Source organism: Dyadobacter sp. CY326 (genome assembly GCF_021390515.1).
Taxonomy (GTDB): Bacteria; Bacteroidota; Bacteroidia; order Cytophagales; family Spirosomataceae; genus Dyadobacter.
The window spans coordinates 403,701-461,371 of sequence record NZ_JAJUXI010000003.1 but is presented as its reverse complement, the minus strand read 5'-3'; the positions used below and the strand labels follow the sequence as shown (position 1 = coordinate 461,371).

Annotated in this window: 50 protein-coding genes and 2 tRNA genes (2 of these 52 cut by a window edge); 29 read left to right on the top strand and 23 right to left on the bottom strand. The window is 44.4% G+C overall.

What is annotated here, in order from left to right:
- Together LZG73_RS06350 and LZG73_RS06345 are read left to right on the top strand one after the other, a co-directional pair.
- Window positions 1–2,785, top strand: partial view of an ATP-binding protein gene (locus LZG73_RS06350; protein ID WP_233846970.1) — the 3' portion only. The gene continues 362 nt to the left of window position 1, outside the view; only the last 2,785 of its 3,147 coding nucleotides appear in the window; its start codon lies beyond the left edge, outside the window; the stop codon is at window positions 2,783–2,785.
- Window positions 2,786–2,794: 9 nt separating this feature from the next.
- The gene (locus tag LZG73_RS06345) at window positions 2,795–5,248 is read left to right on the top strand and encodes a hypothetical protein (protein ID WP_233846968.1); all 2,454 of its coding nucleotides are present in this window, start codon (window positions 2,795–2,797) and stop codon (window positions 5,246–5,248) included.
- A 133-nt stretch (window positions 5,249–5,381) separates the two neighbouring features.
- On the opposite strand, the gene LZG73_RS06340 is transcribed toward LZG73_RS06345, so the two are convergent.
- Both LZG73_RS06340 and LZG73_RS06335 read right to left on the bottom strand, forming a co-directional pair.
- Window positions 5,382–6,614 carry a site-specific integrase gene (locus LZG73_RS06340; protein WP_233846966.1) on the bottom strand — a complete coding sequence of 411 codons (1,233 nt, stop codon included), beginning with the start codon at window positions 6,612–6,614 and terminating at the stop codon, window positions 5,382–5,384.
- Between the two features lie 255 nt (window positions 6,615–6,869).
- A tRNA-Lys gene (locus LZG73_RS06335) sits at window positions 6,870–6,942 on the bottom strand.
- A gap of 360 nt (window positions 6,943–7,302) precedes the next feature.
- Between LZG73_RS06335 and LZG73_RS06330 the strand changes: the two genes are divergently transcribed.
- Together LZG73_RS06330 and LZG73_RS06325 are read left to right on the top strand one after the other, a co-directional pair.
- Window positions 7,303–8,037, top strand: a complete 735-nt coding sequence (locus LZG73_RS06330) for an SH3 domain-containing protein (RefSeq protein WP_233846965.1) — start codon at window positions 7,303–7,305, stop codon at window positions 8,035–8,037.
- Between the two features lie 77 nt (window positions 8,038–8,114).
- Window positions 8,115–8,579, top strand: coding sequence for a CHRD domain-containing protein (locus tag LZG73_RS06325; protein WP_233846964.1), 465 nt, complete (start codon window positions 8,115–8,117; stop codon window positions 8,577–8,579).
- Between the two features lie 69 nt (window positions 8,580–8,648).
- On the opposite strand, the gene LZG73_RS06320 is transcribed toward LZG73_RS06325, so the two are convergent.
- From LZG73_RS06320 to LZG73_RS06310, 3 genes are all read right to left on the bottom strand, one after another.
- Complete coding sequence (locus tag LZG73_RS06320; RefSeq protein ID WP_233846963.1) at window positions 8,649–9,884, bottom strand: DEAD/DEAH box helicase; 1,236 nt, start codon at window positions 9,882–9,884, stop codon at window positions 8,649–8,651.
- An 85-nt stretch (window positions 9,885–9,969) separates the two neighbouring features.
- Window positions 9,970–10,854 (bottom strand): DnaJ C-terminal domain-containing protein, encoded by an 885-nt coding sequence (locus LZG73_RS06315; protein ID WP_233846962.1) that lies wholly within the window; start codon window positions 10,852–10,854, stop codon window positions 9,970–9,972.
- A 58-nt stretch (window positions 10,855–10,912) separates the two neighbouring features.
- The gene (locus LZG73_RS06310; RefSeq protein WP_233846961.1) at window positions 10,913–11,134 is read right to left on the bottom strand and encodes a VF530 family DNA-binding protein; all 222 of its coding nucleotides are present in this window, start codon (window positions 11,132–11,134) and stop codon (window positions 10,913–10,915) included.
- 94 nt (window positions 11,135–11,228) lie between these two features.
- Between LZG73_RS06310 and LZG73_RS06305 the strand changes: the two genes are divergently transcribed.
- Window positions 11,229–12,209, top strand: a complete 981-nt coding sequence (locus LZG73_RS06305; protein WP_233846960.1) for a Gfo/Idh/MocA family protein — start codon at window positions 11,229–11,231, stop codon at window positions 12,207–12,209.
- A 210-nt stretch (window positions 12,210–12,419) separates the two neighbouring features.
- On the opposite strand, the gene LZG73_RS06300 is transcribed toward LZG73_RS06305, so the two are convergent.
- Window positions 12,420–12,722 (bottom strand): hypothetical protein, encoded by a 303-nt coding sequence (locus LZG73_RS06300; RefSeq protein WP_233846959.1) that lies wholly within the window; start codon window positions 12,720–12,722, stop codon window positions 12,420–12,422.
- Between the two features lie 168 nt (window positions 12,723–12,890).
- Here LZG73_RS06300 and LZG73_RS06295 point away from each other — a divergent pair, with 168 nt between their 5' ends.
- The 6 genes from LZG73_RS06295 to LZG73_RS06270 all read left to right on the top strand — a co-directional run bounded on the left by LZG73_RS06295 (window position 12,891) and on the right by LZG73_RS06270 (window position 18,411).
- Window positions 12,891–13,733: a methylated-DNA--[protein]-cysteine S-methyltransferase gene (locus tag LZG73_RS06295; protein ID WP_233846957.1), complete on the top strand. Its 843-nt coding sequence runs from the start codon at window positions 12,891–12,893 to the stop codon at window positions 13,731–13,733.
- Between the two features lie 45 nt (window positions 13,734–13,778).
- Window positions 13,779–14,690, top strand: coding sequence for a hypothetical protein (locus tag LZG73_RS06290; RefSeq protein WP_233846956.1), 912 nt, complete (start codon window positions 13,779–13,781; stop codon window positions 14,688–14,690).
- Complete coding sequence (gene miaA / locus LZG73_RS06285) at window positions 14,683–15,654, top strand: tRNA (adenosine(37)-N6)-dimethylallyltransferase MiaA (RefSeq protein WP_233846954.1); 972 nt, start codon at window positions 14,683–14,685, stop codon at window positions 15,652–15,654. The genes LZG73_RS06290 and miaA overlap by 8 nt, the downstream gene beginning before the upstream one ends.
- A 31-nt stretch (window positions 15,655–15,685) precedes the next feature.
- A complete protein-coding gene (locus LZG73_RS06280; protein ID WP_233846952.1) occupies window positions 15,686–16,144 on the top strand; it encodes a hypothetical protein in 459 nt (152 codons plus the stop codon).
- 311 nt (window positions 16,145–16,455) lie between these two features.
- Window positions 16,456–17,739 carry a citrate synthase gene (locus LZG73_RS06275; protein ID WP_233846950.1) on the top strand — a complete coding sequence of 428 codons (1,284 nt, stop codon included), beginning with the start codon at window positions 16,456–16,458 and terminating at the stop codon, window positions 17,737–17,739.
- Window positions 17,740–17,814: 75 nt separating this feature from the next.
- On the top strand, window positions 17,815–18,411 hold the full coding sequence (locus LZG73_RS06270) for a hypothetical protein (RefSeq protein ID WP_233846948.1): 597 nt from the start codon (window positions 17,815–17,817) through the stop codon (window positions 18,409–18,411).
- Here the strand turns inward: LZG73_RS06270 and pdxH are convergent.
- The gene (gene pdxH / locus LZG73_RS06265; protein ID WP_233846946.1) at window positions 18,408–19,049 is read right to left on the bottom strand and encodes a pyridoxamine 5'-phosphate oxidase; all 642 of its coding nucleotides are present in this window, start codon (window positions 19,047–19,049) and stop codon (window positions 18,408–18,410) included. The two genes, LZG73_RS06270 and pdxH, sit on opposite strands and share 4 nt — an antisense overlap.
- Window positions 19,050–19,155: 106 nt before the next feature.
- Here pdxH and LZG73_RS06260 point away from each other — a divergent pair, with 106 nt between their 5' ends.
- From LZG73_RS06260 to LZG73_RS06240, 5 genes are all read left to right on the top strand, one after another.
- On the top strand, window positions 19,156–21,060 hold the full coding sequence (locus LZG73_RS06260) for a DUF349 domain-containing protein (protein WP_233846944.1): 1,905 nt from the start codon (window positions 19,156–19,158) through the stop codon (window positions 21,058–21,060).
- A gap of 114 nt (window positions 21,061–21,174) precedes the next feature.
- Window positions 21,175–21,247 (top strand) — tRNA-Thr (locus tag LZG73_RS06255).
- A gap of 591 nt (window positions 21,248–21,838) precedes the next feature.
- Window positions 21,839–22,381, top strand: a complete 543-nt coding sequence (locus LZG73_RS06250; protein WP_233846942.1) for a hypothetical protein — start codon at window positions 21,839–21,841, stop codon at window positions 22,379–22,381.
- Window positions 22,382–22,572: 191 nt separating this feature from the next.
- Window positions 22,573–23,742 carry a hypothetical protein gene (locus LZG73_RS06245; protein ID WP_233846940.1) on the top strand — a complete coding sequence of 390 codons (1,170 nt, stop codon included), beginning with the start codon at window positions 22,573–22,575 and terminating at the stop codon, window positions 23,740–23,742.
- A 111-nt stretch (window positions 23,743–23,853) separates the two neighbouring features.
- Entirely contained in the window at window positions 23,854–26,505 is a 2,652-nt protein-coding gene (locus LZG73_RS06240; protein WP_233846938.1) for a T9SS type A sorting domain-containing protein, read from the top strand.
- Between the two features lie 85 nt (window positions 26,506–26,590).
- Here the strand turns inward: LZG73_RS06240 and LZG73_RS06235 are convergent, their stop codons facing one another.
- From LZG73_RS06235 to LZG73_RS06225, 3 genes are all read right to left on the bottom strand, one after another.
- Entirely contained in the window at window positions 26,591–27,673 is a 1,083-nt protein-coding gene (locus LZG73_RS06235; protein WP_233846937.1) for an SDR family oxidoreductase, read from the bottom strand.
- Window positions 27,674–27,891: 218 nt separating this feature from the next.
- Window positions 27,892–28,815, bottom strand: a complete 924-nt coding sequence (locus tag LZG73_RS06230) for an AraC family transcriptional regulator (RefSeq protein ID WP_233846936.1) — start codon at window positions 28,813–28,815, stop codon at window positions 27,892–27,894.
- 47 nt (window positions 28,816–28,862) lie between these two features.
- The gene (locus tag LZG73_RS06225) at window positions 28,863–29,768 is read right to left on the bottom strand and encodes an SDR family oxidoreductase (RefSeq protein ID WP_233846935.1); all 906 of its coding nucleotides are present in this window, start codon (window positions 29,766–29,768) and stop codon (window positions 28,863–28,865) included.
- A gap of 263 nt (window positions 29,769–30,031) precedes the next feature.
- On the opposite strand from LZG73_RS06225, the gene LZG73_RS06220 reads away from it, so the two are divergent.
- The 3 genes from LZG73_RS06220 (at window position 30,032) to LZG73_RS06210 (ending at window position 32,937) form a co-directional block, all read left to right on the top strand.
- Complete coding sequence (locus LZG73_RS06220) at window positions 30,032–31,369, top strand: DUF4998 domain-containing protein (RefSeq protein WP_233846934.1); 1,338 nt, start codon at window positions 30,032–30,034, stop codon at window positions 31,367–31,369.
- A 54-nt stretch (window positions 31,370–31,423) separates the two neighbouring features.
- Window positions 31,424–31,783 (top strand): hypothetical protein, encoded by a 360-nt coding sequence (locus LZG73_RS06215; protein ID WP_233846933.1) that lies wholly within the window; start codon window positions 31,424–31,426, stop codon window positions 31,781–31,783.
- A gap of 131 nt (window positions 31,784–31,914) precedes the next feature.
- Complete coding sequence (locus tag LZG73_RS06210) at window positions 31,915–32,937, top strand: LLM class flavin-dependent oxidoreductase (protein ID WP_233846932.1); 1,023 nt, start codon at window positions 31,915–31,917, stop codon at window positions 32,935–32,937.
- 105 nt (window positions 32,938–33,042) lie between these two features.
- Here the strand turns inward: LZG73_RS06210 and LZG73_RS06205 are convergent, their stop codons facing one another.
- The 3 genes from LZG73_RS06205 to LZG73_RS06195 form a co-directional block, all read right to left on the bottom strand.
- Window positions 33,043–35,394 carry an ABC transporter permease gene (locus LZG73_RS06205; RefSeq protein WP_233846931.1) on the bottom strand — a complete coding sequence of 784 codons (2,352 nt, stop codon included), beginning with the start codon at window positions 35,392–35,394 and terminating at the stop codon, window positions 33,043–33,045.
- Window positions 35,395–35,556: 162 nt separating this feature from the next.
- Entirely contained in the window at window positions 35,557–35,994 is a 438-nt protein-coding gene (gene arsN2, locus LZG73_RS06200) for an arsenic resistance N-acetyltransferase ArsN2 (RefSeq protein ID WP_233846930.1), read from the bottom strand.
- A 25-nt stretch (window positions 35,995–36,019) separates the two neighbouring features.
- Complete coding sequence (locus tag LZG73_RS06195; protein WP_233846929.1) at window positions 36,020–36,517, bottom strand: hypothetical protein; 498 nt, start codon at window positions 36,515–36,517, stop codon at window positions 36,020–36,022.
- A 225-nt stretch (window positions 36,518–36,742) separates the two neighbouring features.
- Between LZG73_RS06195 and LZG73_RS06190 the strand changes: the two genes are divergently transcribed.
- On the top strand, window positions 36,743–37,543 hold the full coding sequence (locus tag LZG73_RS06190) for an alpha/beta hydrolase (RefSeq protein WP_233846928.1): 801 nt from the start codon (window positions 36,743–36,745) through the stop codon (window positions 37,541–37,543).
- A gap of 64 nt (window positions 37,544–37,607) precedes the next feature.
- Here LZG73_RS06190 and LZG73_RS06185 read toward each other — a convergent pair whose 3' ends face one another.
- From LZG73_RS06185 to LZG73_RS06170, 4 genes are all read right to left on the bottom strand, one after another.
- Window positions 37,608–38,429, bottom strand: a complete 822-nt coding sequence (locus LZG73_RS06185; RefSeq protein WP_233846927.1) for an NAD(P)H-binding protein — start codon at window positions 38,427–38,429, stop codon at window positions 37,608–37,610.
- Window positions 38,430–38,519: 90 nt separating this feature from the next.
- Window positions 38,520–39,287 (bottom strand): helix-turn-helix domain-containing protein, encoded by a 768-nt coding sequence (locus LZG73_RS06180; RefSeq protein WP_233846925.1) that lies wholly within the window; start codon window positions 39,285–39,287, stop codon window positions 38,520–38,522.
- Between the two features lie 423 nt (window positions 39,288–39,710).
- A complete protein-coding gene (locus LZG73_RS06175; protein ID WP_233846923.1) occupies window positions 39,711–40,244 on the bottom strand; it encodes a DUF4199 domain-containing protein in 534 nt (177 codons plus the stop codon).
- A gap of 120 nt (window positions 40,245–40,364) precedes the next feature.
- A complete protein-coding gene (locus LZG73_RS06170) occupies window positions 40,365–40,835 on the bottom strand; it encodes a response regulator transcription factor (protein WP_233846922.1) in 471 nt (156 codons plus the stop codon).
- Window positions 40,836–40,951: 116 nt separating this feature from the next.
- Here LZG73_RS06170 and LZG73_RS06165 point away from each other — a divergent pair, with 116 nt between their 5' ends.
- Window positions 40,952–41,248 carry a hypothetical protein gene (locus LZG73_RS06165; RefSeq protein WP_233846921.1) on the top strand — a complete coding sequence of 99 codons (297 nt, stop codon included), beginning with the start codon at window positions 40,952–40,954 and terminating at the stop codon, window positions 41,246–41,248.
- A 114-nt stretch (window positions 41,249–41,362) separates the two neighbouring features.
- On the opposite strand, the gene LZG73_RS06160 is transcribed toward LZG73_RS06165, so the two are convergent.
- On the bottom strand, window positions 41,363–41,812 hold the full coding sequence (locus LZG73_RS06160) for a hypothetical protein (RefSeq protein ID WP_233846920.1): 450 nt from the start codon (window positions 41,810–41,812) through the stop codon (window positions 41,363–41,365).
- A gap of 162 nt (window positions 41,813–41,974) precedes the next feature.
- Here LZG73_RS06160 and LZG73_RS06155 point away from each other — a divergent pair, with 162 nt between their 5' ends.
- Together LZG73_RS06155 and LZG73_RS06150 are read left to right on the top strand one after the other, a co-directional pair.
- Entirely contained in the window at window positions 41,975–42,781 is an 807-nt protein-coding gene (locus LZG73_RS06155; protein ID WP_233846919.1) for a metallophosphoesterase, read from the top strand.
- 5 nt (window positions 42,782–42,786) lie between these two features.
- Window positions 42,787–43,383, top strand: a complete 597-nt coding sequence (locus LZG73_RS06150) for a hypothetical protein (RefSeq protein WP_233846918.1) — start codon at window positions 42,787–42,789, stop codon at window positions 43,381–43,383.
- Between the two features lie 9 nt (window positions 43,384–43,392).
- Here the strand turns inward: LZG73_RS06150 and LZG73_RS06145 are convergent, their stop codons facing one another.
- The 3 genes from LZG73_RS06145 to LZG73_RS06135 all read right to left on the bottom strand — a co-directional run bounded on the left by LZG73_RS06145 (window position 43,393) and on the right by LZG73_RS06135 (window position 49,102).
- A complete protein-coding gene (locus LZG73_RS06145) occupies window positions 43,393–45,303 on the bottom strand; it encodes a PAS domain-containing protein (RefSeq protein ID WP_233846917.1) in 1,911 nt (636 codons plus the stop codon).
- Between the two features lie 181 nt (window positions 45,304–45,484).
- On the bottom strand, window positions 45,485–48,226 hold the full coding sequence (ligD, locus tag LZG73_RS06140) for a DNA ligase D (protein ID WP_233846916.1): 2,742 nt from the start codon (window positions 48,224–48,226) through the stop codon (window positions 45,485–45,487).
- A gap of 36 nt (window positions 48,227–48,262) precedes the next feature.
- A complete protein-coding gene (locus LZG73_RS06135; protein WP_233846914.1) occupies window positions 48,263–49,102 on the bottom strand; it encodes a DUF72 domain-containing protein in 840 nt (279 codons plus the stop codon).
- Window positions 49,103–49,120: 18 nt separating this feature from the next.
- Here LZG73_RS06135 and LZG73_RS06130 point away from each other — a divergent pair, with 18 nt between their 5' ends.
- The 6 genes from LZG73_RS06130 (at window position 49,121) to LZG73_RS06105 (ending at window position 54,836) form a co-directional block, all read left to right on the top strand.
- Window positions 49,121–49,480, top strand: coding sequence for a hypothetical protein (locus tag LZG73_RS06130; protein ID WP_233846912.1), 360 nt, complete (start codon window positions 49,121–49,123; stop codon window positions 49,478–49,480).
- Between the two features lie 117 nt (window positions 49,481–49,597).
- Window positions 49,598–50,998 (top strand): ATP-binding protein, encoded by a 1,401-nt coding sequence (locus LZG73_RS06125; RefSeq protein WP_233846910.1) that lies wholly within the window; start codon window positions 49,598–49,600, stop codon window positions 50,996–50,998.
- Window positions 50,999–51,033: 35 nt separating this feature from the next.
- Window positions 51,034–52,695, top strand: coding sequence for a response regulator (locus LZG73_RS06120; RefSeq protein WP_233846908.1), 1,662 nt, complete (start codon window positions 51,034–51,036; stop codon window positions 52,693–52,695).
- The gene (locus tag LZG73_RS06115; RefSeq protein ID WP_233846906.1) at window positions 52,695–52,964 is read left to right on the top strand and encodes a UBP-type zinc finger domain-containing protein; all 270 of its coding nucleotides are present in this window, start codon (window positions 52,695–52,697) and stop codon (window positions 52,962–52,964) included. Before LZG73_RS06120 ends, LZG73_RS06115 begins: the two co-directional genes overlap by 1 nt.
- Window positions 52,965–53,063: 99 nt before the next feature.
- Window positions 53,064–53,489, top strand: a complete 426-nt coding sequence (locus LZG73_RS06110) for a response regulator (RefSeq protein WP_233846904.1) — start codon at window positions 53,064–53,066, stop codon at window positions 53,487–53,489.
- A gap of 3 nt (window positions 53,490–53,492) precedes the next feature.
- Window positions 53,493–54,836 carry a sigma-54 dependent transcriptional regulator gene (locus LZG73_RS06105; protein WP_233846902.1) on the top strand — a complete coding sequence of 448 codons (1,344 nt, stop codon included), beginning with the start codon at window positions 53,493–53,495 and terminating at the stop codon, window positions 54,834–54,836.
- A gap of 45 nt (window positions 54,837–54,881) precedes the next feature.
- Here LZG73_RS06105 and LZG73_RS06100 read toward each other — a convergent pair whose 3' ends face one another.
- The gene (locus tag LZG73_RS06100; protein ID WP_233846900.1) at window positions 54,882–56,834 is read right to left on the bottom strand and encodes a CocE/NonD family hydrolase; all 1,953 of its coding nucleotides are present in this window, start codon (window positions 56,832–56,834) and stop codon (window positions 54,882–54,884) included.
- A gap of 93 nt (window positions 56,835–56,927) precedes the next feature.
- Window positions 56,928–57,671, bottom strand: partial view of an L-histidine N(alpha)-methyltransferase gene (locus LZG73_RS06095; protein WP_233846898.1) — the 3' portion only. Its footprint extends 198 nt past the window's final position; the window shows 744 of its 942 coding nt (coding positions 199–942); the start codon falls outside the window, past its right edge — the gene reads right to left on this strand; it ends in the stop codon at window positions 56,928–56,930.

Sequence of the window (57,671 nt, the reverse complement as noted above, 5' to 3'; positions counted from 1 at the left end):
GATTACCGAGGTACTACTTGAACTACCTGAAGATACCAGCCTCCTTACCGGTACCACATGCTTCAAGTTTAATATGGACGCATTATGGCCTTTGGGCGAAAACGTATTCCGCTCATGGACTGCTCTTAGCAATTGGGCAGCTTCGCAAAGTCGAGAAGAATTTAGGCAATTTCTCGATGACTTGATTATTGAAGTGGGTTGTCCTAAGTCTTCGCTGTTGCTGGACTTTTCCGCCGGACTTGAAATGATGCTCGCGAAAGCAATTGACAGGATTGGCATTGGCGTATATCCAAATGACCATCTCTCAGTTATTGAAGTAGCGGAAAGGCTTTGCTCCATCGTTAGAAGTCTCAGATCGAAAGAGAGCCAAACAATTTCATGTGATGAAGTCGCACAGTTGATTAATATTAAGCAAACAAATGGAGGGATAGAGCAAAAATTCGTAATTGATGAATCAGTGTTTGTCCAGACTCCCGAGCGAGTTTCTCAGGTTTTAGAAAAGCTTGAGAAAGAGAAAAAAATGATTCTTACTGCAGAACCTGGTGCTGGCAAATCTTGGCTTATTGCCAATATAGAACGCGAAGTTGGCAAAAGAACTAACGTTATTAAGCATTATTGTTATTTAGCTTTAAACGATCCATTGTCGGTTAGGCGGATTACTGTCAATATTTTGTATGCGAACCTAATCACTCAAATTTTATCGGATGATGACAGTTTACATAGCCATATGACTAGGCGTTATGCATCTAACCTCGAACAATTAAATATCTTATTACGCAGAATTCGAAAAAAGACTCTAATTATTATTGACGGAATCGACCACATTTGGAGGGTATACCAGAGAAACAGAGGTGGTTTAACAGAGGATGAGACAACAATATTGCAGGCGATCGGGCAGCTCGATATAACGAATCCCAAAATTTCAGTGCTTGTGATATCTCAACCTATCAGCCAATTATCCCAACTGGCAACATTTCATGTATTTGCACTTCCACAAGTAACCCTAGATTTCGCCGCTGGATTAATGAAGAGAAATGGCATAAGAAATACTCAACATAACAATCGATCACTCGCCGAGACGATTCACACAAAAAGTGACGGCAATGCTCTTTACTGCAAGTACTTGATCGATCACATTGGTTCAAGTAAAACCAGATTGCCGTTAAATCTAATCGATAGTTTGCCTGCTTACGACTACAATCTTAAAGGATATTACGGCTATCTGTATGAACAAATTCTAGGTGATACCGGAATACCTTATGCTCTTTGCGGCGCAGATTTTTCATTGACCGAAAATGAACTCCGAGAAATTACTCACCTTGGAGAGTTGTCAAACAAGCAACTTGAAATATTGCTGCCGGTTGTTCGATATAAACCTTCGATTGGCTATTCAATTTATCATGAAAGTTTTAAGCGGTTTGTAATTGACTTGATAATATCCTATGGAGCATCTATTGAACATCTAGTGTATAAACCGCTAATTAACTGGTTAAAAAATCAACCGTTCTTTGAGTCGCAGAAAGCCTACAGTCATTTATTAAAATTGTGTTTTGAAATCGGCGCGTTTGAGGATATTACCAAAACCATATCGGCAGATTTCATTGAAAAGAGCTTATATCACGCACAGCCACTCGACAGCATTAGAAATAATCATTATCTGCAAAGGAAGTGCCTACAATATACGACTGGATTTTTACCAATAATTATTGTTTCTGAGCAGGCCAAGATTATTTATCAACTTAAATTTCTCGATGAATCTGTTATGGTGTCGTATCTCACCGCGATACAGCAGATTCACGGACCGGAGAGTATGTACCGTGTACTGTGGAACGGTGAAAATCTTTCGATCGGGCTTGAAGCAGCAGTCAGATTTCTTGTCAACCAGGCATATAAATCAAATGATGTAGTCCATTGGGGAATTATTCCTGAAGAGTCAACGATTCCTTTAGACCTTGTTGGAAGTGCTGCCCTGAAGCATCTGCACACGCGGCGATTTGACAAATTTGAAAAGCTAATAAAAGTCATCTATCGGAATAAAAAATTCCGCAGTAAACTTCCAAATATCGTCGATGAGTTGGACAAGTGGTCAGTTTTTAAGGGAGCTGATTGGGAAACCAATGTGCCGTACTATCAGAAAATAAAACAGCAATTTATTAGAACTGAAAGCAGGCTATCTGATGTGGTTAGAGCAATCATTCAAGATGATCATTACAGTGTTCATGAGGATGTCTTAACAGAGATCCGAAGTATACCTTCCATCGTGGCGGCCACAGTGACCGACGAGGTTGAAGATGCAGTTGGGAGACTAGCTGGATATAACTGGTTCCGAAATTGGGTCATTTTTTTTATTCGTATAAACCAGCACAAAAAGGCTAGAGCGGAGGAGGAACGAATACTAGATACATTCTCATATTTAGTTAGAGACTTGGAGCCTTTCAAGGGCAAACCACGCGTTAATGATTTATACTACTTGTTTCCCATCATAAAGAGGTCATTCCATGAAGGATTGCTTCTGTGTAACGGAAATAGTGCTTTGCTGCTTAAATGCTGTGAATATTTGGAGCGGGTCACAGAGGTAACAACTTCAATGAGGGGAGCTGTTATGGGGCCGTTAACTCATGAAGAGTACTTAGAAATTATAAGTCGGTATTTGCCGAACTCCTATGTTGTGGCGAAATATAAGGAATACTACAAGCCCCTCGGTTCGAGGCGATACTACTCTGATGTGGCGGAAACTGCTTTCAACTATGCCTTGATCTTAAATCAGACTGGCGAAATAGAGTAATCCAAAGAAATGTTCGCTGATGGTATCCAGGCTATGGCGGCGTACGGCTACCGAAAGGATCGTACGCTAAGTGAGATATTGTTTTGTAGCGCTTCGTACCAAAAAAGTTACGGAACGCTTGATGCAAGTTGGTTTTTCAATCTGTATGAACTTGCTATGACTGTTGTAACTCATACGGATGGAAAATCCACAAGCAGTTATCCTGTTGAGTGGTTTAATGAATTTGCAGATGTTTACCCGAGGGAAGCACTAAAGTTCCTTATAAGTGAGACACTTGAAAATAACGGTGCTCGCTGGCATCAGGAAGAGCAATTTATCGATATGCTTGAGAAGTTTCAATCTACTTATAGTCCTACGAATTGGTATTTGCTGTGCCGGTCCCTTCCACTCGCCTCATCGGAAGTGATTTTGCGTCACGGACTTGCAATACTGGATCTCGTTGAGGACGGTCTTAGGGAGAACTTCAAAATGTGGCTTGATACAATACCTTCCAAACATATAAAGGAGGCAGAAAATGATTTTTCTGCCGGTGTTGTTAAAGAATTTGAATTGCGCCTTGGACGATCATTGCAATTAAAATCAGGGAAAAACGACTTAGAGGATAACCAGCCGACTCGAGGTTTGGCTATCGCGTTTCCACTTTCTAATGCTTCGTTGGATGAGGTTTCTGCCCACCTTGAATTGCATCCTTTAAAAGCAGATCAACGGGCTGATTTCGAAGGTTACGTTTATAAGCTTCGAAATGACGACGATAAGAAGAGAATTATTCGTTTGGCAGCAGCAGCATTTAAATATGGTCGTGACGCTCCCGAATGGATGAGCAATGTTTTTGTAAAAGGAAGCGAAGAATGGATGCGCTTAAATATCAGCTTGTTCGTGAACTTAACAGATGGGTGGTATCACTCGCTTCACTATACAGATTATTTGAAGAATGCATATCAAGTAGATGGTCAAAGAGCAATTTCTATTCTGCATGAAGAATTGAGTTTTCTGCTTTCAGATAAGAATTATGATTTTTCAGATTTGATCTCCTGTAATCTTATCAAAGCATTTTCAGAGTTAGGCCTTTCGGAGAAAGTCGTCGGAGAACTAATTAGACAGGTCTACGCGCTTGTGGAAAGACGCCTCCCTCATCCTCCAAATGCGAAAATTAATGCCTCCATTTACGGCGGATTAGAATCATTTACTGATGATGAATTGGTGGTTGCGCTGCTTATTGCAAGATTAAAAACATTTACAACGGAGAAAACACAAGGCATCATCTGGTCCTTATCCTACATCGCTAGGACTCGCCCTCACTTACTATTCCGACCCTATCAATGGGCGTTTTTACAAGAGAAACTTTTGCTACCTATTCACAAGGCGATTCTACTTCAAGTGCTTCACGACTACATTGATTCCGACAAAATCCCGGATTATTTTGTAGAACTGTTACTTCGTCGATACCCTACTGACTATTTCCTCGAGAATCAGATTATCAAATCGTTTTTCGAATTTGAGCCCATTTCGATTGACAAACCTCGCATAAGGTTGACGTATCCATCCCATGCATACGACCGTGGATTCATGGAGTACATTCACCCTAAATATCGAATCCTTTCAAAGTATCTAGGCGTCTTGCATGGTTCATTTAGAGCTTACGAGCACAAAAGAGACATAATTAGTGAGGAATTTGGTCAATATTATATGCGGTCAGAAAAGTTGATGACTCCAATCGTTCCTCTTGCCAATGCTCCGTATGAGATCATCAACAATCTATGGTGCGAAGAACTAACCAACATATCTAGGAATACCTACCCTCCAGACACATTGGGCTTAGATTTGTATCTGCCAGAACTTATAATTCAGATCGGGACGTTGTGCAAAAGGCCGCCATATCTTCCTAAGTCAGAAGAAATTCCTGAATATGGGACATTCGATGCCAGTGCCCCGGTTGAGAGAGATGGATGGGTTGTGTTAGCATGGAAGGAGGTAGAGATTTACGGTGACGACTTCAAGTCTAAAGGTCGTCGAACCATAAGTTCGCACCTCACCTTTGGAGGCAAACCAGTAAAAGGGCAATTTCGATTTGCAAAGTACCTATTTAGAGCTTCATATTACAGAGAGGCAGTGATTACAAAAGCCCAATCGGACGAGCCAATTTGTGAATTGAATATTATTGATAAGTTGGAGTACTGCAATTTGCTATTCGTTTCTCCTTGGATTATTAGCCAGCTTGGTCTTGAAGTAGCTCAGGATTTTCATAATGGTTTTCAGGCAGTTGATAACACTGGTGAAGTGATTGTGAGATTGATGACGTGGAGAGAGCAATACTTCGGAGGAATTAGTGATTGTACAGAAGTTCCTCGTTTGGAGGGCACAGCTGTTGTTTTGAAAGCGACTTGGTATGATCGTCTGAAATCAATCTATGGTAACAAAACAGCTTGGTTTGTACAATCAAAATCGGAGTTGGAGGATGTTTAAAATTTTTTCTGCCGGAGGACTTATCAAAGAGCCCTTATCATTTAGAAATTCACTCTTGTTATAATATTTTTCACCTTCTCTCTCGCGATCCCCTCTCACAAATAGGAGGGGTCGTGAGAGAGAAGGTGCAGCGCTAACCTTCCGTACCAGATCTCTTGGAAAGCCGCCCTTTCAAAGCCTGCATATCTTCACTGACCTTCGTGTCCAGGATCTTTGCATAGATCTGCGTAGTCCGAATGTTTGTATGCCCAAGCATTTTAGAAACGCTTTCAATCGGCACACCATTTTGAAGGGTAATAGTCGTCGCAAACGTATGCCTAGCTACGTGTGAAGTAAGAACCTTATTAATCCCGCAGATCACGGCAATTTCTTTCAGATAGTCATTCATCTTCTGATTACTCGGCACAGGTAACACAAGCCCTCGGGACTCACAAAGCGGATGATCTTTATATCTGTCGATTATTTGAAGCGCTTCTGGCAACAGCGGAATATGTGATTTGACATTCGTTTTCGTCCTCTGGCTGAAAATCCACTGCTCACCATCGATCCCTCGTGCTATCTGGCTTGTTTCGAGCTTCTGGATATCAGAGTAGGCCAGGCCGGTGAAACAACAAAAAAGAAAAGTGTCGCGAACCTGTGCGAGTCGATCACTGGCAAACTCTTTGCTAGCCATTAAGTCTAACTCCGCTCGAGTCAGGATCGCCTTGTCAACCTTGTTGAACTTCCCCTTGAAGTTCAAATAAGGATCAAAATTCATCCAGCCATTCCCAAGGCAAATGTTAATGATCTTGCGAAACATTTTCATGTGCTTCACCACCGCATTATTACCCATCTTACGAACTGAGCGCAAATAGAACTCATAGTCAGCGATGAAAGCGAAATCGATGCGGCTGATGTCAAAATCACTTGTGTTGAAGTGACTTTTCAAGAATGCCAATGTATGACGTTCGAGCACCTTGTAGCGGTTAAGTGTACCGATAGCATACTCCTGACCGACCAATGTCTTCATACGCCCGTTATGGTCTGCGATCACTGTCATCAATAATCGCTGCTTAGGTCCGACGCCTAGATATTTGTTTTTGATCGTTTCCGCCGTTATCAATGCTCCGTCACGAACCAGAGCGGCGTGCGCATCTAACAATTGCTGTTCGAGGTTGCCGAGATAGGCATTAACAGATTTTACTGTCTCCTTCGAACCAGTAACTCTGCCAGCAACCGCATTCCATCGACCGGGCTCGCATTCTCGGCCAGTTGTAAATTCTGCTCTTTTACTTTCAACCGTAATCCGCAAGTAAATCGGCACAGGCCCTTTTTGATAATTCTTCGGCTTCTTCAAATAGAAAAGCAGACTGATCTTTGTTTTCATACCCCTTATCAGGTTAAAAAGTTGAACAAAAGTAGTCTTGCAAGCCATTTCAGCACAAGATGTTTACGGCGTAAACATCTTCAAATACAATAAGTTACAACGATTCTGGTGAGTAAAATTTGCAGATTCTCGAACTTACCGAATTACTCACCAAAAATTTGACGAAAATTAAATCTTTTGGCATAATCCGGAAAGAAAAAAGCCTGCTAATCGTTTGATTTGCAGGCTTTTGATGCTTTTTGTTATTTCTTCAAGTGATCCCGCTGGGATTCGAACCCAGGACCCATACATTAAAAGTGTATTGCTCTACCAGCTGAGCTACGGAATCCTATTGTTGATTTACTGTTCAACATCAGTCTTTTTGCTTATGTCTGTTAAAGGCCCAGGACCCATACATTAAAAGCGGACGCCGCGCGGTGTATTGCTCTACCAGCTGAGCTACGGAATCTTATTGTTGATTTACTGTTCAACATCAGTCTTTTGCTTATTTCTGTAAAAGGCCCAGGACCCATACATTAAAAGCGCCAATCGAATTGCGGACGCCGCGCGGTGTATTGCTCTACCAGCTGAGCTACGGAATCCTATTTCTACTCGCCCGTTTGACCGGGATTTGGAAATTTGCAGGTTGTTGGATTAGCCGTGGCCTTTTCCGTAATTGCGATGCAAAAGTAGAATTCTAAAAAGTATAATGCAAGCCCTGCGTAGTAAATACCTGATATTTTGGATTTTTTTGGGAACGGTGATGAGCTCTGTAACGGCTTTCGCGACGAATAGAAAGGAGCTAAAAACGGCTGATTCTCTGTTCGCTATGGCCCGTTATCCGGAGTCGCTGCAACTGTATAAAAAAAATTTTAGCCAGGATGAAAAAAACAATCAAAGCCTGCTTTTGAAACTGGCTTTCCTGGCGGAAAAGACAAATAATTACACCGATTGCCTGTTTTACCTCAGCAAACTTGCGCTCACAAACCCGTCGCGACGACTGTTTGAGAAGATGGACAAGCTGGCGCAGGAACAGAACTTAACCGGCTATGAATTTGATGATTACAACTATTTTATAATTTTTTACAGAAGATATGGTGATTACATTCCAATATTGCTTCTAACTTTGGGGACGTACATAGTTGTAATCATGGTTACAAAAGTTCGACGGAAGGAGCCGATTCTGCAAATACACAAGCTGTCAATAATCGTTTACTTGCTTGTGTTGCTGGGGATTCTGAATGTTCCATCGCTTTATCAGACTTGTATCATTGTCAATGAAAACACCTTCCTGCGGGATGAGCCGTCGTCTGCGGCGGCTGTCGTTGATCGGGTAGGGAAGGGGCATAAGCTGACAATTGTTGGCTCCGTAGACCATTGGAACCGGGTTATTTGGAACAATCAATTCGTTTACATTCGCAAGAGCGACCTCTGGAATATTTAGGCGCTGAGTGGTATCATTTTTGTAGCGAGATAAGTTTGTATATATTTAAGGGTTAAATTTTTTTAAATTAATGATGTATGAAAAAGCCAATGAAACGTTTTTTACTATTGATCGCAGGAGTTGTAATGTTGGGATTTGTGACATCTTGCAAAGAGGAAGGTCCTCACAAAGATGACATTGTGAAGTTCTCCTCAGTAATAAATAGTGGTGCTACTGTTCCAAAAGCTACATCTGCTGGTCAGGGCACGGGTGTTTTTGAGTATAACAAGAACACGATGGAGCTGAAATACAACATTAATTATCAGAATGTAGTCCCTACATCAGTTAACATTCACAGTGCAAATCCTGCTTGGGAAGCTGGCCCATTGCTGTTTACATTGGCTGACAAACCAACCGGAAATCAGGTTCAGGGAACACAGAAGCTGAATGTAGAGCAACAAACACAATTGATCTTAGGTCAGTTATACGTGAACATTCCAACTGCTAACAACATTTTCGGAGAAGTTCGCGGTCAAATCATTGCTGATCCGATCGCTGACTAACCATCGATATTTTTACGAAAACAGGCTTGCAGTAACCACTGCAAGCCTGTTTTGCTTATATCCACTTTCTTATTTCTTCTTTTTCTTACGCTTCGCCGTTTCGTAATCTTCGACCTCTTTCATAAGCGATTTCAGGTCGTCGGTCGTGTCGGCAGTGAAGTCGAGTGTTTGTGAATAATCGGTTGTGCTTATGTTTAAGACGTCGATGGGTTTATCGAGATAGGTTTGAATTTCTTCCAGCATCGGCTTTTCTTCGGGACTGCAAAAAGAAACTGCCCGCCCTTTTTGTGTGCCGCGGCCCGTCCGTCCCACGCGGTGAACGTAATTTTCGGCTTGTTCCGGAAGGTCATAGTTGACGACGTAATCCACATTCGCGATGTCAATTCCTCTTGCACTTACATCTGTGGCAATGAGCACTTTAACATTGCCATTTTTGAATTCATTGAGCGCCGTGAGCCTGTCGGCTTGTTCCTTGTCGCCATGAATGGTCATGCTTTTGATTTCCATTCGTTCCAATGCATTGAACACACGTTCCGCCCGCACCTTCGTACGCACAAACACGAGCACTTTATTGTCTGGATTCTCTTTAATCACCCTTTCAAGAAAAAATCGCTTGTCGTCCATGGCAACAAAAGCCACCGAATGTGTAATGTTCCGTGCAACCGGATTGTTGGGCGAAATTTGAATGCGGATTGCATTCCTGACCAGTGAATAGGCAAGTTTCTTGATTTTCTCATTAATGGTTGCCGAGAAAAAAAGTGTCTGCCGGTTTTTTGGTAAAAATTTGATCAAATCCTGGATGTCCTTGATAAAACCAAGATCAAGCATATGGTCGGCTTCGTCAAGAACGAGAATTTCAATGCGGTCTAATTTGATAAACCCCTGACTCACAAGGTCGAACATGCGTCCGGGCGTGGAAATTAGCACATCAATGCCTTTTTCCAGCTGTGCAATTTGCGGGCCTTGCTCAACGCCTCCAAAAACACTGAACGCCTTCACCCGCGTGTGCTGCGCGATTTTTGAGAAAACTTCGGTTATCTGAATGGCAAGCTCACGCGTTGGAACCATCACCACGCATTTGATTCCCTCTGAGCGGCTGGAAGATTTCTGTTTATGCAATTTATCAATGATCGGAATGGCAAAAGCAGCCGTCTTTCCCGTTCCTGTCTGAGCAATAGCAAGGACATCTTCACCCTTAATGATCGCCGGAATGGCCTTGAATTGAATGTCGGTCGGACGTTTGAATCCGCTCGTTTCAAGGCTTCTTTTGATCTCGGGTGCAATGTGGTAATCGTCGAATTTCATAAAAAATAATTGTAAAAACAGCCCAAAGATACGCTGCTAATCTGTTAATGAGCGATTAATTTGGGCTGCATTCCCTTGTGGCAGCTCAGGCTTCGTCGAAGGCAGCTGCAAACAATTCCTTTTGCCTATCAGACAGGTTAACCGGAATCTTCACATCAAAAGTCACATACAGATCCCCAAAGTTTTCAGCTTTTTTGTAAACCGGAAATCCTTTGCCTTTCAACCTCACCACACTTCCGTTTTGCGTTTCCGCTTTTACAGGAAGTTTCAATTTTCCGCTAAGTGTCTCAATAACAATCTCTCCACCAAGCATTGCGGTCCGCAAATCCAGTTCCGTTTTCATATGCAAGTCATTGCCATTCCGCTTCAACTTGTCGTCTTCGGCAATGTTGAATGTGATAAAGAGATCGCCGTTCTGGCCGCCGCTTGCGCCTGGTCCGCCGTGTCCGGCAATCTTGATGGTTTGTCCGTTTTGAATGCCGGCCGGGACCGTAATGCGAATATTTCTGCCGTTGACTGTGATCGTTTTCTTCTGCGTTTCAAATGCTTCCTGCAAAGTCAAATGAAGCTCTGCCTGATAATCCTGGCCGCGTAAATTCCTTTGTCTGCCGCCGCCAAAACCACTCGATGACCCGAACATGGACTCAAAAAAATCGGAAAACTGATCTCCGCCTCCGGATTGCCATTGCCCTTGCTGGCGGCCGGCGCTGCGGCGCGACTGCTGCGCTTTCTCGAATTCCTCGCTGTATTGCCAGTCCTTACCGTATTTGTCGTATTTTTTCCGCTTTTCCGGGTCGCTGAGCACTTCATTGGCTTCGTTAAGCTCTTTGAATTTTTTTTCCGCCTCCTTATCATCCGGATTCAGGTCGGGATGATATTTGCGGGCCAGTTTTCTATAAGCGTTTTTTATGTCCTTATCCTCCGCGCTTTTGTCTACGCCAAGGATTTTATAATAATCTACAAATGGCATAAGTCTTTAATTTTTATCGATTTAGCGAATTTGATTTTCGAAAAGGGTTTTAATGCTGTTATTTTCTTTCGATCATTTTTACATAAAGATCTTCGACTTTTTTGCGAGCCCAGGGCGTTTTTCGCAAAAATTTCAGACTTGATTTGACACTCGGCTCAAACTGGAAACTGTTAATATTAATATGGTAACCCAGTTGCTCCCAGCCATAATAATCAACCAGTTCGTTCAGGATTGCTTCAAGCGTCTTGCCGTGAAGCGGATTATTTGGTTGCGTTTCCATGGTTTTCGCCGAATGTGGGCTTTGTTTTAAAGTAGATTTATCCAATTAAATAATTATTATGCTTTACGATTAGTTCAAACATTAAACCCTTGCTATGGATCAGATCAAATGGGGCATTATTGGCTGCGGCAATGTGACCGAAGTCAAGAGCGGACCGGCCTTTAATAAGGTGGCCAATTCCAGTCTGGTGGCAGTTATGCGCCGCGACGCCGAGAAGGCTGCTGACTATGCCGCGCGACACAACGTTCCCAAATGGTATGCAGATGCCGACCAGCTGATCAATGATCCCGAAATAAACGCAATATACATTGCAACGCCGCCAGACGCGCATGAATCGCTCGCAATTAAGGCTATGCAGGCTGGAAAACCGGTTTATATTGAAAAACCGATGGCACGCAATGCAGCCGAATGTGACCGGATCAATGCATTCAGCAAGGAGACGGGTGTTCCCGTTTTCGTGGCTTTTTACAGGAGGTCGCTGGACTATTTTTTGAAGGTTAAGGAGCTTGTTGACAGCAGGATCATTGGTGATGTGCGGTTTGTCAACATTTGCCTGCAATGGCAGCCTTATGATGAAGAAGTTGGTGAAAATCCGAAGCCACGCTGGCGGGTCGATCCTGAAATATCAGGCGGAGGACACTTTCACGATCTGGCTTCGCATCAGTTTGATTTTCTGGAATTTGTTTTCGGACCGGTGAAATCCGCGTCCGGCATTGCACGAAATCAGGCTGGATTATATCAGGCTGATGACATTGTGGTGGCAAATTATGAGTTTGAATCGGGTGTTTTGGGAAATGGGAGCTGGTGTTACACGGTTAATAAGGAGCAGCGCGAGGATCAGGCTCAGATCATTGGTTCAAAGGGCCGGATCACTTTTTCGTTTTTTGAAAAATTTGATATCAAGATAGAAACGGAATCGGGAACTGAGATCGTTAACATTCCGTATCCGCAACATGTGCAGCAGCCTTTAATTGAGTCGATTGTGAAGGAACTGCGCGGGGAGGGAACGAGTCCAAGCAATGGTGTCAGTGGCGCTAGGGCCAACCAAATCATGGATTGGATTACTAAAAAGTAATATTTTTATAGCTTTACATTTGTTATCACCTTAAACTCAAATTTCCATAGTCATGGCGAAAGGTAAGAATCTGGACAAAGGCAGCACTAAAAAGGAGCCTGAGAAGAACTTGAAAGAAAAACGAGCCGAGAAAAAGGCGAAAAAAGATAGTAAGAAAGACTATTAATGTAAGCTTGTCCGCCTGATTCGCTCGGGCGGACATTTCGTTATTCAATAAATCTCCCGGTTTGTCTTGTATTTGGCAAGCCTTTTTTTTGCCCTGACAATCTTGGAATGTATCTTGTTTTTCTCGTCGGGAGTCAAGATGTCGTCAGCATTCGCTTTCTCAATTGTTGCCTGAATGACGTCCTCCTCGCGTTGCAATTTTGAATATTCGAGGTCGGTCAGTTTCTTGCTTTTGTATGCGCTCCGGATTTGCGAATGAAGCTGTTTTAATTCCGATTTGAAGTTTTGAGCCTGCAATGTGCTAATGTTGGCTATCGAAAGAAAGGTGGCGATGATGATTATTTTCATGGTTATCAACGTTCGAGAAACTGATTTGAGCTAAATAATGATGCAAAGATATAGTCAGTCGATTTTTTAAGAAATACAAAAGGTGTAACCGGTCATGGATTTTAAGCAAGTTTCAGGTTGGCAGGGAGGCGGTGCGGAGCCAACTTTGTACAACAAAATTTTAGTCCCATGAACCAGGAAACTTATAATTACGACAAGATTGCAAAGGCCATTGAATTCATCGTTGCCAATGCAAAAGACCAGCCTTCGCTGTTTGACGTTGCTGAGGAAGTGAGTATTAGTCAGTTTCATTTTCAGCGCGTATTTACCGAATGGGCAGGGGTGAGCCCCAAGAAATTTCTGCAATATATTACGGCAGGTTATCTCAAAGAAAAAATCAGGGAATCGTCCAATCTGGTGGAGCTGGCCGAGCTGGCTGGACTTTCGAGCCAAAGTAGGGTTTATGATCACTTTATTTCGATTGAAGCAGTAACGCCGCAGGAATACAAGTCGTCCGGAAAAGGGCTGGAAATCAGTTATGGCATCCATGCAACGCCGTTTGGCGATTGTTTTATCGCAGTGACCGAGCGCGGGATTTGTGCTATGGCTTTTGTAGATGAATCCGGGCGCGATGAGCAGTTGATTCTTCTTGCCAAAAAATGGCATTACGCCAACATTCGCCCCGATCAAAACCGCACAGAAAATTATGTCCACCGAATTTTCCAACCAGCATCCGGTGCTTTGGAAAAGCTGCCGCTCGTTGTTCAGGGCACAAATTTTCAGCTGAAAGTCTGGGAAGCATTGCTTAACATTCCAAACGGCGCTGTGACCACTTACCAGCAAATTGCGCAGAGCATTGGCAATCCCGGAGCCGTCCGTGCCGTTGGGACTGCCGTGGGCGATAACCCAATCGCTTACCTGATTCCTTGTCATCGGGTGATCCGCAAAGAGGGCGTGCTTGGCGAATATCGCTGGGGAAGTTTGCGCAAAAAGGCGCTGATTGGATGGGAAGCGGCGCGGGCTGCGCAGTGAGTGCGTTTTGTTACTCTGCCTTCCCGCGGCTAACTTGCCGACCTTATGCAAAGTGCAATTACATCAATGTCAAGCGAAGCGTTTAAGCAACAGTTTTGTAACTGGCTGGAAGCAATGCATTTGCAGTTTGCGCAAGTGCAAAATGTTGGTGAATTGGCGACAGAACTGGCCGTGTTTAAAGACGGGACACTTCTAATGAATATAATGCTGATCACATTAGCGGATTGGCAGCACGTTCAAGCCCAAATGTGGCAACTGACGGTTGATAAGGCAATTCTACTTCGTGAGAGGGGAACAAGATGCGTCATCGTTTGGGAAGATTATTGGCTTAAAAACCCGGCCATCGTACAATCGCGGCTGAATGCAATGCTAGGCAAGTCTCAAAAAATTCCCGCTCGACTAACCCAGGTGCGCAGGATTGATCAGGCAGATGCAGCTGATTTTCTCCAAACCAATCATTTAAATGGCTCTGTTTCAGCCAAGAGCCGTTATGGGTTGTTTCTTCCAAAGCGTTATTTCAGGGTTATAGGCAATGATTTTCAATTCGATGATGAGGCTGATGAATTGCTTGTTGCCGTTGCGACATTCAGTGCGCCGCGTGTTTTTCAGCGCGTTGAAGGTCCGTTCCGGTCTTTTGAAATGGTGCGCTTTGCGAGTTTGCTGCATACAAATGTGTCCGGCGGTTTGGACAAGCTGCTAACTGCTTTTACACGCGAAAAAAATCCGGACGACTTGATGACTTATGCAGATCTTGAATGGTCAGAGGGCGCAGGCTATGCCAAGCTTGGTTTCGCGCGCATTTCGCAAACTGCGCCTATGACATTCATTTTGGATTTGAAAAATATGACCAGACATGCAAAAACTGCCGACTTAGATCCGAACGCAACCATTTCGGTCCAAAATGCAGGCAGCATTAAATTTGTGAAAACGCTTGCGAAACATGCAACCGATGCCTAATTCGGCCTCTAAAACGCCACTTCTGGTTATCCTGGGGCCGACGGCTTCGGGGAAAACGCATATTGCCGTGCAAGTTGCGGCGGCGCTCAATGGCGAGATCATCAGTGCCGATTCGCGGCAGGTTTACCGGAAAATGGATATTGGAACGGGAAAGGATCTGGCGGAATATACATTGCATGGCAAACACATTCCTTATCATTTGATTGACATTCTTGATGCTGGTCAACAATATAATGTCAATGATTTTCAGCACGATTTTGAAAACGCTTATGAGCAGATAGCGGCAAAGAGCCATTTTCCCATTGTTTGCGGCGGCACCGGTTTTTACATTCTTTCTTTGTTAAAAGGACATGCTTATGCATCTATTCCTGGCAATGAGTTGCTGCGGGATGAGTTAAATGAACAGCCGACGGACACGCTTTTGGAGCGATTTGAAACTTATAACACGCCTTACCAGCAAGTCGCGGACACATCCACACGCAAAAGATTGATCCGTGCGATTGAGATTTCAGAATATTTACAAGTTAACCCAACTGAGGGAACGGAATTTATAGCGTCCCCGCCGGTTTACGATTACATTGTTTTCGGCCTTAATCCGGACGTCAACGTGCGGCGTGAACGGATTAGCCGGAGGTTGCAAAGCCGGTCGGAAAATGGAATGGTTGAAGAAGTAAAGTCTCTGTTGGGCAGTGGTTTGCAGCCGGAGCAGTTGATTTATTACGGATTGGAATACAAATACATAACCCTTTTCCTGCAAGGCGAAATGAGTTATGATGAGATGGTTAGCCGTTTAGAAACAGAAATTCATCGTTTTGCAAAGCGGCAAATGACTTATTTTAGAAAAATGGAAAAGGACGGCATCGTGATCCATTGGCTTTCAGATGAATACTCAGAAGCCGAAAAAATAGATCAGATTGTGGCCGGATATCAGGAATTATGTGCTGCGCTTTTGCGTAACAAATAGGTAAATCACAACATTAACGACGTCACATTAAATGAATAAGAAAGTTAGCAGCCTCTTGTTGCTCTTGGTGCTGAGCGTGACGGATGCCTATTTGCTGGCGCATCCCAACCTGATCGGGAAAATCGGCGTGCTCGTTTACAAGCACAGTTACATCCGGAATTTTCCCAGGGCCTTGCTTACCGTGCTTTTGGTGGTCGGCGTGTCGTTGGCGCTTTGTGAGTTGATCCGAATGTTTGCAAGTCGCAAAGCGGGATCGATATTTTACAGCTGGCTGCTGGCGATTGCCGTATTTTGGTTTGGGTATGTTTTTATCACCTTCTCAACCTTTTCTTACAGGATCACCGGGAAGGCGTTTATTTATGGAGCGCACTTGCTGCCTTGTATTCTGGCGGGACTTTTCGGCCGTTATCTCATCCGGCAAATAATGAGCAAGCCACCATACGTGGAGCTCGTTCCGAAAGAAAAAACGCCTGGCGATGCATTGCATTGAAGAGCTCAGAAATGAAGTTTTACGCACATTTTTTTCGTCCAAACAAATAGTATCATATTTAATTTGAATTGTGAAATATTATTGTCCCAGTCCCGGTTTTTCACAAATAAAACATGGATAATAATAGAAAGTACACAGTTTTTTAGGATATTGCGGCTTGTGTCGGATCGGGAAATGGTTACTCTTGCGTTCAATTAACACAAAATTAATTTAATGGATAAGTAAATCAGGAGCACGGAAAATCTTTGGATTGAATTGACCTGATTTGTCTCTGTCTTGTCATTAACCTTTTTAATTTTATTCTTATTAATATGTCCCAAATAGCTGAATTAACCCTTGACGGTAAAAAGTACGAGTTTCCCATAATTGAAGGAAGTGAGCAGGAGAAAGCGATCGATATTGCCAAATTACGCGACCAGACAGGGTATATTACAATTGATGCAGGTTATAAAAATACAGGCGCAACGAAGAGTGCCATAACGTTTCTGGATGGTGAGGAAGGCATATTGAATTACAGAGGGTATTCGATTGAAGATCTGGCTGAAAAGTCGTCGTTTTTGGAAGTTGCTTACTTGCTAATTTACGGAGAACTGCCTACGGAAAAGGAATTCACTGATTTTGAGCATGCTATAAGAACGCATACGCTCGTCAATGAGGACATGCGCAAGATATTTGAAGGATTTCCGGTGAATGCGCACCCAATGGGCGTACTTTCTTCGCTGGTGAGTGCGATGAGCGCTTTTTATCCTGAAACTTTCGACCAAAACACAGAGGAAATCACGGAACTGCACATCATTCGTTTGCTTTCCAAACTGCCGACGATTGCAACCTGGTCTTACAAAAAATCACAAGGGCATCCCGTTAATTATCCGCAAAACGACCTGGATTATTGCTCCAACTTTCTGAACATGATGTTCTCTTTGCCGGTTGCAAAATATCACGTTGACCCGGTCGTTTCCACAGCATTGAACAAATTATTGATCCTGCACGCCGACCACGAGCAAAACTGCTCTACGTCAACAGTAAGGTTGGTTGGTTCTTCTCACGCAAACATTTATTCTTCCATTTCTTCCGGAATCAGCGCACTTTGGGGTCCGCTTCATGGAGGCGCAAATCAGGAAGTGATTGAAATGCTTGAAGCCATTAAAAATGACGGCGGAGACACGCAGAAATACATCAATATGGCCAAAGACAAAAGCAGCGGCTTCCGTCTGTTTGGTTTTGGTCACAGGGTTTATAAAAACTTCGACCCAAGAGCACGCATCATTAAAAAAGCTGCTGACGATGTGCTTAACAAGCTGGGAATCAATGATCCGATTTTGGAAATTGCTCAGAAATTGGAAAAAGCAGCTTTGGAAGACGAATATTTTGTGTCTAGAAAACTATATCCAAACGTTGACTTCTATTCAGGCATTATTTATCGTGCGCTCGGCATACCGACCAACATGTTTACCGTAATGTTTGCAATAGGCCGTCTGCCGGGTTGGATCGCGCAATGGAAAGAAATGCGTGAGAACAAAGAGCCAATCGGACGTCCGCGTCAGGTTTATGTGGGCGCGCCCAAGCGCGAGTTCGTTCCGATGAATGAGCGCTAATATTTAAGGAATAACACTTTCAATATCAAGAGATTGCTTGTAAATAGCAGTCTCTTTTTTGTTAAATAAATAACAATGCTAATCAAACAAAAACACCTCGAAGGCATCATGTCCGGGGACATTACGCTGGCTTTTCGGAAATGGAAAAAAACGTCTGTGAAAAAAGGATCGGTCCTGCCAACCAGCATTGGCGTGGTGAAGATTACGGACATTACTGAAATTGATCTTGCCCAAATCAACGACGAGGAGGCGAAGCAGGCAGGTTATGATAGTTCGCAAGCACTTATCAGCGAACTGGAAAAGACAATAAATGGAGTTGTTTACAAAATCCAGCTAAGTTACCACCGACCCGACACGCTGACTGATCCGCGGCAAAAGGTGCAGGTGACGGACGAAGAGCTCGCAGAATTGAAAGACAAATTGTTGAAGCTCGATAAATTCAGCAATCAAGGCAAATGGACCACAAAAGTGCTGAAAGCAATTCAGGAGAACCCCAAACTGCCCGCGGCGGAACTTGCTCCAAAGGTTAATAAGGAAAAAGAATGGCTCAAACTCAATGTCCGTAAGCTGAAAAGCCTCGGGTTAACCATCAGTCACGAGCCGGGTTACACGCTCTCGCCGCTTGGTGAATATGTGTTGACAACGATTCCTGAGAAGACGAAAACAGCTTAGGGGCAGAGCCTTTCAATGTTCCAGCCATTGTCAGCAGTTTTAGTGTAAACCAATCGATCATGCAGGCGGCTGGGCCTTCCTTGCCAAAACTCCATATAGTCCGGAATGACGCGGTAACCTCCCCAGTGCGGAGGCCGCGGAACTTCCGCGCCCGCAAATTTTTGTTCGAGTAACTGCGTGCGTTCTTCAAGCGCTTCGCGACTTTCAACATGACGGCTCTGGTCAGACGCCCATGCGCCAATCTGGCTTCCGCGAGGCCGAACCGCGAAATATTCAGCGGACTCAGCGTCCGTCGTTTTTTCAATCAAACCCTCGATTCTCACCTGCCTTTCAAACTCCTTCCAGAAAAAGGTTAGCGCCACTTGCGGGTTGGCTTCGATTTCTTTTCCCTTCTTGCTGTCGTAATTGGTAAAAAACGTAAAACCCGTATGATCAAGGTCTTTTAGCAGCACAATTCTCGCGGATGGACGGCCGGTTGAGACCGTGCTGAGCAGCATTGCATTAGGCTCCGAAATGCCTGCTTTAATGACTTCTTCAAACCATAATTTGAACTGTCTGAGGGGATTAGAGTCAAGATCCGCTTCATGTAACCCTTTGAAATTATAATCTTGTCGTAATTTGGCAATATTATGGTCCATTCGCTGCTAATATGTTCAATGTTAGGAAACCAAAAGTAGCCATTTCAGAGGAAAGATTATTAGATTTGTAATCCATAAGAGACGTACGTACGAAACCAGAATCACGATGGCACAAGAACAACAAGAAGGGGTCAATAGCGAGGAGCAGGAAGACCTGACACAAGAGACTATTGAGACCCTTGAAATTGATCTTAACAATCAGTTGACGGAAGAACATGAGGAGGAAGTGCCAGACGTGGATTACAGCCAGTTGTCTAAGGAGCAACTTGTCAATATTCTGGAAAATGAGTTGGCGGCCATCAATGGTGAAGGGGCAAAACCGGCGGCGCTCAAAAAGGCGGAATCCGTTGCGCGAGAGATCCGTCCGGTGCTTGATTCGATCAAACAAAGGGAAAAAGAAGCGGCTTTGGCAGCATTTGTTGCGGAGAACGGCGGCGAAGAAGGTTTTGAGTATAAATACGATGCTGAAACACAGAAAATCGATTCGCTGAGCCGTGAGATCAGGGGTTTGAAAAACAGCTTTTACCAGGGTCAGGAAAAAGAGAAAGAAAAGAATTTCAATGTCAAAACTGCCCTTCTGCAACGTCTGAGAACATTATTGGAAGACGAAGGCAGCAAAGAAACGGATGCAACTGGGCTGAAATCGAGCTGGGAGGAATTCAAAAAAATCCAGGACGAATGGAAGCAAGCGGGTAACATTGCTTCACCGCACAACGGAACACTCTGGGCGACTTACAATGCATTAATCGACCGCTATTTCAGCAATCGGAACATTTACTTTGAGCTTAAAGAACTGGACAGACGCCGCAATGCAGAACTGAAAGCTGAGCTTTGCGAGAAAGTGGAAGAGTTGGGCAAATCATTGGAAAACCGTCCGATGACCCGCGAGCTTTTGAACGAGGCAAATCATATTTTTGAAGACTATAAACATTTAGGGCCTGCTCCGAAAGAAGATCAGGAGAAGTTGTGGCAGCGTTTCAAAGTTGCGCTGGATGTCCTTTATGATGCGCAGCGCGGACAATTCGCCGAGCAAAAAAAGTCGATGCAGGAAAATTATGAGCAGAAGCTTAAAATTTACGAATCGATCACGCCATTCACGACTTACAACTCTGGCAGCATAAAAGAATGGAATGCCAAAACGAAGGAAATAATGGCTTTTCAGGACCAATGGGTTGCATTGAAAGGCATTATGCCGCGTGAGGAAGGGAAGGAGCTGAGTAAAAAATTCTGGGCAGCGCTTAAAACGTTCTTCAATAACAAAGGAGAGTTTTTCCGTCAGCTGGAATCGAAGAGAGAGCAAAATCTTGAATTGAAAAATCAGCTTTGCGCGGAAGCCGAAGCGATTTTGGAAACGGGTGAAGACAGTCCGGCCACAACACAAAAAATCATTGAGCTTCAAAAAAGATGGAAAGGCATAGGTCAGGTTCCTGAAAAGTTCAAGGACACCATTTATGACCGTTTCAAAAAATCCTGCGACGCATATTTTGATCAAAAACGTGCTAAAAACAAGGAGGTTGAAGAAGAATTTGAAAACAACCTGAAACGCAAAGTTGATCTGATCGAAAGGATTGAAGCAGCAGCAAATAATAAAGACGAGTCTACATTGAATCTGCTGAGCGCATTCAAGAGCGAATGGAGCTCCATAGGTTTTGTTCCCAAGAAGGACATGCAGGCGATCCAAAAGCGTTATATCGCAGCGATCAACACTTATGTAAGCGCAATTGGACAACTTTCGAACAAAGAAAAAGAACAGGCAGTGCTCGAAAGCGAAGTAGAATTGGTGCGGGATGGTGAAAATAGCCGTGGTCTTTATAGAAAAGAAAGTGATATCCGTCGCAAGATCACGCAGCTGGAAAACGACATTGCTCTGTGGCAGAACAACATCGAATTTTTTGCCAAATCAAAAACTTCGGATCGTTTGAAAGCAGAGTTTGACAGGAAGATCAATAGTGCACTTAGCCAGCTGAATGAGTTAAAACACCAACTGTCTATCATTCAGGAGGCTATCTAAAAGTTTGAAAAAAGTTTCAAAAAAATAGTTCAAATGGTTGCACTGTATAGTCTTTCCTTCTACTTTTGCACCATGATAACGGAATAAGAAACGCTATCAGAATAAAGAAAAGAGGCCTCCATAGCTCAGCTGGTAGAGCAACTGACTTGTAATCAGTAGGTCGTTGGTTCGATCCCGACTGGGGGCTCTTAAAAATGCGGTTCGCCGCTCTGAAAGCACTTAGCATTAATTTGCTAGGTGCTTTTTTGGTTTTTAATCCAATGTTGCAATGTCATTCTAGCTGTCAAGACAATGTTGCTGTGGATTATTGGCTTCTGTTGAGCCATTTTCAGTATTTCAGATGTCTCTTTTGATTATCACAGAAAAAGTATCACTAAAATTTGTCGGCAGCGCATTTAGTTATAACTTGCCGACCAACAGCTCAGCGAGTACTCCGTTCCGCTCTCGTAACATTTTTTGCCAGATATGCTTGGCAGCCCCGCTTCGTTCAGCGGATATTATTTAACTCTACGTTCTTCATAGCTTTTCTGACGGTTGCCAAACCCACCGTTGGGATCGGCGTTTATTTCGCCAATTTTTCTAACCTCAGCCAGCTGTAGTTTCTGGTTGTAAATCATATTGCTATGAACAAAGAAGTTTACAAAATTTATCCTTCATTATCCAACCTCTGCCCCGTCCACAGGCATACGGGCTAGCATCTATTATTTTCCTGACCATACACCTCCGGCATTTTCATGCTGGCAGCTATCACTATGTCTTATCAATACCCTCCACGAAAATGAAAATTTTTTCAGCCAGCATTATCTTTTGGCTCATTTCTTACGCAACAAACAGTTTTGCTCAAATAGTTAAGACGCCGGTGGACAGCGTCAAATCCATTGACAAGCCTACATTATCTCTATCTTCCCAGGAACACATTCCCCAACCTCCAAAAACTGTCCAAAGTCCTAATGCGGCCACATTGGGTTCCTACGGCGAAATAGCGGTGTCGCCTTACACCGGCAAAGCGAATATTTCCATTGATCTGCATTCAGTCAGCGACGGAAACATTCAAATACCCGTATCCCTTCATTATGATGCTGCTGGCGTCAGGCCAGACGTCCATCCCGGGTGGACTGGCCTCAATTTCGGCCTTATTCGAAAGCTCTATTTATTGACTTCAAAACTAGATCTGTTAAATGAAATATGGTATTGCATTATTAACGCTTATATGTTTCTCGTGTTTCAAAGAAATTACTTGCGAAGAACGTGCAGCGCGATTGAGAAATCGAGCGTGTTCGATTATTGCAAAGGAATCGCCTTCTTCCGGAATGTTATTTGATCTAAGTGGTGTATCTCCAATCACTAACACGCCAAGCCGATATAGAGATCAAGGCGAGGTATGGTACGTCTATTTTCACGATAAGACTTCAATAGGCGATACTGTTATCAAACATAAAGGCGAGCTCAAATTTTACATTCACAAAAAAGATACAATTCTGGTATTTCCTTTCGAATGTAAAGGTGAGATTTATGAATAGAATTTTTATTTTTTTAACTCCACATGCTATGTTAATCATTAGGTTAATCTTTTTGTCGTTGCTAGTCCACTGCACATTTATTTCTAAATCTTATTCTCAAAGCCTTTTTCAAAATGGCTATCTTATTACCAATCAAAACGACACGGTCAGAGGGTTCGTTAAATATGAAGATTGGACAAATAGCCCCGTTGAGATAGCGTTTAAAGACACAAACGGACAGGTAAAGTTATTTTCCGCATTAGGGATACGGGGTTTTTGTATTGATGCTTATCAATTGAAATTTAAAAGTAAAAAAATAGGTTTGCTGAACATTGCATTGTATGAGCGCTATCGCAGGTTTCCATCTCTCAAGGCAAAGGATTCGTTACAGGTGTTTTTGAAGGAAATTGTCTATGGCAGTGGAGCCTCATTGTATTTATATCTGAACGAGGTTGAAACATCCTTCTATTTTTTAGAAACCAAAAAGGGATTGGTAGAACTATACAATTATAACATTCCCATGATGGTACACAATCGCACTTATATAGCAGTTTTTGATAAATATAAAGAGCAACTAAGTGCTATTGCAAAAGAGTCTCTCGGCTTCAATGAGCCGATCCCGCCGTATCAGGAAAAATATTTACGCCAATATATTGAGAAATACAACAGTGTATTGTCTTTTCAAAATGAGACAAGTAAGCCTGAACAAGAAATACCCAAATTTGATTTGGATCTCAATGTCGGCTTAGAAAACTGGACTGAAAATCCAGTGATATTAACTAATAAAACAACTTTCGGTCTGGGTATGAGAGTTAATTTTCCAGGAAGGTTTTATAACCGATTTGTGAAGGTTAATTTCTTCATAACCCCTGATGCAAATATTGGATACGACGCAGCTTCTCGCCGGAAAGTTAGTTTAAAAACCTACGAAGTATCTGTCGGGAGCCATTTTGGTCTGAGAAAATTGAGGCCTTATATCGGTTTTCATTACAGCGGAGTAAGCGATAGTTACCGTTTATATTTTTTGGGGTTTCAGGCCGGACTTAGTTACAATAGGAAAATCAATTTAGAGCTTGGCCATTTCGCAAATTTTATTTCACCTATGACCGGCACCACATTTTTCCTTCGTCCAAGGATTAGCCTACATTATTTTGTTGAATTAAATAGTCATCATAAAAAGTAGAGTGGCCTATCATTGGTGGTTGCATCAAAAACTGCCAGCCAAAAATTTAATTGCGGGAACTTCGGACAGAAGCTGTACTTTCCGTAATTCAATTATACTCAGCCTTTTTTCATGAAAAAACTCTACTGCTTTATTGCGTTATTGCTTCCTTTTGCCTCTTTCGCACAATGCCCCACAGGCGACCTGACAATCTTTTCGCAAGCCGAAGTCAATGCCTTTGCCAGCGACTATCCCGGATGTGTCTCCTTGCCGGGAGATTTGTACATTCGGGACCTGTCTGCCAACCCGGACATCACCGATCTCTCCCCACTATCGGTTCTCACCAGTGTTAATGGCGGCATTTACATCGAGGGCATTGGCGGGTTGACGAGCCTGAATGGCCTTCAGAACATTATCTCCGTTGGAGAGGATATTCAGCTTTTAGACAATCCATTGTTGACTGACATTACGGCCCTTTCGAAAATTGCGGATGTGCCAGGCAACCTTGCAATTATTGGGAATGGTTCCCTGACTACATTATCGGCTTTGGAAAATATCACGACCGTCGGAGGTGATCTGGATATTCATACCAATGCAAGCCTGACAACATTGTCTGGTTTAGAAAACATTAAGACTGTGGGAGGTGATCTGGATATTTATTTCAATGAGGCCCTAACCACAATGAGCAGTCTCACGCTGACGTCCGTTGGCGACGACATCTTCATCGAATCCAATCCGCTACTGACCGATTTACAAGGACTTCAAAACATTGTCACACTTGGCGATGAACTTAATATATTGGATAATGAAGCGTTAACGAGCCTTCAAGCTCTTTCGGGTTTTACAAGTTTGAATGATGATCTGGAAATTTCTTCCAATCCTTTGCTGACCAGCTTGGCCGGCCTGGAAAATATTACATCCTACGGCGGCGATTTAAACATCTATGACAACGCATTACTCGCAGATCTTCTTCTGTTTTCCGATATCACAGAGATTGGTGGCGAACTTCGAATTGGCGGAAGTCCTTTATTCACAGATCTAAAAGGATTGGAAAATATCACTTCTGTTGGCAGTCTGTACATTGATGGAAATACTGCACTGACCACTTTGAGTGATCTGACAATATCGAGTGCAGGATCTATTACGATCGAAAATAATGATTTACTAACTGATCTGAACGGCCTTGGAAATATTACGGCATTGCCAGGAGGCTTATCCATAATAAATAATGATGGGCTGACAGACTTAACCGGACTGGCAATAACCTCGGCCGACGAGCAGGTAATCATTGAAAACAACGCTAATCTGTTGACACTACATGGTTTAGAAGGGCTTAGGACTACAAATATTTTGGCAGTTTATCAAAACCCCAAGCTTGTCAGTTTGTACGAACTTACAGATTTAGTGGAAGTTGTTTCTTTGATCATTGCCGATAACAAAACACTGAGCAACATTCAGGCGCTGTCGAACATAACATCTTTGTCCACGCTTCAGATCGTTCTGAACAGCGCGTTGACAGATTTGCAAGGTCTTGAGAACGTTACCACAATAACCGGGCAAATTGCGATTTTGCAAAATGCAGGACTGACCAGTCTTAGAGGGCTGGACGGAGTTACATCGGCTGGCGGCGAATTTTCCGGGGCGCCTGTTGTTATTATTTATGAAAATCCTGACTTAACCGAAATCAGTAATTTATCTGCTTTGACCAATATCGATGGTAGTTTACTAATCTATGGTAATAATTCACTTGCAAGCCTGGTGGGATTAGACAATTTGGAAACCCTTGGGGCTTATTCTACTTTATGGGTTCAAAGCAATCCGGCATTAACAAGTCTGACTGGGATCGGAAAATTTGAGAGCGTTAATATCATCAACATCTCTGGCAATGCACTGCTCAAAGATCTTACGGGGCTGGAAACCTTGGGCGCCGTGATTGATTCTTTGGTAATAACAGACAATGCTGCGCTCACTTCCCTCAAAGGATTGAACAATCTGACAACAATAGGAGGGCACCTGGTTCTGGATTCTAATCCGGAACTCTCCAACTTGAACGATTTAAGTAGCCTGACTTTACTGCAACAGACGCTTGAAATCACCAATAACGCGAAATTGGGCACCTGCGCGGTAGCCGGAATATGCGCTTACCTGAAAAACAGCAGCCCTGATGTTGTTACAATTTCAAACAATGCCTTGGGGTGCAACTCGCAGCAAGAAGTTGAAACCGCATGTGCAAGCTTGCCAGTTACATTGGTGGAGTTCACAGCCTCCAAAAAAGAAAATTTTGTGCAGGTTGGATGGTCTACAAGCAGTGAAATCAATAGCAGTCATTTTGACATTCAGCACAGTCTTAACGGAGGTCAATCGTGGGAAACGCTTGGCCAGGTGCAGGCAAGTAAGGAAAGTTTCGAAGCAAAAAAATACGAGTTTGTCCACCTTAACCCCTCAAAAGGAGAGAATTTATATCGTCTGAAAATGATTGATCTGGACGAAACATTTGCATTCAGCACGATCCGTAATGTAAACATGGATGCGGTCAATGCATTCTCAGTATATCCAAATCCGGTCGGCGATCAGCTCACGGTAGAAGCGGGCAATATAACGTCCGCTGGAAAGGTGCGGATTTACAATGCTGCCGGAAAAGTGCTTATCTCCAAAGACGTCAACTTCTCCGGAAATCCTTACCAGGTAGAAACATCGGCTTTGCCTGCCGGCATTTATACGATCGGGATTGTTAACGGGACGGGTAAAAAACAAGTCCGGAAATTTATCAAGGCGGGACGTTGATGCTTTTTCGCAAAAGATTTTTGATTTCAAGTTTTCCATAAAGTAATGCATTGGGTCCAAGCTCACTTTCGCAAGTAGCTTGGACCTATTTATGTTGTTGCTTCCTTTGTTTTCTCTCCTCCTTCATTCTTTTACGCACACCATCATCAACTCCTGTCCCGGATTCCATGGGCGTCAACACAGCTCCTGAGGTGGCGGGTGCCGGTGGCGCCATTTCTATCTGAGAATGGTGAGCGATGTTGGCTGATATTCTTTCTGTGAAATGAGGGAATATTCGGTGAGAAATGTAAGAGCCCCAGGCCTTCCAGCCCACCGGCAACTCTCTTTTGCGGTGAAGCGACGAAAAGATGATGGCATTAACCACTTTCTCAGGCCCGTCCATTGCGGCCATTCGGGCTGTGCCCCCGCTGTAATTGGCAGCATGTCCCCAAAAAGGTGTATCAACCGCCCAGGGCATAATGGTTACTATCTTGATATTTTTCTTATTTCCGCTCAATCGAATTTCCTGATAAAGCACATTACCCAGCGCTCGCACAGCGGCTTTGGTAGAACCGTACGTGGCGTGATAAGCCAGCGGAACCGCACTTTCAACGGAACCCACATTGATCAGTTTGCCATGACCCTGTGCTTTGAAAAGCTTCATAGCAGCATAGCTTCCATAAACAACACCCTTCAAATTGACGTCAATAAGCTTGGAATAATCTTCAAGCGGAATTTCTTCAAAACGGCCGATTGCTCCCACGCCGGCATCGTTGATCCAGAAGTCGGCCTTACCAAATACGGTTTTTGCCGTATCGGCCAGGCGCTGGATGTCGCGCGGATTGCTTACATCGGTTACCACCACAATAGCCTTCCCGCCAGCGGTTCGTATGCGACCGGCAACTTCTTCAAGCAAATCGCCGCGCCGGGCCGCCAGCACTACATTGGCATGATACTGACCGAGCTGCTCGGCGACGCCCCTTCCAAATCCACTGGACGCACCTGTGATCACAAAAGTTTTCCCAACAAGTTTCCGTTGCCCCGATTTGCTTAGCGGCCTCGTTGCGCAGCTGCTGAATGTGATAGCAAGCAAAACGAGCCACATTAGCCAGTTGTATTGCAAAAGCGAATCGTTCCGGCTGAATGTGCACCACGAAATGGATTTTGATTGTCGTATTGTATTAAGCATAAGTCAAGAAGTAGAAAGAACAGTTTGGATATCGCAGCTGCGCGATGTGATCGCGCAGCGTTTATAAAAAGCGTACCAAATGCTGCAACCGTTCTATTCATGCCGTATGCGATAATCGCAGGGCTAGCTTTTCAGGAAAAATCTTTGTGATTGCCGAGCCATTCCACTTGTGCGACAGGTGTCCGGCTTTATCTTGATTCAAGCTTCGTTTCAACCTTTCAATTGAAAGATTGGCGAAATTCGAGCGGCGAAACGTTGGTCTTCGTTTTGAAAAGTTTACTGAAAGATTGTAAGTGTTCAAAACCCAACTCATAAGCGATCTCGCTCACAGTAAGGCTGGTTGTAGACAGTTTTTCCTTCGCCAAATCAATGAGCCTGTTGTGCAAATGCTGCTGCGTATTCAAACCGGTCAGGGATTTGAGCAAGCTGCTCAGGTAACCTGGTGAAATATTCAGGTTTTCGGCAATGTAGGTGACGCTGGGTAAGCCTTTTTCTGCGAGCGAGCCGCTGTTGAAATAATTGGTCAGCAGGTGTTCCAGTTTAGCCAAAATTTCATGGCTGGCAATCTTGCGGGTGATGAACTGGCGCTGGTAAAACCTTTCAGAATAAGTCAGCAATAATTCGAGCTGTGCAATGATCACACTTTCACTAAACCGATCAATATTGGCATGATACTCTTGCTCGATATTTTCTGCGATGTTTGTCAGCATGTTTTTTTCCTTGTCCGACAGGTAAAGCGCTTCAAAAACCGAATAGTTGAAAAAATCGTATTGTTTAATGGTTTTGGCCAAAGGCGTGTTCCATAAAAAATCAGGGTGGATCAAAATCACCCAGCCTTCCGGTCGGTGTATTGGGCTTGCACTATCGATTTCAACACTAAACACCTGACCCGGCGACATAAAGAATAAAACACCATCGTCGAAATCACAGGCCTGCCGACCGTATTTAAATTTGGTGTTGTATACACTTTTCATTGCGATCGAGTAAAAATCATAGATCACACTGTAAGAGCCTTCTGCGGATAGGCTTTTTGTTTCTTCCATATGCACGATGCTGATCAGCGGGTGCGCTGGTGTAGGCAGGCCTGTTGCCCGATGATACTCGCTGATCGTCTGAAATCGGAAGAGGTTCTTGGTGTTCATGTCGATGGTAAGGCGCGTAATTTTATGATTTAAACAGCTGCAAAATCTTATTTTGTATAAACGCCGTTTTCAATTTCTGTGAGCAAGGCGACGTTCCCCGGATGCCAATTCAATTGCTGCTGCGTCCACTCGCTCGATGCGGGACAGTCGATGGCCGCCATGTGCGAAAACCAGTTAAAATGTTCACTTGCTTCCTGCGCAGGAACGGAAACTACCGGAATATTCAGTTGCTTGCCCAGGGCTTCGGCAATGCTTTTAACGGTGATGGCTTCTTCGGCAGAGGCGTGATATCGGGCAGCCAGTCCATCGGCACCTGGTCCTGCATTTTCCAAGGCTAACCGAAATAAAAGAGCGGCATCGAGCCTGTGAACAGCATTCCAACGATTGCCTCCATCACCGATATAGCCTGACACACCTTTCTCACGGGCAATGTTCACTAATATCGGTATAAATCCTTGTTTGTCATCGTCACCATGCACGGATGGCGACAAGCGAATGACCGCAGTGCGCACGCCTAATGCCGCAACAGCGTCCGCAGCTTGTTCCGAAGCACGCGGCCAGGCCGGGTTAATGGGCGGGATAATGTCTTCCGTGGCCAGTTTTTCGGGACTAACGAGCGCGGAGCCGGAAGTGACTATGAACGGACGGTCGGAACCGGCCAGCACTTTGCCTATGGTTTCAATGGCTATTTTATCAACCTGGCAAACCTCCTCGAACCTGGTAAAGTCGTGGATGAAGCCTGCATGGATCACGCCATCTGCTAGTGCGGCGCCGGTGCGCAGACTTTCAAGATCTTCCAAATCTCCGCGGTGAACTTCTGCACCTGCATCAACTAATTTTTTGGCCGCAGCTTCCGAACGAGCCAGCCCTAACACCTGGTGACCGGCACTTAATAATTCCTGCACAATCGCAGTTCCAATGAAGCCTGTTGCTCCTGTAACAAATACACGCATAACTGATCTTTTTTTGTTTTTACAAAGATCGTTGGCATTTCTCCGCAGCCTTTAGCCAAATCTGCTTTTGATTTAGCCAAAACCTGCAAGCATTCAAACATTCTCACATTTTCTAAGGTCTTGCCAATTCGCGGTGCATGAAGATACGAGATGATTTTTCTTCAAATAACATTCAAATGATTTTACCAATAACTAATTGTATCTTAATCGCAAAATAAGTTACTTAGGGTAACTTTCTGACTGTCACCCCGCTCGCCTGTCAAATGAAAAAAACAGTCTACCTTCTCATTGTAATTTTTGCCTTCATAGCAAGCTGTAAAAAGGATTCTGACGTCACAGAAGCTCAACCGGAGCCCATCGGCGCTGTAACTGCTGCCGAGTTTTTGAAGGGCTTTGACGTTATAGGCGCTGAGGTGATTCGCTTTGATTCTGCCAGTAACATTTATCTTGTAACATTGCCCGACGGATACACGCAGGAAAAAGCCGACGTTCGTTTCTCGCTGCAAGCCAACATTGCGCTGGAAGATAGTTCGGGCAAGCTAATTGATACGCGTGCAGTGCTTTACGATTATCACGGAACCGGACCATTGGTTCTGCAACTAAGGCGTAAAACCGGCGATAGGACATTCCGCTTTCAAGTGTATTTCGGGTTTTCCGGCGTGCCGCAGATTGATCTTTTGGAAAAGCAAGTTCAGGTTTATTCCTATCATACACAGCTTGCCTTGCGCTATGGGACTAATGTTGGGAGCATTCCGTCGGGGCCGGGGAAACCAGGAGCATTGGTCAAAATCTCTGATCCCAAGACAGGGCAAACGATCACGACCATACTCAGCAATCAATATGGAGTCCTGGGCATTAATCCCAACCAAGAGATGACAGATAATCCGATGAATGTCGAGATCACGCTTGAAGGTCAAAAATCTGTGATCTTCGAGGGCGTGAAGTTTCTGAAAGGGAAAGCCGCGATCTATCCAAACCCGACTTATAAGTATCAATTTCTTTACTCAGACAGCATTAAGGTTTATGGCAACGACTTTGTGCCCGGGCGAACATATTCGGTTCGATTTTCTAGTGATTTCCTGGAAAAACCTGTGGTAACGACCGCGCGGATTGCAGATGATCATGCGCTGTATGTTGACAAAATTCCTGCCGATTTACCGGAAGGTTCTTATCTGCTGTCTTTTTATGAAGCTGATAAATTAATTGGAAATAACAGCCTGTTTGTCTCTGATCATGAAAGCAAAGCGATTGAATCAATTTGGAAAGGAGATCTTTATGGTGCAACTGGTCGGAGCATTGACGCTATATCTGTCAGCCGCGGCGAGACTTTTTATGTAAAGTCGTCACCGATGATTTACGGTTATTACGATTCACCCATCGATGCGAAAAAGCTGCCCCAACTCCATCTCACACAGGGAGAAAACACTGTGACGCTCCAACCTGAACTTGTCATATTCGGTTGGGCTATTGCAGGATTAACCATTGGCGTTGGACAATATACGATTCCAGCAAACCTTCCTGCCGGTAACTACGAGGTCCGCGGCCTCTTCGCAGACATGACCGAATCCAAGCCTTACTGGTCAAAGTTGCAGGTGAAGTAGGGGATATGGCAGAAACTTTCAGCTTTAATACTAACACTTCAAATCAAGTCCAACATGAAATCAACCCTATTAACCCTGGCTTTAACGCTTTCATTGATCTCATGCCAGAAGAAGAACAATGTTGAGCCGGATATTATAATCATCAACCCAACGAACGAACTCGTAGGCACAAGCTGGCAGCGAACGCTTAATCCAAATCTTTATAATTATTTGGAATTCAAGACCCATAATGAAGTGGATTTCTTCTCAAACTATAATGGCGAGCAGTCAACCACGCTTACGAGTCCCTACACTTTGAACAGGAAAAACGTAATATACGTTAGTAATGGCTTCAATTATACAGGAGAAATTTCGGGGGATACGATGACTGTAATGGGCACTGCTGGGCCGATGATCTACGTCAAACTTAAATAATTGTGGCTTATGGTCCTATGGTAGTTTACGGAATAGCGATTTGATATTGGATTGCCTCATTATATAGCCAAAACTGGAACTTTTAGGGCTGGATTCACTGTCTAACTTGAAGGGACAATGAAAGAAGCTTTATGAAAAAAGTAGGATTTTTATCTTTTGGGCACTGGTCTAACCACCCGGCGTATAACGCCCGGACGGCGAGCGACACATTGCTTCAAAGCATTGACTTGGCTGTTGCAGCCGAAGAGATTGGTTTGGACGGTGCTTATTTTCGTGTACACCATTTTGCGGCGCAGCTCGCATCGCCTTTTCCATTGCTTTCGGCTGTTGGTGCCAAAACCAGCAAAATCGAAATTGGAACCGGCGTCATTGACATGCGTTATGAAAACCCGATGTATATGGTTGAAGACGCCGGGGCCGCGGACCTCATTTCGGAAGGACGATTGCAATTGGGCGTTAGCAGGGGATCGCCAGAACAAGTGATCGATGGCTGGCGCTATTTCGGATATGAACCCGCTGCGGGAGAAACCGACGCGGAAATGGGTCGACGCAAGGCCTTGGAATTCCTTGAAAAGCTGGAAGGCAAAGGATTCGCGCGGCCAAATCCAAACCCTATGTTTCCGAATCCGCCGGGCTTACTGCGTCTGGAACCATATTCGGAAGGACTGCGGGAGCGTATCTGGTGGGGCGCCGCATCCAATGCAACTGCCGTTTGGGCTGCTGAAAATGGAATGCATCTCCAAAGCTCAACCCTGAAGTACGACGAAAGCGGCAAGCCTTTTCATGTGCAGCAAGCGGAGCAAATCAGGTTGTACCGAGAAGCGTGGAAAAAGGCCGGACATCAGCGCGAAGCTAGGGTTTCCGTAAGTCGGTCGATTTTTGCATTGGTAACCGATCAGGACCGCTATTACTTTGGACAGGAAACAAGTCGCCGCGACAAAATAGGAATGATTGAACAGGACAAGCGCGCGATATTTGGCAGAAGCTATGCTGCGGAACCGGATCAACTGATAAAGGAATTGCTTGAAGATGAAGCAATTCAGGAAGCGGACACGATCCTGTTAACGATTCCAAACACATTGGGAGTAGATTACAATGTGCATGTTTTATCTTCTATTTTGGAACACGTTGCACCCGGCTTGGGATGGCGTTAAATCTTAACTGGGATAGGACGATTTCGTTCTAACTGTAAAAAAGCTGGCTGATTCTACTTCAATGGATCAGCCAGCTTGCTTTTATTAAATTCAACTATCTCATTGTCATTCCGCTTTCAGCGATTTGACTGGATTGACCACGGCGGCTTTGACGCTTTGGAAACTTACCGTGAACAAAGCGATGCATATGGCGATTCCGCCGGCAATCGCAAATATTTCCCACGACAGATCAATGTGATAGACAAAACCTTCGAGCCAATGATTGGTGGCATACCACGTCAGGGGAGTGGAAAGCAGGATGGCTAGCAAGACCAGCTTCACGAAATCTTTGGAAAGCAATGCGACTACACTGGCCACATTGGCGCCCATCACTTTTCTGATTCCAATTTCCTTTGTGCGCTGCTCCGCAGTGAAAGCGGCAAGTCCTAAAAGTCCCAGACAGGAAATGACGATGGCCAGCAATCCAAAGCATTTGATCAATGTGTTAACAACCATTTCTGAGCGATACATTTTTTCATAATCCTGATCGAGGAAGTGGTAAGTGAACGGATAGTCCGGATTCAAACTTTTGGCCACTTTTTCGATATGGGCAAGTGCCTCCCTGGTTTTTCCGGGCCGCGTTCTGATCATCAAATGCTCCGTATTCAGCCCTTTGTAATTGACCAAAATCAATGGCTTGATCGCTTCATGGAAAGTAGAAAGGTGAAAGTCCTTCATTAAACCTACGATCGTTCCTTTGCCCATCCAGAATTTCACCTGCTTGCCGACCGGATCATTCATTTTCATCATTTTGGCAGCGGCTTCGTTAATGATGTAATTCGCCGTGTCGGCCGCGAAATCTTTCGAAAAATCGCGTCCGTCGACCATTTGAATGTTCATTGTTTTTACAAAGTCATAACCAACAAAAGTTGCGTTAACGGTGTTGTCGAGATCTTTGTCGCGGCCTGTCCAGTCAAGATCGCCGGAATTGCTCGTAATGTTGGTTGGAATAGAACCCGTGGAAGTGGCTGCAACCACGAAGGGCGAATTGATTATTTCTTGCCGTGCAACTTCCAATTTATCATTCAGGATACCTTCAATGGGAATGTAGAGCACATTCTCGCGGTCGAGACCCAATCTTTTTGTCTGAATATAGTTCATCTGACGACCAATAACGAGCATGCCGGTGATGAGAAATATGGAAAGCACAAACTGAAAAACAACCAGCCCTTTTCTTAAATAAGCGCCTTTATTGGTAAAAGTAAGACGGCCTTTAAGGATACGAATGGGCTGTAAAGCAGACATGTACAATGCGGGATAACTGCCTGCAACCAAACCTGTGAGCAGCAATAAGGCAATCAGCGAAAGCCACAATGATGGATCTGAAAACGAAAGCGCGATCTGCTTTTGCACAACCTCATTGAAAAACGGCAAGATCGTGATCACAATAACCAAAGCGAGGATGCAAGCGAGAATGCTCACGATCAGGGATTCGCCCAGAAATTGCATCGCCAAATATTTACGCTCCGCACCGACCACTTTGCGCACGCCAACTTCCTTGGCTCTTTTTACGGAACGCGCCGTGGCCAGATTCATGAAATTAACGCACGCAATGAGCAAAATAAATATGGCAACGATGGAGAACACCCGCACATATTCAATGCGGCCGCCGGTGGCTTTAAGGCCTTCATATTCAGAATATAAATGAACATCCCGCAAACTCTGCAACATTGGAAAACTGAGCAGTTGAGGCGGCGCGCTTTTTTTGATAACCTGCTGCATGACTTTCTCCGCGTGCGCTGCATTTGCGTCCGGTGCGAGCAGGGCATAGGTTTTGAAACTGCTGTTTCCCCACCATTTCATCCAATCCTGTTCCTGGACTTTGAAGTTAATGATCCAGTCAAACCGTTCGGTGGAGTTAAGCGGAATGTCTTCGAAAACTGCACTCACAATAAAATTGGTTTGGTTATCAACCTTCATTGTTTTGCCGATTGCATTCATGGAACCGAAATATTTTTCAGCCAGCTTGCGTGAGATGGCGATGGAGGTTGGTTGCGCGATGGCGTTGGCAGCGGTTCCGCTAATAAAAGGCGTATCGAAGACTTTGAAATAATCGCTGGTTGCATAAATCCCGCTTTCCTTCGTCGATTTTTCACCTGCTTTAATGAGCAAGTCACGGTTCCAGGTGATTTTTGTGATCGCTTTAACCTCGGGAACCTGTTTTTCAATGGCTTCCTGCCAGGGTCCGGGTGTTGCCATGCCTGATCCGGTCTGCCCTTTCCAGTCGAAACCCGAGCGCACAAAATGGATCTGGCTCAAATTGGGATAAAAGCGGTTGTAAGAAATTTCATCCTGCACCCACAGCCAGATCAGAAGGCTGCAAGACATTCCGAGCGCGAGCCCGAAAATGTTGATGAAAGAGAAGAGTTTATTTTTCAGCAAACTCCTGACAGCGACTTTGAAGTAATTTTGAAGCATGATCTGATTGTTATAGAAACGTCGGATAGGAACCGGTTTTCAGGCCGTAATTCCAATGCTATCAAAAATATACCAAATTGTATATAGCTATATTTCAAATAGTTACATAGGCTTAGTGTCCGCAAATGAACACGCAGTTTTTCAAATCGAACATTCCGTTTGCTAGGTGACATTTCTATTCATGACAACAGCTGACGACGGACAGAGACCACTGAACTGTCTCGTTTGCTGAATCGCTTCCGGAACTTGCTCGCGGTCGATAGGCGTAAAGCCATATCGGTCAAAATAGCGACCAGCTGTGGTTGTGATCAGATAAACCGCCTGCACACGCTGCTCGTCAGCATTGGCCAAAAGCTGCTCAACCATCCGTCCGGCAATTCCTTTGCCCTGGTGATCAGGATTAACAGCCACCGAACGCAGCAAACCCACTAACCCAAACAATTCAAGTCCCGCTACTCCAACAAGCACCCCGTCTTCTTTGGCCAAAAGAAAATTGGGCAGGCCATCTGGCAAATCCTCAGTAAGAAGATCAGCCTCTTTCAGCAAACGCACAACCAACTCCTTCTCCGCCGGCGCAGCATCATGAATTTCAAGTTTCATCGTGTTTTTTTTAGCAAGTAAGTAATCACAAAAATTCAAAGGCCGATCTTCTCGGCAACGGAACGGTTACCCAGCCCTTTTGATAGTGCACTTCTATTCCCGCATCTGTATACGCGAGCTGGTATCCTTTTTGAAATAACATTGTAAGCGGCAAACCAGGATCGCAATCTGGATGAATAACGTCGTTATCGACTGCAAGCGCACAAAGTAAAATGACCCTAACCAGATCAATTGTAGCGGATTCGACCCTTGCCTTTTTAATTCGTAAAGAGGTTTGCAGCAGGTAAATGGTCGATTCAACCGACTGGGAGTCATCGATGCTGACTAGCGAATTAACTTTTGTATAAATTGTTTTATCGTTGGGCGGCAGTCTGCTTCTGTTTTCTGGCCACCAACGAAAAATCCGCCCATAATAATCCATCACCAATGCTTCACAATCTTCGTCCCAGTCAAGTGCAAGCACCCATGACAGATTTAAAATCTCCAAAACTCTTTGACGGTAGACGGTTTTCGTTATGTTCATTGCTAAATATAAAATGGTAAAGAGAGTTTGAAAGTGCAAAAATATAATTTTCATTTTCGGGACCAGTTTTAGATTTCGAGATTGCCAATATATGTTGGTTAGTGCGTCGGCTTTGTAAATTTTATAAATCCATTCCATCAAGTGGTAATTTAAGTTGGCTTAACGCCGTGGCAGGCTTTTAATGTTTCCATATCAAGCATTGATAATCAATCATCAACAAACAAAATGAAAGGAACAATTGTCTTTATTCACGGAATGTTTCAGAATCCCAAAAGTTGGGACAAATGGGTCGCATATTTTACTAACCAGGGTTATAACTGCCTCGCACCGGCCTGGCCTGACCACGCAGGGGAGCCGTCGGCGTTGAGAGACAATCCGCCTGCGACGCTGGGCGACTTAATGCTCGATGATGTGATCTCGGCAATGGAAAAAGTCATTATTGACGCGGGAGGAAACAGCTCTGCGCCTGAGGATCGCCCCATAATCATCGGCCATTCGGTTGGCGGATTGCTGACGCAGCTTTTTGTGAATCGCAATCTGGCATGTGTTGGCGTCCCGATCTGCTCCGTCGCTCCGAATATGATGATGACTTTCGATTGGCCATTTTTCAAAAACGTCGCTGCCATTACAAATCCGTTCAAAGGAGACGAACCGTTTTTTCAAACTGCCGAAAGTTTTCATGAAAGCTTTTGCAACACATTGTCTGAGGAACAGGCGCGGCAAGCTTTTGAGGAAACTGCCACGCATGACAGCAGAAATGTGTTGAGAGGTTGCCTGGGCACGTCAGCACACGTAGATTTGGACAAAACGCACGTTCCATTGCTTTTTATCAGCGCCAAAGAAGATCACATTGTCCCAACAGAACTGGTTGAGAAAAACAGCGAAGCATACGACGATACAGCTGGCTTGACATCATTTAAGGAATATGAAGGCCGCTCACATTACATTTGCGGAGAGCCCGGCGTGGAGGAAGTGATGGAATACGTTGCAACCTGGCTCGACTTATATCGCATTCAAATGCTTTAACCACATTGCTTTTAGGAGGCCAAAGCCCTGAAACTTTCAGGGCTCTGGCTTTTTTTATTAGTAATCAATCGGCGTTGTCCCATGCGCCGCTTGCCGCGGTTTCTTTCACATATGCGCTGAAATCCTTCGGTTTGCGGCCCAAAGCTTCTTCGACGCCATGTGATAGATACGCATTGCGTCCGTCCAAAACTTCCGAGAACAAATATTTTAGCAATTCAATAAAACCATCCGGAACCTGATATTCCGCCAAGATTGCTGCATATTCGTCAACGGTCACTTCATGAAAAGTAATTTCCCGGCCAATTTCATCCGAAATTTCTTTGACCGCTTGTAAAAATGTGAGCAATCTTGGCCCGGTTACTTCGTAAACCTTTCCGGCGTGGCCATCTTCTGTAAGCGCAGCGACCGCAACGTCCGCAATGTCGTCTGTGTCGATAAATGGTTCGAGCACTTCGCCAACCGGCAGCACACCATGTCCGGCTAAGACCGAATCCAGAATGAAGCTTTCACTGAAATTTTGACTAAACCAGCTTGCCCTAACAATCGTCCATTCGAGTCCCGAACGCATAACAACCTGTTCCGATGCCTGCGCTTCTTCCTCGCCTCTGCCGGAGAGTAAGACGAGCTTTTTTACACCCGCCTGCAAAGCAGCTTTACAAAAATCTTCAATAATCGTGGACGCACCCGGAATGCCTAAATCGGGCTGGAATGTGATGTAAACTGCTTCAATTCCTTCCAATGCGGCTGGCCAGGTTGCATTATTTTCCCAGTCGAATGGGAGAGAGGCGGTGCGTGAGCCGATCCGGATGTCTGCATCTAATTGTTGCAGTCGTTTCGCAACTTTGCGGCCTGTTTTGCCTGTGGCGCCTAATACGAGCGTTTTCATGTGCTAATGGTTTTGATGAAAATTTGTTTCCGGATCAAAACTATTGCTGGCTGCACTGGCAAACTTGGACAAAACCGTCAACCTCGTGTTTTATGAGAAATATTTCGGTTTGTAGGCTCGTGGCGTAATGTGCGTAAACTCTTTGAAATTGCGGACAAAGTGCGATTGATCGGCATAACCGTTCTCATAGGCAACATCTGACAGCTTTTTGTAATCGCCGGCGTCCATTTGTTTGATCGAAGATTGAAACCGGATAATCTTGGAAAATAATTTAGGCGAAACCCCAATTTGCCGCGTAAACCTGCGTTCCAGGGTTCGCTCCGACATGTCCGATTCCTGTTGCAGATCTTTAACCGTGACAGCACCGTTTGCATTCATGATGAATGTGGTCATTTCTTCAATTTCCAAATCGGGCGAGCTGTTACTGGCTTGCGCTTGCAAAAAAGCTTCCATGATTTTCACCTGATCGTCGGTTGAATGTGCTTGGATCAGCGCGTTTGCCACTTGCTCCGAAGTCTCAGAATAAGTCCGCATATCGAGGCAAGTGTCTGTTAATGAGCATGCTTTCAACCCGAACAATGCATGAACGGCATATGGATACAAAATAAAAACAATCATTTTATAGCTGCCAGTGCATTTTAGTTCAATGGGCTGAACGGTCTGGCCATAAAGCAATAAATCCGACAACGGCTTTTCCTCAATATAAACGCCGGACTGCGACTGTTGAAACATCAGTCCCGAACAACCATCGGCAAAAAATTTCAATGAATGGTCCGTTTGCTGAATGTCATGGTTTTCCAGGATCCAAATATTTTTAATGTATTTGGTTAGAACGGACGGTCTGATGATGGGCTGCATGACTTAAAGTTATGATTTGACAGTAATTTTTTTGGCCATAAACAAATATGAACTGCGTAAATGTAAAGTTGGCAAGCTCCCAGAAATAGCACAAAACCGACAAATCGCGCAACTTTTTACCGATTACTAACTGAGCGCCGCCAGTCACTCATCGCCTTTGAGAACAAATTCCCATTAACGTTTATTTGTAACGGCTTAATAAAGTTCTGGATAAACACACACTATACTTTACCTATGCACACACTATTTTCAATCTTGTTTTTTTAAGAAATGGACACATTTCCCAAAGATTGATAAACATTCATAAGTGTCATCGACATGGTCTTCAAAGATCGTCGCCAGAGTTTTTACCTCAAAAAGTGCTTTTTGATAATTTTCAAAGCGCTCCTCGGTTGACCAATTAAAATTATTAGTTCAGGCCTATCAGGCAGACATTTGCTGCGTCGGTGTTCTTTTAAGAATTAATGCGGACAGTAGGGAAACAACCAATCCAACCGGCAAGATTTCCAGATAAGTGAAAAGAATGATCATGATAGGGCTTTTGTACATTTCCTTGTAACCATCCATTTCAGCAACTTTCTGTTGCATTTCGGCGCCTGTGAGTCCTTCGGCTTGTGATTGTCTGATCACGTGGGCTGCATATTTCTCCATAAAATCGGGTACGAAAATATAATAATCGAACAGCCAGACGATGACGTAAACTGTGGAGGCAATGAGCGTAATGTACAATCCAATCGTGAATGCTTTCCCAAATGAAACGTTGCCATTGCTAAACTTGTCACGATAATTTTTCACACCAACAAAAATTAAAGAAAATGCAAGTAGCATTGACGCATATCCGAGCACAATGCTGCCATCGAAATCTTCGCTTTTGTAACACATGGCCGCGGAGGTGACCATGAAAACGGAAACGATTATTCCTGCTATCAGGCCGCAAACGAGTATTGTTTTTTTCATAACATTAATGTTTTGGGAATGGTTATGCAGCAAATCTGGGGTGTTAGTGGCTAATTCAGATCATACTTTCGGGTGATATTTACTTTATGCCTGCTTTTTCATGCAAAAGTGTGACCGTGCTCATGGGATCAGGCGCATGCGCTTTGCCTTTTCGGCGGCCTGCGTCCGACTTTTGACTTCCATTTTTTCGAAGAGGCGGGAAGAGTGGGTTTTGATCGTGTTGACGGAAACAAATAAGCGCTCGGCAATTTCCTGGTTGCTTAGTCCGAGGGCAATGAGTTGCAGAACTTCCAGTTCGCGATTGCTCAGCCCAAGGCGTTCCTGTTCTTCCTTATTAAAATGAAAATCACTTGTGTGCAGAAAAACTTCTTTTTCAACTACAACTGTGGTGATTTTTGGCTTGGTCAATTTCAATGCAAGCCAAATGCCCAAAGCAGTGAAAATTAATGCAATGGCACCTGCGTAAATTTCGAAAATGTGGTCAATGATGATGAAGCGCAATTCGAGCCATTTAAGCAGAAACAGCAATAGCGCCAGGGAAACGCCATAAAGAATGTTTTGCTTGTGTCTGTAAATTTTGTCCGATATCATCAAATGGCTCGGTAAGAAAGCTTGCCCACCAAATTTAGTATTTCTGATTCAATCGTCGCGAACGCTCCAAAAAGAAATGGGACACAAAAAAAGTCGCGCATCTGCACGACCTTTTTGTGTGTGTATTAGATAAACTTTATTTCGATCCTTTTGCCGCTGTTTTGGACTCGGACTTAGCTGCCGTTTTTGGAGCTGCCTTTGTCGCCGTTTTGGATGCTGTCTTGGTTTCTGCTTTGTCTGCTGATTTCGAAGCTGTTTTGGCTGCTGGCTTGTCCGCAGCCTTAGTTGCCGCCTTCGCAGGAGCTTTTGTAGCGGAAGTCGCTTTGTCTGTTGATTTTGAGGCGCTTGCCGACTCCGTTGTTTTTTTACTTCCCGATTTTGCTGTTGTTGTAGCCATGATGATTGTTTGTTGATTTGTAAATATTTGATTAAAAAAGTGTGCCCGGCTAAAACAAAAAAAGAGTGCACCTAAGTCATCGGGTGCACTCGTCATGAAGAAGAGGATTATGTGATTGTCTTGGGCGAAATCAATGCGGCAAATCGGCCAATTTCGCTTCATCGTCAGCGATTTTTCGCTTCAATGATTCTATATCTTTTCGCAGGTCATCTAGATGATCCGAAGCTTTTCTGGCTTTCTTCGCATCTTTTTGCGCACCGCTTGCGCTTTTGTCAGCGCGTCGTGCCAATTTTTTGTCCTGTGGATCATCGCCTAACTTTTCGGCATTTTTCTTGTTATCGTCGGCTGAGCGTTGTGCCTGTTCCGCTGTTTTTTCAACTTCACGGGTTGCATTTTCAAGCTCATTCTCCAGCTTCGCTAATTCCAATTTCCGATCATTCAGCTCCTTGCTGATTTTGATCGTTTCTTTCTGTTCTTTTAATATGTTGAGGGAGTCTTTCGAGACAACCTGTGCCATGGAAGGCATTGTGATAGCAAGGAATCCCAGCAATGCCAGCGTTCGGATGGTTTGAATTTTCATAACGTTTGATAAATATGATTACCAGCACATTGCAATAACCGTGCCTGAGATGTGCCTTTCCAACAACAAAAACTGTGAATTTGCAGGAATTATAAGGCAAATTTCGCGGTTACATCTAGGTCTGCGTATACAGCAGTATGTTTCATTAAATAAGGCCATACGTTGAAAAATTTTCCAAAAGCCGCTTTCCTTGTTTTTGGATTGATGCTCGCGGCCTGCGAGGGCATTTTCCAATACAATCCAAATCAGGTTATCTTCAAGGACGATGAGCGCAACTTGAACCAAAAGAATATTGAGCGCATCCAGGCAAGGCCGCTTACAGATACGGTCAAATTCATCCTCATGGGCGACACGCAACGCTGGTATGACGAGACGGATGCATTTGTTAAAAGCGCAAACAGTCAGAAGGATGTGGCGTTTGTGCTGCATGCAGGCGATATTTCGGACTTCGGGCTTTCTCAGGAATTCAAATGGGTGAATGAGATCATGGTAAAATTGAATTGTCCTTATCTCACGGTCATCGGAAATCACGACCTGGTGGCAAATGGCCCGGCCGCTTACCGCAAAATTTATGGCCCGATGGACTATTCATTTGATTACGGAAACAACAAATTCATTTTTATCAACACCAACTCGCGCGAGTATGTGTTCAACGGAACAGTGCCCAATCTGGGCTGGCTCGAAACTCAACTGGCCAACAATCCGGAAAAGAAAAATGCGATTGTCATAGCCCATATCCCACCGTTCGACGGAGATTTCGATCCGAAGCTCCAAGATGGTTACGCCAAGCTCCTGGCAGATGATGATAATGTCAAATTTTCACTTTACGGGCATCAGCATACGTTTCGCGACGGCGAGTTTTACGAAGATGGCGTCCATTACTATTTGACGACAAGCACGGGCGAGCGAGGATATTGGCTGTTCACAACTTGGAAGGGCGGTTACAAGGCTGAACGCGTTGCATATTGAATTTTATGAAAAAATCTTTTTTACTCCTCTTACTAATCTGTTCCCTTGCCGCCAGTGCGCAGGAAACCTACGAACAGGATCTGAAACGTGAATGGTATTTGCCCGATCACATTAAAGTGCAGTTTGCCGGCAACATTGGTTTTTTTTCTGGTGGGCCAGGTTACATTTCGCGCAACAAAACGTTGGAAACGGACCTGATGTTTGGCTTTTTGCCGCAAAAGTTCGGTGGTGATGCATTGGTAACCACGTCGCTCAAAACGACATATTCGCCTTGGCGCATTCGTTTAAAAAACACCTATTACATTAAGCCGTTCTCGATTGGCGCTTATTTGAGTTACACGTTTGGGACGCAGTTTGACACAAAACTTCCCTCATATTATCCGCAAAACTATTATTGGTGGGCAACATCTTTCCGGCCGGGCGCTTACATTGGCGGTAAGGTGGGAAGAGAAGTGTTTTTCAGAAATCGCAGGCGTTCGCTCGACGCTTATTATGAACTGGGGAGTTATGACTTGCTGATGATCAGTTATGTGCAAAACACCGGATATCTGCGACTCTCGGACATTGCGAACCTTGCATTTGGATTACGGATGAGCTTTTAAAATTGAAATTCAGGCAGTTTTCTCCGAAATGTCGCGGATAATTTCATCCAGATGCTTGGCTGATATGAGCAAATGATCCAGCAGTTCCTGCTTTTCAATGTCAGTGTGCGGATAGTTTTTGATCAGGTCAACAAGTCCCATCACCCGCGCAAGGGGCGCTCTCACAACGTGCGACTGCATATGCGCAATTTCCTGAAATTTGTGTTCTTCCTGTTTCTGGCGCGTAATGTCACGCAGCACACCGATCATGCGGGTTGGATTGCCATCCGAATCACGTAAAATGTAACCGTTTTCTTCCACATAAGCATATGTGCCGTCAGCCTTGATAAACCGGTAATTGCCTGTCCAATTGCTTTTTGAGGCGTCGGTTAAATGATTAATCAGGTCATTTTGGACGTCATGCCGATCATTGGGATGCACTTTTTCCAGCCAGTCATTCAACTGAAATGCCTTGTTGTTAAAATTAAAGCCAAAAAGCCGCTCGAAGCCGTCGCCCCATTCGGTGTGGTCCCTGAGAATGTCCCAGTCATAAATTGCATCGTTTGTGGCCTTGTTAACAAGCTGATATCGCTCATTGCTTTTTTTCAGCGCATCCACATATTTTCCGAGACGTGAGCGGCTCATGTTGATGATCTCGGAATTTTTTTTGTTTTCGAAAATCAATTTCAGAATTCCGACTGCCCGGTCAATAACCTTCAATTCATCTTCACCCGGTTCTTTGACATGATCGTAATAAATGGCAAACGTGGCAGTTACCCCGCCTTCGGAGTCAAAAATCGGGTGTGACCAGCATGCACGCAAGTCAAATGGAAGCGCGAGATGTGTAAAATCACTCCATATGGGATCATTGGCAATGTCGCTGGCAATAACTTTTTCCTTCCGAAAAGCTGCTGTTCCACACGAGCCGGCCCTTTCTCCAATGGAAAGGCCTTCAATGCTGGCAATGTAAGCGGCGGGCAGGCTGGGCGAGGCCCAGTTGCGTAATTTGCCATTGACAATTTCCAAAATGGAGCATTTCATGCGCGGATATATTTGCTCTATTCCAAGTAAATATTCTGACAATATGCGTTCCAGTGATCGTTCTTTTGGAGAGTTCAGTTTCAGCACGGTTTGTTCAAGATATTCCAGAATCTCAAACCGCCTGGTTTCTGTAACGTCCACCATGACACCGCGCAGAAGTGTAGGCGAACCATCCGATTTAATCACCGCCACAATGTCTTTGATCCAGACAATCCTGCCATCGGCGGCAATCATGCGATAATCAAAAACATGGTTTTTGCCAGCTAGCGTGTGCGTATGGCAGATTGCAAGTGCGTGCCCACGATCCTCAGGATGAATGTGGTTTTGCCAAAAATCGGGGGCGCTCATCCATTGATCTGGTGAATATCCGAGAATGTTTTGAACCTGATCACTTATAAATGTAAATTCGAAAGTCGCTGCGTTCGCTTCCCACACAATCCCGTCAACGGTTTGAAGCAAAGATTCAAAGCGGTTACGCGATTGCACAAGCGCGCATTCCATCATTTTGCGGTCGTGAATGTCCTGCACAGCACCGTATATACGAACACAAACGCCATCCCGTGTTTCCGCGCGACCAGTAATTCTGATCCAGCGCTCATTCCCCTTTGCAGTGGTGATTTCTAGCTCAATGTCGAAGACAGACCCATTGTAAATAATCTCACGAATCGCGCGAAGCAGTCGCGAACGGTGATTTTCTTTTTTGAAAAACGACATGACGGCCACGAAATCCGGCTGATAATCCGCATCGACTTCGTGGATTTCCTTGACCACATCAGACCATACAATTGCTTGATTCGTTACGTCAGCGTCCCAACTCCCAACACGCGCAATGCGCTGCGTTTCATACATTCTACTCAGGTAGTCAGGGTCTACCATTCCACTAATCATGCTGAAATCCATGATTTTGAATTTTAGTTTTCGGGCTTTTCTTATAGATGCAACGTGGAGTATAGGATGACAATTTATATTTTAAAAATCAAATTGCATTAATTTTGAACGTTATGTTATCAGATTTTTTTCAATTATTTCGTAGCGCTGCCGCAGAGTTACTGTTTGCGTGTAAAATGAATTGCACAACGAGTCATTCCGCAGTGTCGATTTGACCGATAATGGCTTCAAGATCAATGCCTTTCTCCAAAACCGGCTTAAAGAGATCTCCTTCAATATCAAGCCTGTCCAATGCATTCAAGATGGTAAAGTGTCTCAATTGCAATCCAATCTTCACCTCATCCCAATGCAATGGCATCGAAACCGTCGCGCCAGGCTTCGGGCGAACCGAATAAGGAGCCGCAAGCGTTGCTTTCGGGCGGTTTTGCAGATAATCAATGTATAATTTTCCCTTCCTGTTTTTAGTCATGCGCTCAATGCTGGTAAATTCCGGCAATTCCTGCTGCACCTGACTGGCAACCCATTGCGCAAAAAGCTGACATTGATCATAGGAATATTTTGCACCCAGCGGAATGTAAATGTGCAGTCCCGTGGAGCCGGAAGTTTTGCAGTAAGACGGAATTTTTAACGAATCGAGCAACTGCTTGATGGCCAGTGCCGTTTCAATAACTTGTTCAAATGTATTTGTCGTGTCCGGGTCAAGATCCAGCAAACACCAGTCGGGATTATCCGGCTTGTCGGTCCGGCTATTCCAGGGATTTACATCTATGCAGCCCAGATTGGCCATGTAGAGCAATGCAGCTTCATCGTTGCAGATCATGAAGTTTTTTTCCTGTTCCTCGCCATTAGACTTGTAAGGAAATGTTTCGACCCAGGAAGGCACTTTTCCGGTCACGTCTTTTTGATAAAAACTTTTGCCTTCAATGCCATTCGGGAAGCGATTGAGCGAAAGCGGCCTTTTTTCGAGATAAGGCAAAATGTATGGCGCAACCTGATAATAATAGTTAACCAAATCTCGCTTGGTCAGTTTTTCCTGATACCAGAATATTTTGCTCAGATTTGAAAATTTAACCTCATTCCCATTAATTTTCCTGACCTGCGATTCATCGGTCGGGTTTAAAAGCGTTTTGCGTTTTGATTTGGCAGGCTTTTTAATGACTTCATCATTTTTGACAGCTTTCGTTTCCTTTGCAGGTGCATCTGGTTCCTCCTTAACGGCCGCCTTGGTCGGTGTTTCTATTTCCCGAACTACGTCTTTGGCTTTTTTGTCTTCCCGCATTCCTTCAAAAGATGGATGTCTGAAAACACCGTCCGAAGTTATTTCAGCAAAACTGATCTCACACACAAGCTCTGGTTTCAGCCAGGTTGCATTGGCTTTTGGCGGGTTGGGGCGGAATCGGGATGGCTTATTGTAATCCGGCGTTTCTTTGAACGGACTTTCTTTTGTCTCCAATGGCTTGAAGAGTTCGAGCATCTCCTTTTGCTGTTTATCCTTAAAACCCGTCCCGACTTTTCCGGCATATTGCAGCACACCATTGTCATAAACGGCTAATATTAAGGCGCTAAAATGCTTTGCTGTGCCTGCATTGCGTGTGTATCCGGCAACAACCACTTCCTGCCGCTTGTTCACTTTGATCTTCAACCAATCATTCGTCCGCAAACCCAGATGGTAAATGCTGTCCGATTTTTTGGCAATAATTCCTTCCAGTCCCATTCCTTTTGCGGCTTCGTAAAAGGCAGTTCCCTCAGCAGCAACGCTATAACCGATTCTCACCGGACTGTCTTCGGTAACAATGCTTTGCAGGATGGCCTTCCGTTCGGTCAAGGGCAGGTCGACCAGACTTTTGCCATCGAGCCATAAAATATCAAAAACATAGTAAACCAATTCGCCATCGGCTTCGCTGCGCCAGTTTTGCAATGCACCAAAATCCGAGTGGCCTTCGTCATTGATCACCACAATTTCGCCGTCGATAACAGCATTCTTTTTCCATTTACATAAGCCATCATAAATCGGATAAAACTTCTCCTTAAACGATTTTTTATTCCTTGATTTCAATTCCAGCTGACCGTCATGCATGTACGCAATGGCACGATAACCATCCCACTTTACTTCATATTCCCAGCCAGGATCGTCAAATGGAGCGTCGACAAGCGTAGCGAGCATCGGCGTAAATTCTTCCGGAAACTTGCCTTTTTTGGCTTTTTTCAAAATTGTTGCCGCGCTTGGCTCATTCGATTTATCGTCTTTTTCTTTTTCCAGATATTCATCTACGGGCGCAGCCGGCTTTTCTTCCTCTTCGTCTTCTTTCTTCTTAGTTTTGGCCTTTTCATCTTGCTTAGGCTCGCCGTAAATATTGTCGCTGGTCGCTTTGATGGCGTCCAATGTTTTATTGGAAATCACAGATTTGTCTTTCTCCGTAATGTCCGCGTCAGAAGCAAATTTATCCTTATGCTTGATCAGGAGCCACGAGTTTTCTGACATGCCTTTTGTTTTGACAAGCGCAAATTCACCTTTCAGTTTCTTGCCCTTCATCCGAATCTTCACCGAGCCCGATTCAAGCTCTTTCAGCATGATCTTTTCCTTGTCTTTTTTAGTTTTGGCTTCTTCCAGTGGCTCATATGTTCCCTCATCCCAGACCATTACAGTTCCTGCGCCATAATTTCCTTCCGGAATAATCCCTTCAAAATCCTTGTAATCGTAAGGATGGTCCTCCACCATCATGGCCAAACGCTTGGTGGCAGGGTCCGTTGATGGACCTTTCGGAACAGCCCAGCTTTTTAACACACCATCCATTTCCAGCCTGAAATCATAATGCAGCCTGGACGCATGATGCTTTTGTATCACAAAAATCAATTCTTCCGAATCCGCTTTTCCACCTTTTGGTTCGGGTGTTTTTTCAAAGGACCGCTTTTCATTGTATTTGACCAGACTCATGATGATAAAAGATTTAGTGAAACAATGTGATTTGTATTAGCTGAGCTCGCTCACCAGCTCTTTCAGTTTTGCTCCGTTTCGGAGGGCGTGTCCATGGACATCATTATTGAAAAATGCCCACACAATGTGCCCCTGTTTAACCCAATCGATAAATTTCAATGCATATTCCCGCAAAGTCTCATCCGAGTAAGATGAGCTGTAAAGGGATTCGGGACCATGGAAACGGAAAAATATGTCCTTTGCCGTGATGGTTTCATGATACGGATAAATGGCAGATTGCGCCGTAACCAGGATGATTTTAAACTGTCGCATTAAAGCAATGCTTTCGTCCGTGAACCAGGAATCGTCGCGCACTTCCATTGCAAATCTGTATTGCGCATAGTCTGAATGCAGAATTTCGTAAAATGGCCGAACCACGGCTTCATTGAATCTCACATTGTCGGGAAGCTGGACGAGCACCGGGCCAAGATGTTTTTCAAAAGGACTGAAAACGGAAAAAAAGCGCTGTAATGGCTCTTCCGGATCGTGCAGCTTTTTCATATGACTCAGAAAGCGGCTCATCTTGGGGCAGAATAAAAAGTCATCGGGCACCATAGCGATCCATTTTGCTATCGTTTCCTGCTTGGGTAATTTGTAGAAACTTCCATTTAATTCAGAAACCGAAAAGTGCCTGGCGTAATGTGCAATGTATGCTGTCGGCTTCATTTTGGCAGGATAAAAAATCTCTTTCCAATGCTTGTAACTCCATCCGGATGTGCCAATGTGAATATTGCTGCTTGCTGTCATATCGAGATCAAATGGGAAGGCGACAATAAAATAATCATACCGAATGCCAGCAGCGATTTTTGGGAATGGTTTTTTGAGTGTTCTCGTCAAACCAATGTGATTTTTAAGATGGCAATCATTGATATTTTGGGCGAACAAGAGGAAACTTTGGGCACTGCGGATGATCTGAGGGAGGAAATTATTTTCGAAAGTGTGCAGGAAGAACTTTCAGGAAGTTTGGTAAAAATCGAGTTTGAGACTTCCCTGGGCTTGTGCACAGGTTACTATCATGCTGCCGAGCTGGGACATGAGGAAGTCAACATGGACGAAGCTTCAATGGAAACTTTGAAATTGCTTTTTCCAACCTGTAACGGCGTTTTCATGCATCAGAGTAACCGGGATTGGGTTGAAATCAGCCTGGCCGAGCACATTGCCGGACTTCCGGAATATAAAATTTACAACCGCATTGTGACGGAAAGCGCCGCATAACATGCCGTGATGACTGTTGCTTCAAGCTTCATTTCGGAAGGTTAGCGTAAATAAATCGCCTTCAAATTCCCAAATATGTCGAAATTAGGAGATTGACTTACGCCAACCTTTTCTCTAATGAAGGATATTAAAGTTGCTGATTTAAAATCAAATAAAATTTTTCAGGATGTGCCTGAGGACCAGCTGCAATGGTTGATTGATAAGAGCGCACATTACGAATTGCCGGAAGGCGAGCTAATGACCTCGCCCGGCGAGCCGCTCAAAGGAACACATGTGGTTATCTCTGGGCGCATTGAGTTGTATCGCATTCAAAACAATACAAAATTATTTATCGCCGAATTGCTTCCGGGGACCGTAACCGGCACATTGCCTTTTTCAAGAGGTAAAGTGGGTGTGGCTTACGGGCAATGCACGGAGCTGACCCAGCTCATGACTTTCCCGGCAGATCAGATGCGCGAGCTCATTGTTTCGCATTATGAACTCACGCAGGCACTCGTGATCGTGATGACGTCCCGCGTGCGGGAGTTCACCGAGCTCGAACAGCAAAATGAAAAAATGATGGCATTAGGCAAGCTGTCTGCAGGCCTTGCCCATGAGCTGAATAATCCGGCAGCAGCCATTGTCCGTGGCTCGGATTCTCTCAAAAAACACCTTTTATTGCAGCCGGGAGCATTCAAAAAACTGATTTCCATTCACCTTTCTCCGGACGAAGTGGAACTGATCAACGAGAAAATGACGTCGATCATGGGGAACACGAACAGGCCTGTGCTCAGCATGATGCAAAGGTCGGAGCGGGAGGACGAAGTGCTTGACTGGCTGGACGCGAACAATATCAACGGATGCGAGGACATTGCAGAAAATATTGTTGAATTCGGCCTTACAGAAGAGGACTTGGAGGATTTGAAAAGCAAAATCAACAAAGACGATTTCTCGCCGATCCTGCTCTGGATGAATAACAACCTTACCACGGAACGCATGGTCGCTGACATTCAGGAAGCTTCCAAGCGCATTGCCGATCTGGTTGGTTCTGTAAAGACCTTCACGCACATGGATAGAGGTGGAGAAAGAGAAATCACAGACATTCACACCGGCATCAAAAATACACTTACGATGCTTAATTATAAGTTGAAAAAGGGTAATATTAAGGTTACGGAGGAGTTTGATACCACCATTCCGCATGTGATGGTGATGGTTGGGGAGCTAAACCAAGTGTGGACGAACCTGATAGACAATGCGATAGATGCCTTGGAAAATCAACCGAATCCGGAGTTGCACATCATTACGCACAGGGATAAGGAATTTGTGAAGGTTTCGATCTGCGACAATGGGCCGGGGATTCCGGCAGAGATTAAGAATAAAATATTTGATCCGTTTTTTACCACCAAGGCCATTGGAAAAGGGACAGGATTGGGGCTGGATGTGGTGATACGCATCATTAAACAGCATCATGGAAGTGTGACCCTGCATTCGGAACCAGGCAAAACAGAATTTCTTGTGTGTTTCCCAATCAATGGATAATTTAGATTTCATTACCCTTAAATAATAACTAGACTATGGGTTTGCCCATTATTTTTTCAATTGACGACGATCCACAGGTTTTACGGGCGATTAGCCGGGATCTAAAAGCCCACTACCGGGACAAATACAGGGTTTTGAGCACTTTATCGGTCAAAGAGGCGATGGAGAGTTTGCTCGAACTACAAAATAAAGGGGAAGAAGTGGCGATTTTCGTGTCCGATCAGCGGATGCCGGAAATGCAGGGCGTTGATTTTCTGGAAAAGGCAATGGTGCTATTTCCGTTTGCAAAACGTGTGCTGCTCACCGCTTATTCAGACACGGATGCTGCGATTAAGGCCATCAACGACGTTCAGCTTGATTATTATCTGATGAAACCGTGGGACCCGCCAGAGGAAAAACTTTATCCGGCGATCGATGAATTGCTTAATGACTGGCAAGCCAACTATCGTCCCGATTTTACCGGCATTAAGGTTATCGGATATCAGTTTTCACCCAAATCACACGAAATAAAAGATTTTTTGGCTGGTAACCTGGTCCCATATCAATGGATGGATGCCAATTCGAGTGAAATTGGTAAACAAATTATCAGCACAAACGGACTTTTATCAGCCGATTTTCCATCCGTAATTTTTGAAGACGGATCTGTTTTGAAAACGCCTTCTTTAATTGATGTCGCTTCTAAAATCGGTTTGAATGCAAAGGTTAAGCTGCAAATTTATGATGTGATCATCATTGGAGCCGGTCCGGCTGGCTTGGCGGCCTCTGTTTACGGCGCTTCCGAAGGATTAAGCACTTTATTGATCGAGCGCAAAGCGCCTGGCGGTCAGGCTGGAACGAGTTCGCGAATTGAGAATTATCTCGGTTTCCCTTCGGGATTAAGCGGCTCGGAGTTGACGCGGAGAGCCATCACGCAGGCAACGCGTTTTGGAACCGAATTCCTCTCGCCACAATCGGTTAAGGAGATTAAATTAAAGGATCAATACAAAACCATCGTGCTCGAAGACGGGACCGAAATCAATGGTCGCGCTGTGGTTATCACGACCGGTGTAGATTATCGCAAGCTTGAAACGAAGGGAATTGCAGATTTTACAGGAAAAGGAATTTATTACGGAGCGGCGAGCACGGAAGCGAGTTCTTGCGGAAATAAGGACGTTTACGTGCTTGGAGGCGGTAATTCGGCAGGTCAGGCTGCGATGTATTTGTCCAAGTTTGCAAAAAACGTTTACATTATCGTTCGTAAAACCGACCTTTCCTCATCTATGTCGTCCTATCTGATCGATCAGATTAAGAACACAGAAAATGTGTCAATTTTGGGTTGCACGGAGATCATTCAGGCAACCGGAAATGAGCATTTGGAAGGATTAAGGCTTGTGGATCTCAAAACAGGTGAAGAGCGTGACGCCCCAGCCGATGCATTGTTCATCTTCATCGGCGCTAAACCTTACACAGAATGGGTTGGTTTACAGATCATTAAAAATAACAAAGGCTTCATTGAAACCGGCAGGGAAATGAAAGCTTACGACAATTTCCGTCAGGTTTGGAAAGGCCAGCGTGACCCATATTTGCTCGAAACAAGTTCGCCAGGCATTTTCGCGGCAGGCGATGTGCGCGCAGGCGCCATGAACCGCGTCACCTCCGCAGTTGGAGAAGGCTCCATGGCCATCAGTTTTGTTCACCAGTATTTAAATGAAGTATAATGGATCAGGTTTGTAAGCACATCAGCGAGATTACCGAAATCAAGAAACCAGCCGCATATGTTTGCGAAGAATGCGAGAAAGTCAACGGGCACTGGCTGCACCTCCGCACTTGCCAGACTTGCGGCGCGACATTGTGCTGTGACAGCTCGCCTTCCAAACACATGACGCAGCATTATCACGCAACAGGGCATCCTGTGGCTATTTCCGCGGAGCCAGGCGAGCAGTGGCTTTGGTGTTACAAAGACGAGTCTTTTGTGGAATACAACTGATTTTCGAAGTCACTGGCCCGGTCGAATTGACCGTTAAATAGGTATTCGTTTGAAATAATGTGATATTTACGGGGGATAGTAATCACAAAAATCTTAATAATGTCAGTTAAAGGACCAATCATCTCAATCGAAGATGATTTCGATGACCAGTTTTTGATCAGAAGCGTCGTGGAGGAATTGCAAATACCAAATCCACTGATTTTTTTCACTAATGGCCTTGAAGCTTTACTTTATTTAGAAACTGCGACTGAACAACCATTTGTTATCTTGTGCGACATCAATATGCCGGTAATGAATGGATTGGAGCTGCGTAATCGGATTGAAGAGAATGAATATTTGAGGAAAAAGTCGATTCCGTTTATTTTCCTCAGCACAGCTGACAATCCGCACATTATTTCAACGGCTTACGAATCAACTATTCAGGGATTTTTCAAGAAAGAAAACAGTTTTGATGATTTGAAGAAGAGAATTAAAATCATCTTCGAATATTGGCAAAGCTGCCTTCATCCAAATAATTACGCATAGTCTGTGAAAAAAGTACTAATCATTGACGATGAAGCGAAATTAAGAGGCCTCATTGCCAGGGTTATCACACTCGAAGGATTTGAAGTTGTCGAAGCCGGGGACATCAAGTCTGCATTAAAAAAGCTCGAACAAATCGAAATTGACGTCGTTTTGTGCGATGTCAAACTCCCGGACGGCAACGGTGTTGATTTTGCAAAAACGGTCCGTGAGAAATATCCATTGCTTGAAACCATTCTGCTGACCGCTTACGGAAATATCCCTGACGGCGTGCAAGCCATTAAAAATGGTGCATTTGATTACATTACCAAAGGCGACGATAATAACAAGATCATTCCGCTCATTTACAGAGCATTGGAGAAATCGGAGTTGAACAAACGCGTCGTCTCCCTTGAAAAACAGCTGGGCCAAAAGCATTCATTTGATGCGATTATTGGTAAATCCAAACAACTGCAAGCATGCATTGCCCTGGCCCGACGTGTAGCGCCAACCGATACGACCGTTTTGCTTTTGGGAGAAACGGGAACAGGAAAAGAAGTTTTCGCGCAATCCATTCACCAGGCCAGCAACAGATCCAAGAAGCCATTTGTCGCGATCAATTGCTCCGCATTCGGGAAGGATCTGATGGAGAGCGAAATGTTCGGGCATAGAGCCGGGTCATTTACAGGAGCCAATAAAGACAAAAAAGGGCTGTTTGAAGAGGCCAATCATGGGACCATTTTCCTGGATGAAGTCGGTGAGCTCGCCTTGGAATTACAGGCAAAATTGCTGCGTGTGCTCGAATCGGGTGAGTTTATCAAGATAGGGGACACAACGCCGACGAAAGTCAATGTCCGCATTATTGCCGCCACGAACCGTGATTTGCAAAAACAAATTGCTTCCGGCGATTTCAGGAGCGACCTTTATTATCGCATATCCGTTTTCCAAATCACCATTCCAACATTGCGCGAGCGCATTGCAGACATTGAAGCGCTGGCCCAAAGCTTTGCCGCACAGTATGCATTGAAGGCGAATAAGCGAATCGAATCTTTGTCACCCGAATTTATCGCAGCATTGGAAAACAATCCTTGGAACGGAAATATCCGAGAATTGAAAAACGTGATCGAACGAAGCGTTATCCTGACTGACGGACCTCAATTGGATGTAGAAAGCTTGCCATTGGAATTACTATTAGGCAAAACCACGGGTTCGAAGAATCTCTCCGCCTTCTCACTTGCCAGCGTTGAAAAGCTTCATTTACAGAAGGTTTTGAATTATACAAATGGCAATAAGGCCGAAGCTGCCCGCTTGCTAGAAATTGGCATTGCAACGCTTTACAGGAAAATCGAGGAATACAAACTGCAAGCTTAACATTGCAATACAGCGGCGCTTTCTTCAAAATTGTTTTGCAAAGCTTTATTCTAAAACACGTACGCCGACATACGACGCGCTGTTTCCCGATAAATATAACCGATGGTTAGCCTTCTGGAAATCTTGCTCTGAAGCTTTGTAAATGTTTACAAATTTTTGCGGATTGCGATCAACCAGCGGAAACCATGAGCTTTGCACCTGGATCATGATTTTGTGACCTTTTTTGAAACGATGCGCTGCGTCCTGCATGTCGAATTTCACATTTTCGATTTTGTTCGGGACAAGGGGAACGGGATTGGAAAAGCTCTTGCGAAACTTTGCACGCATCACTTCGCCACGCACCAGAAGTTGAAAACCGCCCATTTTCATGTTTGGATTAATAGGACTGTCATTAGGCGCATCACCCGGATAAACGTCGATCAGCTTCACAACAAAGTCCGCATCAGTGCCCGTGGACGACACAAAAAGGTTTGCAAACACATTGCCTGAAATCGTCACATCTTCCTTTAAAACTTCGGATTGATACACGAGCACGTCAGGTCGCGTTGCCGCAAAGCGCTGATCCTCATACATGAAATCGCTCCCGCGAATGATGCGGATTTCCGAGGTGTAGGGAACAGGCTTATCCGGATCGCTCACATATTCATCAAAAGCAGGCTTGGCACCGACCTGCATCGTGGTCATTGTGGGGAAGAATGAAAGCGTGCCATCCGGATGCATGTATAGCTTTTTTTCGACGGTGTTTTTTGGCGGCCACTGGTCATATTTCCGCCATTCATTGGCACCAGTTTCGAAAATATACGCCTTGGGAAGTTCGGGCTGAGGCTGGTCTTTCAGGTAATGATTGAAAAATGGAAATTCCACTTCTTTCTGATAAAAGGCGCTTGTTTTAGATCCAAAGCGAATATTTCCCAGCGACTCACCCGTCCCGCGCGCCCAGCCGCCATGAATCCACGGACCCATTACGAGCAGGTTAGGAGATTGGGGCTTATTACTTTCAATGCCTTGATAGGTTTTGAGCGGACCATACAAATCCTCCTGATCAAACCATCCACCCACGACCATGACTGCCGGCTTAATGTTTTTAAGATGCGGCACGGGCGTGCGTGCTTTCCAGAAATCATTGTAAGTATCGTTCTCCATCATCTGGTTCCAGATGCGGTTTTCATTCTTGAAAATCTTCTCGTTTACATTTTTTAACGGGCCAAGATTCTTGTAAAACTCATAAGAGTCGGGCGTGCCGTAAGCGGAGAATGCAGGCGCGCCTTTGGGCGTCGGCTGCGGCCTCGGAGCTCCATAAGACGAGAGAAAAGCGAATGTGCCCATCAGAAAAAAGGCGCCATTATGATGCCGATCATCGCCCATAAACCAATCTGTTACAGGCGCTTGCGGCGATGACGCCTTCAATGCCGGATGCGCTTCAATGGTTGTCATTGTCGTGTAATAGCCTGGCGCTGAGATGCCCCAGCTTCCGACTTTGCCGTTATTGCCTTCGATGTTTTTGATCAGCCATTCAATGGTGTCGTAAGTATCAGAACTTTCATCCGTTTCGTTAATGGATTTTTTGACAGGAATAAAGGGCCTGTAAGCCTCGAAATCGCCTTCCGACATATATTTTCCACGCACATCCTGATAGGCCACGATGTAACCGTCCCGCGCAAAGTGCATGCTCGGGCCAATCGAAGTTTTATACAAATCGGCTCCATATGGCGCCACACTATAAGGCGTGCGGCTTAGCATGATCGGGTATTTTTTCGTGGCGGAAATGTCCTTGGGCAGGTAAATAGCCGTAAACAATTTCACCCCATCCCGCATAGGCACCATTCGCTCAATCTTGGTATAATTCTGCCGAATAAACAGTGAGTCCTCATTCACCTTTGCCTGCGCAGAGACAGCAGAAACGCCAATCTGCATAAAGCATATGAGCAGTAAAATGAAATGGCACTTCGCCGAAAAAAATGAAAGGCAGTTGATGAAATAGCGGATAGGATTGTTCAAGTTGATCGGGTTAATGGGTTGATTGAAGCTAAATTAGCGATTTCCCATTAAAATCAAAGCCTGGACTCTGGCTAGAAACTCCTGGCCAGTTGCTCACTTCACCCAAAGACTATCCGTAAAATAATGCTTGCAATCCAGGAAGTGTTCTAGAAGTTTGAAGCCGTTTTTGGTGGCGGCGGCTTCGATTTCTTTTAACGTATATTTTCTGGATAACTCGGTGCGGATGAGCTCGTTTTGCTCGAAATCATAGCATTTGTCGATGAGTTGTAAATGTATTTTTTGTTTTGCCAAACTGACCAGATAACTTCTTACTTCACCGTTTGTTGGGTTGTAGTACGAATAAAAATCGAATTGGTTGGTTTGAATGTTGCCACCCAGTTCTCGATTTATCCGGTGTAACAGATTCATATTGAATGCCTTGGTGATTCCGGCAGGATCGTCGTAAGCATAACGGATCGTCGATGGATTTTTTTGTAAATCGAACCCGGTCAGCAATTTATCGCCTGGCTTCATGCTTTTTTGAAAGCTTGTAAGCAGCGCATCGACTTCATCCTTTTCATAATTTCCAATGTTGCCGCCAAGGAAGAGAAACAAGCTAGCCTCCTTTGCAGCGGACAACGCCTCAATCATGGAAAAGTAATTGCCGATCATTGGCTTGATCTTCAATGAAGGCAAATGTTCGAGCATATTGGCTTCTAGTTCTTCAATTGCCCTTTTGGAAATATCGATCGGAACATATGAAAAGTCAACGTCTTTGTCAACAAGCTGTTTCAAAAGCTGACGGGTCTTAATTCCATCGCCCGCGCCGAATTCTACAATGTTGAATGGTTCATTGAA

What these genes read in the sequence shown, in the direction of transcription:
- LZG73_RS06345 (WP_233846968.1), top strand. Translation starts at nt 2,795, where the DNA reads ATGTTCGCTGATGGTATCCAGGCTATGGCGGCGTACGGCTACCGAAAG.
- LZG73_RS06340 (WP_233846966.1), bottom strand. Translation starts at nt 6,614, where the DNA reads ATGAAAACAAAGATCAGTCTGCTTTTCTATTTGAAGAAGCCGAAGAAT.
- LZG73_RS06330 (WP_233846965.1), top strand. Translation starts at nt 7,303, where the DNA reads ATGCAAGCCCTGCGTAGTAAATACCTGATATTTTGGATTTTTTTGGGA.
- LZG73_RS06325 (WP_233846964.1), top strand. Translation starts at nt 8,115, where the DNA reads ATGAAAAAGCCAATGAAACGTTTTTTACTATTGATCGCAGGAGTTGTA.
- LZG73_RS06320 (WP_233846963.1), bottom strand. Translation starts at nt 9,884, where the DNA reads ATGAAATTCGACGATTACCACATTGCACCCGAGATCAAAAGAAGCCTT.
- LZG73_RS06315 (WP_233846962.1), bottom strand. Translation starts at nt 10,854, where the DNA reads ATGCCATTTGTAGATTATTATAAAATCCTTGGCGTAGACAAAAGCGCG.
- LZG73_RS06310 (WP_233846961.1), bottom strand. Translation starts at nt 11,134, where the DNA reads ATGGAAACGCAACCAAATAATCCGCTTCACGGCAAGACGCTTGAAGCA.
- LZG73_RS06305 (WP_233846960.1), top strand. Translation starts at nt 11,229, where the DNA reads ATGGATCAGATCAAATGGGGCATTATTGGCTGCGGCAATGTGACCGAA.
- LZG73_RS06300 (WP_233846959.1), bottom strand. Translation starts at nt 12,722, where the DNA reads ATGAAAATAATCATCATCGCCACCTTTCTTTCGATAGCCAACATTAGC.
- LZG73_RS06295 (WP_233846957.1), top strand. Translation starts at nt 12,891, where the DNA reads ATGAACCAGGAAACTTATAATTACGACAAGATTGCAAAGGCCATTGAA.
- LZG73_RS06290 (WP_233846956.1), top strand. Translation starts at nt 13,779, where the DNA reads ATGCAAAGTGCAATTACATCAATGTCAAGCGAAGCGTTTAAGCAACAG.
- miaA (WP_233846954.1), top strand. Translation starts at nt 14,683, where the DNA reads ATGCCTAATTCGGCCTCTAAAACGCCACTTCTGGTTATCCTGGGGCCG.
- LZG73_RS06280 (WP_233846952.1), top strand. Translation starts at nt 15,686, where the DNA reads ATGAATAAGAAAGTTAGCAGCCTCTTGTTGCTCTTGGTGCTGAGCGTG.
- LZG73_RS06275 (WP_233846950.1), top strand. Translation starts at nt 16,456, where the DNA reads ATGTCCCAAATAGCTGAATTAACCCTTGACGGTAAAAAGTACGAGTTT.
- LZG73_RS06270 (WP_233846948.1), top strand. Translation starts at nt 17,815, where the DNA reads ATGCTAATCAAACAAAAACACCTCGAAGGCATCATGTCCGGGGACATT.
- pdxH (WP_233846946.1), bottom strand. Translation starts at nt 19,049, where the DNA reads ATGGACCATAATATTGCCAAATTACGACAAGATTATAATTTCAAAGGG.
- LZG73_RS06260 (WP_233846944.1), top strand. Translation starts at nt 19,156, where the DNA reads ATGGCACAAGAACAACAAGAAGGGGTCAATAGCGAGGAGCAGGAAGAC.
- LZG73_RS06250 (WP_233846942.1), top strand. Translation starts at nt 21,839, where the DNA reads ATGAAAATTTTTTCAGCCAGCATTATCTTTTGGCTCATTTCTTACGCA.
- LZG73_RS06245 (WP_233846940.1), top strand. Translation starts at nt 22,573, where the DNA reads ATGAATAGAATTTTTATTTTTTTAACTCCACATGCTATGTTAATCATT.
- LZG73_RS06240 (WP_233846938.1), top strand. Translation starts at nt 23,854, where the DNA reads ATGAAAAAACTCTACTGCTTTATTGCGTTATTGCTTCCTTTTGCCTCT.
- LZG73_RS06235 (WP_233846937.1), bottom strand. Translation starts at nt 27,673, where the DNA reads ATGCTTAATACAATACGACAATCAAAATCCATTTCGTGGTGCACATTC.
- LZG73_RS06230 (WP_233846936.1), bottom strand. Translation starts at nt 28,815, where the DNA reads ATGAACACCAAGAACCTCTTCCGATTTCAGACGATCAGCGAGTATCAT.
- LZG73_RS06225 (WP_233846935.1), bottom strand. Translation starts at nt 29,768, where the DNA reads ATGCGTGTATTTGTTACAGGAGCAACAGGCTTCATTGGAACTGCGATT.
- LZG73_RS06220 (WP_233846934.1), top strand. Translation starts at nt 30,032, where the DNA reads ATGAAAAAAACAGTCTACCTTCTCATTGTAATTTTTGCCTTCATAGCA.
- LZG73_RS06215 (WP_233846933.1), top strand. Translation starts at nt 31,424, where the DNA reads ATGAAATCAACCCTATTAACCCTGGCTTTAACGCTTTCATTGATCTCA.
- LZG73_RS06210 (WP_233846932.1), top strand. Translation starts at nt 31,915, where the DNA reads ATGAAAAAAGTAGGATTTTTATCTTTTGGGCACTGGTCTAACCACCCG.
- LZG73_RS06205 (WP_233846931.1), bottom strand. Translation starts at nt 35,394, where the DNA reads ATGCTTCAAAATTACTTCAAAGTCGCTGTCAGGAGTTTGCTGAAAAAT.
- arsN2 (WP_233846930.1), bottom strand. Translation starts at nt 35,994, where the DNA reads ATGAAACTTGAAATTCATGATGCTGCGCCGGCGGAGAAGGAGTTGGTT.
- LZG73_RS06195 (WP_233846929.1), bottom strand. Translation starts at nt 36,517, where the DNA reads ATGAACATAACGAAAACCGTCTACCGTCAAAGAGTTTTGGAGATTTTA.
- LZG73_RS06190 (WP_233846928.1), top strand. Translation starts at nt 36,743, where the DNA reads ATGAAAGGAACAATTGTCTTTATTCACGGAATGTTTCAGAATCCCAAA.
- LZG73_RS06185 (WP_233846927.1), bottom strand. Translation starts at nt 38,429, where the DNA reads ATGAAAACGCTCGTATTAGGCGCCACAGGCAAAACAGGCCGCAAAGTT.
- LZG73_RS06180 (WP_233846925.1), bottom strand. Translation starts at nt 39,287, where the DNA reads ATGCAGCCCATCATCAGACCGTCCGTTCTAACCAAATACATTAAAAAT.
- LZG73_RS06175 (WP_233846923.1), bottom strand. Translation starts at nt 40,244, where the DNA reads ATGAAAAAAACAATACTCGTTTGCGGCCTGATAGCAGGAATAATCGTT.
- LZG73_RS06170 (WP_233846922.1), bottom strand. Translation starts at nt 40,835, where the DNA reads ATGATATCGGACAAAATTTACAGACACAAGCAAAACATTCTTTATGGC.
- LZG73_RS06160 (WP_233846920.1), bottom strand. Translation starts at nt 41,812, where the DNA reads ATGAAAATTCAAACCATCCGAACGCTGGCATTGCTGGGATTCCTTGCT.
- LZG73_RS06150 (WP_233846918.1), top strand. Translation starts at nt 42,787, where the DNA reads ATGAAAAAATCTTTTTTACTCCTCTTACTAATCTGTTCCCTTGCCGCC.
- LZG73_RS06145 (WP_233846917.1), bottom strand. Translation starts at nt 45,303, where the DNA reads ATGGATTTCAGCATGATTAGTGGAATGGTAGACCCTGACTACCTGAGT.
- ligD (WP_233846916.1), bottom strand. Translation starts at nt 48,226, where the DNA reads ATGAGTCTGGTCAAATACAATGAAAAGCGGTCCTTTGAAAAAACACCC.
- LZG73_RS06130 (WP_233846912.1), top strand. Translation starts at nt 49,121, where the DNA reads ATGGCAATCATTGATATTTTGGGCGAACAAGAGGAAACTTTGGGCACT.
- LZG73_RS06125 (WP_233846910.1), top strand. Translation starts at nt 49,598, where the DNA reads ATGAAGGATATTAAAGTTGCTGATTTAAAATCAAATAAAATTTTTCAG.
- LZG73_RS06120 (WP_233846908.1), top strand. Translation starts at nt 51,034, where the DNA reads ATGGGTTTGCCCATTATTTTTTCAATTGACGACGATCCACAGGTTTTA.
- LZG73_RS06115 (WP_233846906.1), top strand. Translation starts at nt 52,695, where the DNA reads ATGGATCAGGTTTGTAAGCACATCAGCGAGATTACCGAAATCAAGAAA.
- LZG73_RS06110 (WP_233846904.1), top strand. Translation starts at nt 53,064, where the DNA reads ATGTCAGTTAAAGGACCAATCATCTCAATCGAAGATGATTTCGATGAC.